This is a genomic window from Streptomyces hypolithicus (assembly GCF_052934925.1).
Genome location: NZ_CM128811.1, coordinates 1,594,374 through 1,651,549, shown reverse-complemented (window position 1 = coordinate 1,651,549; position 57,176 = coordinate 1,594,374). Strand labels below are relative to the sequence as shown.

Sequence of the window (57,176 nt, the reverse complement as noted above, 5' to 3'; positions counted from 1 at the left end):
GCCTCGGCGTCGCGGGCCTCGTGGTCGTACACCTCGTGGTCGTACACCTCGTGGTCGTACGACTCGTTGTCGTACATCTCGGCGTCGTACGTCCCGGCCGTCGGCGGGACGGGGTCCGAAGAGGCGACCGCGGGGCCGGCGGCGGCGAGGGCGGCGACGGCGCCGGCGGCGACGTACACCCCGAACCTGTTGAACGGGGACCGAGGGTGCGGGGACATGCTGCCTCCTGAGGCGGGAGAGGCCTTCGCCGCGGCGAAGGGCGGTGAGGGGATTCCGGTCGGCGCCGCCGCCCCTGTCGGACGGGCAGTCAGAATCCGGTTCTCGACTCGCCCGATTCACGCTAATTTCATCACTTAACACACGCAAGTCGTCACCCCGTGTGCGCGCCGCCATTCGAGGGTGCGTCGAGTTCACCGGGATCGCCCGCCGCCACCTCCGGCAGCGTCAGCGTCGCCACCGCCCCCGCGTCCGGCCCGTTCGAGAAGGCCAACTCGGCGCCGATCGCCGCCGCCTGACCCACGGCGATGGTCAGCCCGAGACCGTGCCCCTTGCCGCCGGCGCGCGGCTCGGTCCGGAAGCGCTGGGGACCGTGCGCCACCAGGTAGGCGGGGTAGCCCTCGCCGTGGTCGAGCACCGACACCACGGGGCCGTCCACGGTCAGGACGACCGGCGGCAGGCCGTGCTGGTGCGCGTTGCCGATCAGGTTGCCCAGCACCCGCTCCAGCCGCCGCCGGTCGGTCTCCACCCAGGCGTCCCGCACGATCCGCACCTGCGTCGCCGTCCCCGATACGCGCACTACGCGCTCCGCCAGTCGGCCGAGCCGGTGCACGTCCGGGCTGATCTGCTCGCTGCCGGCGTCCAGCCGGGAGATCTCCAGCAGGTCCTCGGTCAGCAGCCGCATGGCCCGCACCCGGTCCTGGACGAGCTGGGTCGGCCGCCCCTCCGGCAGCAGTTCGGCCGCCGCGTGCAGCCCGGTCAGCGGCGTGCGCAGTTCGTGCGCCACATCCGCGGTGAACCGCCGCTCGCTTTCGAGCTTGCCCTGGAGCGTCGCCGCCATCGTGTCCAGCGCCCCGGCGACCGTGGCCACCTCGTCCTGGGGCCGCCTGCGCCGGTCGGCCCGTGGGTCGTTGACGCGGGCGTCGAGGTCGCCCGCGCTGATGCGGCGGGCCACCCCGGCGGTCTGGTGCAGCCGCCGCGTCACCCGGGTGACGGCGAGGACGCCGACGAGCAGGGTCGCGGAAATGGCGAGGAAGGACGACCCGACGATGGCCCGGTCCAGGCCGGTGATCGTACGTTCGCCCTGGCTGTAGTCGATCTCGGCGGCCATCGCGCGCCCGTCGGCGGGGGCGGCCGCCCACATGGTGGGGCGGTCGGCGTAGTCGCTGACGAGGGTGCCGCGCCGGCCCGAGAGGGCGAGGTCACGCAGCGCCTCGGGCAGCCCGGCCGGGTCGATGGAGGTGCCCGGCGGGAGCGGGTCGCCCGCTTCGTACGCCCGGGTCGCCTCGTCGAGGCGGGCCAGTGCCTTCTCGCGGGCTTCGCCGATCGTCTGGTGGGTCACCGCGACATGCACCAGCGTGCCGAGCAGCGCGGCGAGCGCGCAGCACATCACGGTGATGAAGGCCGCTGCCTTCCACGTCAGCCGCCCGGCCCAGGCCGGCAGCCGGGGCGGCCTCAAGAGCCACCGCCGGGAGCGGCCGCCGTGGGCCCGCCCTCGCGGCCGACCCGCAGGATCTCGTCGCTGGTGGGGAGCATGGCGCGCTGACGGCCGTCCCAGGACCAGGAGGTCCGGTACTCGTATCCCGCGATGTTCGACGGCGCCCGGATGATCAGGTTCCGGCCTGCCAGTGACACGCCGATCACGGCGTCCGACGAGTCCATGATCCGGGTCAGGCCGCCGCCCCTGGCCTGGTAGCAGCGGACCACGAGCTGCCCCTTCGGCAGCGTGACACCGAGGATCAGCTCGTCCTCGCCGTCCCCGGTCAGGTCCCGGTAGTACGCCTGGAGTACGGGACACGCCTTCGGCCGTGAGTCGCACGCGCGGAGCCTGGCGGCGGTGTCCTTGTGGCTGCCGTCGGCCCCGCTGTACCCGTCCGGGTGTGCGGCGACCTCTGCCCGTACGACATCGAGCGGCTTCACCCGGCGTACGTCGCCGCCCGCCACCTTGATGCCCTTGACCTTCTCGGTCTCGCCCTCGCCGTAGTCCAGCGGGGGCACCGACGCGGGCGTACGGTCCGGCCACAGGCGGGTGGGACCGACGGCGGCCGGGGTGGCCCCGGCGTTCTCCAGCTCGCCCGGGTCGGCGCAGCCCGCCAGCACGGTGAGTGCCGTCAGTGCCGTCAGTGCGGTCAGCGCCGACAGCAGGCGTGCTGCTGCCGGCAGCGGCGAGGCTGCGTGGGGGGTGGGACCGGCCATGAAGACATACAACCTCAAGACCGGGCGGCCGGTGTTAGTGGCGCCGGTGGCGCTGCTGGCGTTACTGGTGCCTGCGGTGCGGCTGGGGTCAGTGGTGGAGCCCCTCGCCGTGGTACCCGGGGGCCGACTGCCCGCCCTGGCTGCCCGGTGCCGCCTGAGCCTGCGCCTGGAGCTGGTCCGCCTGCTCCTTGCCCACGGGATGCTCGGCGCCGCAGAAGGTGCACTGCGTCGAGTACTTCGTCGAGAACGCGAACAGCGGTACGAAGAACAGCGTGAACTTGCTGACGCGCTTCTTGAGCGTGTGCGCGGCGGGATTGCCGCAGTTCCCGCACACCAGCGTCAGCATCGCGAGCTGGTAGAGGTAGCCCTTGCTGCCAAAGATAATCATTTGTGGTCCCCTCCGTGAATGGTCCGTGCACTGCTGTCGAGTCTGCACCAAGACCAGGATGCCGGGTCGGCCCGGTCGCGTCAGCCCTGGTAAGCGGGTCACCGCTCACCGCTCGGCCTCACGGCGTATCGCTCACCCGTCCGCGTACCGCAGGCGCTGCACCGTGGACGTACCGCCCCGGCCGGCGTTGCGGCGTACCTCGGCCAGCAGGCCCGCCGCCACCCGCCGGTACGCCACCTCGCCGAGCCCGACCGCGACGATCCGCCCCTCCCCGGCGTCCGCGCCCACGGCGTGCTCCGCGCCTTCCTCCGCCCCCGCCAGCGCGTCCCGGGCCTGCACCCGCACGGCCGGTGACAGGGGGCTCGACAGCACCGGATCGCCGTCGCCGTCGCTGGCGTCGCCGTCGTCGCCCGGCAGGACCAGCACCAGCGCACGCGGCCGCCGCGCACTGCCCGTGTAGCCGACGACCACCGCGTCAAGGGTGTCCGCGTGCCGCACCTTCAGCCAGGACTTGCTCTCCCGCGGCCGGTACCGCGAGGCCAGCCCCTTGCACACCAGCCCCTCCACCCCCAGTGGCACCAGCGCGTCGTACCAGAGCAGCGCCTGCTCGTGGTCGGTCGTCGCGAGTACCTTCTGCACCTGCGGGCCCGCACCCTGCAGCGCGGCCCCCAGCAGCTCCCACCGTCGGTCGAGCGGCAGTTCGCGTACGTCGCGACCGGGGACCGCGAGCACGTCGAAGACCACGTACGCCACCACCACCCCACCCGCCACCCGCGCCGCGTGCGGCCGCATCAGCTTGCCGAAGTCGAAGGCGCCCCCCACCCACGCACACACCTCCCCGTCGAGCACCAGCCCGGCCGGCAGCGCGGCGACCGCCGCCGCGATGTCCGGGAAGTCGCGGGCCATGTCCCGCCCGGACCGCGACTGCAACACGGCGGAAGCGGGCCCGCGAGCGAACGCCACGCACCGGTATCCGTCCAGCTTGACGCTGTACTGCACCCCGCCCGCGAGCCCGTTCGCCGCCGGAATCGCGGCGGCCGGCCGAGGCCGCATCACCCGCACGGGCGGCTCCACCACGAGTTGCGGCGTCAGTGGGGGCGTCCGCTGCTCCTCGCCCACGCCGGTCACCTCCCCGGCTGCGGCAGCGGCCGCGCCCGGCCCGCATCGAGCAGCGGGCCGAGCAGGTCGCCGTACCGCTCCAGCCGTACGCCCATGTCGCCCGCCAGGAACACCAGCCGCCCCGCAATCGCCCGTCCGGCCGCCACCTCCTCCCAGGTCACCGGAGCCGATACGGTCGGCTCCTGCCGGGCCCGCAGGGTGTAGGGGGCGGCCGTCGTCTTGGCGGCGGCGTTCTGGCTGAAGTCGACAAAGACCTTTCCCGGCCGCAGCGCCCGGGTCATCCGGTGCACCACCAGCCCCCCGAGTTCGGCCGCCGCCTCCACCGCGAGCCCTTTCGCGTACGCCGACACGTCCTTCGACGGCGTCGGTTCCAGCGGCGCGAGCAGATGCAGCCCCTTGGAACCGGACGTCTTCGCGTACGCCTCGATTCCGTCGGCCGCGAGCCGCTCCCGCAGCCACAGTGCGACCTCGCAGCACTCCGCGACGGTCGCGGGCGCCCCCGGGTCGAGGTCCAGGACCAGCCGGTCGGCGACGCCGGGCGCGGCGGCCGTCCACTGCGGCGTGTGGAACTCCACCATCAGGTTTGCCGCCCAGATCAGCGTCGGCAGGTCCTGTACGAGCACCTGGCGGGCCACCTCCCCCTCGGTGCGCGAGACCTTCGCCGTCTCCACCCATGCGGGCGTACCCAGGGGCGGATTCTTGGTGAAGAAGAGCTGCCCGTCGGGGCCGTCCGGGTAGCGCAGGAAGGAGATGGGCCGCTCGCGCAGATGGGGGAGCAGTACGCCGGCGGCCGTGGCGTAGTAGTGCAGCACCTCGCCCTTGGTGGTTCCGGTGGCCGGGTACACGATCTTCTCCAGATTGCTGAGGGTCAGGCGCCGCCCAGCCACCTCGGTAATGGGCGACATAAGATGAGAATCCCACTTAAGGACCGCAAAACACTACCTAAGCAATGCAAGGGGACGAAACGTGCGATCCATCTGGAACGGCGCCATCTCCTTCGGGCTGGTCAGCATCCCGATCAAACTGGTGAACGCCACCGAGAACCACTCCATCTCCTTCCGGCAGATCCACACCGCCGACGGCGGCCGGATCCGCTACCGCAAGGTCTGCGAGGTCGACGGCGAGGAGGTCCCGTCCTCCGAGATCGGCAAGGGGTACGAGGAGGCCGACGGCGCGATCATGCCCATCACGGACGACGACCTGGCCTCCCTCCCGCTGCCCACGGCGAAGACGATCGAGATCGTCGCGTTCGTACCCGCGGCCTCGATCGACCCGCTCCAGATGGACGCGGCGTACTACCTGTCCGCGAACGGTGTCCCCGCCGCCAAGCCGTACACGCTGCTGCGTGAGGCGCTCAAGCGCAGCGAGAAGGTCGCCCTGGCCAAGTTCGCGCTCCGGGGCCGCGAGCGGCTGGGCATGCTGCGGGTGGTGGACGACGTGATCGCGATGCACGGCCTGCTCTGGCCGGACGAGATCCGTACGCCCGAAGGGGTGGCGCCGGACACCGAGGTGAAGGTCCGTGACGCCGAACTCGACCTGGCGGACGCTCTGATGAACACCCTCGGCGAGGTCGACCTCGACTCCCTGCACGACGACTACCGCGAGGCGGTCGAGGAGATGCTCGCGGCCAAGGCCTCAGGCGCCGGGGGCGCCACGGAGTCGGCGGCGCCGGCCAAGGGAGGTGGCGGTCAGGTCATCGACCTGATGGCCGCGCTGGAAAGCAGCGTCAGGGCGGCGAAGGAGTCGCGGGGCGAGGGCGGCGCGGACGGCGAGGTCGCGGACGTCACGCACATCGGGGGAGGTGAACCGGTGAAGAAGACGGCCGGAAGCAAGGGCACGGCCAAGAAGACCGGCGCTGCGAAGAAGACCACGGGCAAGCAGGCGACCGACAAGCAGTCGACCGCGCGTGGCAAGAAGTCGACAGCCAGAAAGACGGCGCCAAGCAAGAAGGCGGCAGCCAAAAAGGCCCCGGCCAAGACCACCGCACAGAAGAAGCGCACCTCCGCCTGACAAGTCCGCCTGACGAGTCCGCCTGACGAGTCCGTCCGACGAGTCCGTCCGACGAGCCCGCCTGACGGGTCCGCCTGGCGAGTTGGCGACGTGGACCGCCAGCTTTCACGCCCGCGTCACCGCCCCTTCCCTTCCGCTCGGTCCTCTTGGAACATTCAGTTCGCTCCTCCGTTCCCCCACACCCCAAGAGGCCGCACACTCATGCGTGAAATCAACCGCAGGCGCTTCTTTCAGATCGCGGGCGCGACCGCGGGCTTCGCCGCCCTGTCGAGCAGCATCGATCGGGCCGCCGCCATCCCCGCAAGCCGCCGCTCCGGGACGATCCAGGACGTCGACCACATCGTCGTACTGATGCAGGAGAACCGTTCCTTCGACCACTACTTCGGCGCGATGAAGGGCGTACGCGGCTTCGGTGACCCGCGCCCGGTGACGCTGCCCAGCGGCAAGCCGGTCTGGCACCAGGCGGACGGGAACAAGAAGGAAACGCTGCCGTTCCACCCCACGGCCGACGACCTGGGCATGCAGTTCCTCCAAGGTCTCAACCACGACTGGGCGGGCGGCCACAAGGCGTACAACAACGGCAAGTACGACCAGTGGGTGCCGGCCAAGACGCCAACGACGATGGCGTACCTGACGCGCGAGGACATCCCGTTCCACTACGCGCTCGCCGACAAGTTCACCGTCTGCGACGCGTACCACTGCTCGTTCATCGGCGCCACCGACCCCAACCGCTACTACATGTGGAGCGGGTACACCGGCAACGACGGCACGGGCGGCGGCCCGGTCCTCGGCAACGAGGAGCAGGGCTACGGCTGGACGACGTACCCCGAAAGGCTCGAAAAGGCCGGGATCTCCTGGAAGATCTACCAGGACACCGGCGACGGGCTGGACGCGGCCGGTCACTGGGGCTGGATAGGCGACGCCTACCGGGGCAACTACGGCGACAACTCCCTCCTCTACTTCAACCAGTACCGCAACGCCAAGCCCGGCGACCCCCTCTACGACAAGGCACGCACCGGCACGGACGTGGCGGCCGGCGACGGCTACTTCGACGAGCTGAGGGCCGACGTCAAGGCGGGCAGGCTGCCGCAGATCTCGTGGGTCGCCGCTCCGGAGGCCTTCACAGAGCACTCCAACTTCCCCTCCAACTACGGCGCCTGGTACATCGCGCAGATGCTGGACGCGCTCACCTCCAACCCCGAGGTGTGGTCCCGTACGGCCCTGTTCATCACGTACGACGAGAACGACGGCTTCTTCGACCACGTCGTCCCCCCGTACCCGCCGGCTTCCGCCGCACAGGGCAAGTCGACGGTGGACGTCTCCACCGAGCTGTACGCCGGCGGATCCGCGTACGCCGCAGGCAACTACGGCCTCGGCCCGCGCGTTCCGATGCTCGTCGTCTCCCCCTGGAGCACCGGCGGTTACGTCTGCTCCGAGACCTTCGACCACACCTCGATCCTCCGCTTCATGGAGCAGCGCTTCGGGGTACGCGAGCCGAACATCTCGTCGTGGCGCCGAGCGATCTGCGGCGACCTGACCTCGGCGTTCGACTTCAACGCGGCCGACACCCGCCCGGTCGACCTGCCCGACACGGCGGCGTACGAGCCCCCGGACCGCGAGCGCCACCCCGACTACCGCCCCACCCCGCCCGCCACCGGCAGCCTCCCCAAGCAGGAGCCCGGCTCCCGCCCGGCCCGCCCGCTGCCGTACGCCCCGTACGTCGACGGCGCCGCCAACACCTCCGACGGCCGCATCGCACTCACCTTCAGCCCGGGGACAGGCGCCGGGGCGCAGTTCTACGTCACCTCGGCGAACCGTACGGACGCCCCCTGGACGTACACCGTGGAGGCGGGCAAGTCGCTCACCGACACCTGGAACTCCTCGTACTCCCAGGGCGCCCACCACCTCACGGTCCACGGCCCGAACGGCTTCCTGCGCACCTTCAGGAGCCCCGGCAAAACGGCCGGCCCCGAGGCGACGGCCCGCCACAACGCGACCACGGGCAACCTCGACCTGAAGCTGACCAACCGCGGCACCAGAGACGCCCACCTCATGGTCACCAACACCTACGGCGGCGCCCCGCAAACCTTCACGGTCCGCCCCGGCGCCGCCGTCACCCACACGGTGAACCTGCTCACCACGAAGCGCTGGTACGACGTTTCGGTGACATCCGGCTCCACCTTCCTTCGCCGCTTCGCCGGCCACGTGGAAACCGGCACCCCCGGCGTAAGCGACCCGGCCACAGCCACCACCTGACCCCCGCTCCTCCGTCCCCCTCCCCGCGACCGGCCCGGCACTCCACCGAGTGCCAGGCCGGCCCGCTTTCGCCCCGCCGTACGGATCGCCGCGCCGATCGCGCGCCGCCATGTGCGCCGCTGCACCGTGCGTGCACCCTGGGCGGCAGCCTGGCTGCCAGTCACTCTCAGTCTCTGGCAGCCGCCTCCGACCGCGCTCCGGCGCACGTACCAGGGGGAACAACGATGACGTCGATGCACCACATCCCGAACTCGGCCTCGCAGTGGTCGCGAAGCACCTTCGGAGACTTGGCGGCCACACTGGCAAGAGTGATACCGCAGTGCATGGTCCGCGCCCACGCTCGCGCACGTGAGGGCCATCAGGGAGTGCACACCCAAACGCTGGAGGCGTACGGTCACGGGCTCCACGCGGTCCAGTACGAAGAGCTGGCGACAGGCCTGGCCGACCTTCCCGGCGCCACCGCGGTACGTCTCCAGGCACGAACCGTGATGGTGGTGGCAGGCCACGTCCTCTATCCGATTCGTTACGCCAAGGCCGACGTACCCGTGACTGTCGCCCGACTGCGCCGCGCCGTGGGGCTGCGTGCCGACCTGATACGGCGACACGGTCCGGAGCCCACGCAGGGCGAACTGGACCTGGGCCTGGTGGAGCTCCAGGAGGCCGAGATGCACGCTGACTTGAACCAACTCGCCCCGGACACCGGCCTGGTGCTCCTGGCGTACGCCTGCTCGATGGACAGGGGCGTCATGCGCCTGGAGTGGGGAGACGCGGAACTCCGCCGAGGCGACCGCCACCTACTCTGGCATCATCACGAGCCCCTACCCCTCCCCGACGAGCGCCGCACGGCCTGATCTCCGCCCACGAGACCGGCGCCCGGACGCCCTTCGGCCGGCGGCGGTCAGACCTTGATGACGGTGACGCGTCTCCCGCACAGGCCGGTGAGGTCAGCGGGATCGGAGGTGAGCACCGTAACCGGTCCGGGGGCGGCGAGAGCTGTGGCGCTGAGCATGGCGTCGATGGCGTACTTGTGGCCGTGCAGGCCGGCATCGGCGAGGAGGGCGGCGGCATGGCGGGAGATCGGCTCGGTGACCGGTTCGACGACCAGGCGGGACAGAGTCCATTCCAGGGCGGGGCGGTTGATGCCGGGATGGACCACTTCCACCAGCGTGGCCGCGGATGTGATGACCCGTAGGTCGTCGGCACGCGCGAGCGCGAGCCAGCCGGTGACTGTGCGGTCGCGCAGGACTGCCTTTGCCAGCCCTTCGCTGTCGAGGACGAGGGTGCCGCCGGGGGTTGCGGGCGAACGGCTCACGCGGCGTCAGCCCCGCTGTGCGTCTGCTCCTGGCGGGCCTGGTGAAGCTGGTCGCGCAGAGACTGGATTTCCTCGTCGGTGACGGGCCCGTGCTCGGCCTCGGCAACCTGAACGAGTTCGTTGAGATTGTCGCGTTCGATCTGGCGGGCGACGGCGGCGGTCACGTAGGCGGACAGGCCCGAGGGGCCGCTGCGGGCCCGGGCGGCTTCCGCGATGTCTCGCGGCATGGTGATCGAGTACTTGCTAGTAGGGTCACTCATGCTGCTTATCCTACCCGCGATGCCCCCGGTAGGCGGGGCAATGGAACTCCAGGGAGAGGCATCAGATTTCGCGCGTGCCAATGCCATGGAAGCGGCGGCTTGCCGCGTTCACCTGGCCTCGCCGGGCGACGCCGTCAGCACACGGAGCGCAGGGGCCGTTCGTCCCACGCATGTCCAGCAGCAAGCAAGACCCGGGCTGTGCGTGGGACGGGGAATGCGCAACTGTCCCACGCCGGCTTCCCAAACACCCCTGGGCAGAGCCCTGATGGCAGTCAGCTGCACATGGCCAACCTGGCCGCACGCGTCTTGGTACGCACAAGAAAGGCCCTGACCGGCATTTCTGCTGGTCAGAGCCTTGTTCCGGAGTGCCCCCGGCAGGATTCGAACCTGCGCACACGGCTCCGGAGGCCGTTGCTCTATCCCCTGAGCTACGGGGGCGTACCGCCGCGGTGAGCGGCGACGGGTTGAACACTACCAGCTCCTGACGGGTGTCCAGGAACAGTTCAATCGGCCCCCGCGCGGCCCTCACGCACCGGAACCGCGTCCCCCGCGCGGGGGAGAAGTGGGGAAAAGCCGGACGCGGTGGCGGGGGGCAACCTACTCTCGAGTTGTGCCAGGCGTGTCCGGCCGCGTGCTTGTTGTGGACGACAACAAGGTCATCCGGCAGCTGATCAGGGTCAACCTCGAGCTGGAGGGCTTCGAGGTGGTGACCGCGGCTGACGGTGTCGAGTGCCTGGACATCGTGCACGGCGTCCGGCCCGACGTGATCACGCTGGACGTCGTGATGCCGCGCCTCGACGGGTTGCGGACCGCCGCTCGGCTGCGTGACGATCCGCGGACCGCGCATCTGCCCGTCGCGATCGTCAGTGCCTGTACGCGGGCCGATGTGGACGCCGGGTTCGCCGCCGGTGTCGACGCCTTTCTCCCCAAGCCGTTCGAGCCGGCCGAGCTGGTCAGGATCGTACGGGAGTTGATGCTCAGGGAGGCCCCGCCGTCCGCCGACGGCAGGCATCAAGCCGGGCAGGCGGGGCGTACGGTCGGCTGACCGGGCTGACCACATCGCGAAACCGGGTCGCGGAAGTGCCCCCCTCCTCCCATACGCTTGTCCCGTGACCCCCGCCGATCTCTCGCGCACCGTGCTGCGCTCCGTGCGCCGCGCCGTCGAGGAGGGCGGGCTGCGGGCGGCCGTGCCCGAACGGGTGCAGGTCGAGCGGTCGCGGCCGGGTGGGCGCGGGGACTACGCGACCAACGTGGCGATGCGTCTCGCCCGCGACGCCGGTGTCCCGGCGCTCCAGATCGCCGAGACGCTCCGCAAGGGCCTTGCCCAGAGCCCCGGGATCGCCGCCGTCGAGATCACCGGCCCCGGGTTCCTCAACATCACCCTGGATGCGACCGCGCAGTACGGGCTCGCACGTGACGTGCTGGAGCAGGGGAGCCGCTTCGGGTACGGGGACGCCCTCGCCGGGCAGGTCCGGCCGCTCGACCGCCCCGCCGAGATCCATCCCGCCGAGATCCGGGCTGCCGTCGTCGCCCAGGTCGTCGGCAGGATTCTGCGGTCGCAGGGCGCCGACGTACGGTACGTACGGGTGGAGGGCGCTCCCCTCGTGGCCGTCGACCCCGACTGGGCCGCGCTGGGGGTCGAGACCGACGGCCAGGCGCTGGACATGGTGCCGCCCATGGCGCTGCCCCCGGCCGAGTACCCCACGTCAGGCGCACGCCCCGTCCCCGCCGGTGTCCCCGCCCGCGAGCTCCTGCGCCGCTTCGGCCCCGACGCCGCCCGCTGGGCGATGCTGCGGCCCGTGGCCCATGACCGCCCACGCTTCGACGACGACCTGCTCGCCCAGCGCGCGAGCAACCCTCTCTTCCGTATCCGGTACGCCCACGCCCGGGCCTGTGCCCTCACCCGCGGCGCGGACCACCTGGGCTTCACCCGTGCCTACGGGGACATGGGGGGCGGGGGAGACAGGGGGGCGGGTGGCCCCGCCCCTTCGGCCGCCCTGTTGGCCGCGCTCGGCTCGTACCCCGGCGTCCTCGCCACCGCCGCCCGCCGCGAGGCTCCCGACCGGCTGGCCCGGCACCTCGAAGTCACCGCCGACGCGTTCCTGGCGTTCCAGCACACCGTCCTGCCCCTCGGCGACGAGAAACCCTCGGTCGCCCACCGCTCCCGGCTGGCCCTCGCCGAGGCCGCCGGGACGGTGCTCGCCGGCGGCCTGTCCCTCCTCGGCATCAGCGCACCCGAACATCTGTGAGAGAGACAGAAGGACCATGAGCCGTTCCGCACACCCCGCCGGGCCCCGTCACGCCGACGTCTTCCCCGAGGGCCACTACTCCGCCCCGCCCGCCGACCTCAACGCCCTCGACGAAAAGGTCTGGGCGCGGACCGTACGGCGCAATGACGACGGTGTGGCCACCGTCGGCGGGATCGAAGTGACCCGGCTCGCCGAGGAGTTCGGCACGCCCGCGTACTTCCTCGACGAGGCCGACTTCCGCGCCCGCTGCCGGTCCTGGGCCGACGCCTTCGGCCGGGACGCGGATGTGTTCTACGCGGGCAAGGCGTTCCTGAGCCGTGCCGTTGTGCGCTGGCTGCGGGAGGAGGGGCTGAATCTGGATGTCTGCTCCGGCGGGGAGCTGTCCACCGCCCTCGACGCCGGCATGCCCGCCGAGCGCATCGCCTTCCACGGCAACAACAAGTCGTCCGAGGAGATCGAGCGCGCCGTGCGCGTCGGTGTCGGGCGCATCGTCCTCGACTCGTTCCAGGAGATCGTCCGCGTCGCGCACATCGCGCAGGGCCTCGGCAAGCGCCAGCGGGTGCAGATCCGGGTGACCGTCGGCGTCGAGGCCCACACGCACGAGTTCATCGCCACCGCCCACGAGGACCAGAAGTTCGGCATCGCCCTCGCCGGCGGGGAGGCCGCCGAGGCCGTCCGGCGGGCGCTGAGGCTCGACGGGCTGGAGCTCATCGGCATCCACTCGCACATCGGGTCGCAGATCTTCGACATGGCGGGTTTCGAAGTGTCCGCCCGGCGCGTCGTCCAGCTGCTCGCCGAAGTGCGCGACGAGCACGGCGTCGAGCTGCCCGAGATCGACCTCGGCGGCGGCCTCGGCATCGCGTACACCTCCGAGGACGACCCCAGCGAGCCGGGGGAGATCGCCAAGGCGCTCACCGAGATCGTCACCCGCGAATGCGAGGCGCACGGGCTGCGCACCCCCCGCATCTCCGTCGAGCCGGGCCGCGCCATCGTCGGACCGACCGCCTTCACGCTGTACGAGGTCGGCACCATCAAGCCGCTGGCTGGGCTGCGGACGTACGTCAGTGTCGACGGCGGCATGTCCGACAACATTCGTACCGCCCTCTACGACGCCGAGTACAGCGTCGCCCTCGTCTCGCGGACCTCCGCCGCCGAACCGATGCTGGCCCGCGTCGTCGGCAAGCACTGCGAGAGCGGCGACATCGTCGTCCGGGACGCCTTCCTGCCCGCCGACCTCGCCCCCGGCGACCTGATCGCGGTGCCCGCCACGGGTGCGTACTGCCGCTCGATGGCCAGCAACTACAACCACGCGCTGCGGCCGCCCGTCGTGGCCGTCGGCGAGGGGCAGGCACGGGTGATCGTCCGGCGCGAGACGGAGGAAGATCTTCTGCGACTTGATGTCGGCTGATGAAATACATGTCTCGCAATCTGGACCGAAGGCAGAAACTCCCGTCCGGTGAGTGAGACTGGTTCACACTCAAGCAAGAACAGGAATCGAGGTCGGATGATGCGTACGCGTCCGCTGAAGGTGGCGCTGCTGGGCTGTGGTGTGGTCGGCTCAGAGGTGGCGCGCATCATGACGACGCACGCCGACGACCTCGCCGCCCGCATCGGCGCCCCGGTCGAGCTGGCCGGGGTCGCCGTGCGCCGCCCCGCGAAGGTCCGTGAGGGCATCGACCCGGCGCTGATCACCACCGACGCGACGGCCCTGGTCAAACGAGGCGACATCGACGTGGTGGTCGAGGTCATCGGCGGCATCGAGCCGGCCCGCACCCTGATCACCAGCGCCTTCGAGCACGGCGCCTCGGTCGTCTCCGCGAACAAGGCGCTGCTCGCCGAGGACGGCGCGGCCCTGCACGCCGCCGCCGAGGAGCACGGCCGGGACCTGTACTACGAGGCCGCCGTGGCCGGCGCGATTCCGCTGGTACGGCCGCTGCGCGAGTCCCTCGCAGGGGACAAGGTCAACCGCGTGCTCGGCATCGTCAACGGCACCACCAACTTCATCCTCGACCGGATGGACACGAGCGGCGCCGGATATTCCGAGGCGCTCGACGAGGCCACCGCCCTCGGGTACGCCGAAGCCGACCCCACCGCCGACGTGGAGGGCTTCGACGCCGCCGCGAAGGCGGCCATCCTGGCCGGTATCGCCTTCCACACCCGGGTGCGCATCGGCGACGTGCACCGCGAGGGCCTCACCGAGGTCACCGCCGCCGACATTGCGTCCGCGAAGCGCATGGGCTGCACCGTGAAGCTCCTCGCGATCTGCGAGCGCGCCGCCGACGGCAAGTCCGTCACCGCGCGTGTCCACCCCGCGATGATCCCGCTGACCCACCCGCTGGCCTCGGTCCGTGAGGCGTACAACGCGGTGTTCATCGAGGCCGAGGCGGCCGGGCAGCTGATGTTCTACGGCCCCGGCGCCGGCGGCTCGCCCACCGCCTCCGCCGTACTGGGCGACCTCGTCGCCGTCTGCCGGAACCTGGTCGCCGCGACCACGGGACCCGGCGAGTCGGCGTACACCCAGCTGCCTGTCAGCCCGATGGGCGAGGTCGTCACGCGGTACCACATCAGTCTCGACGTGGCCGACAAGCCGGGCGTACTCGCCCAGGTCGCGACGGTCTTCGCCGAGCACGCCGTGTCCATCGACACGGTGCGCCAGCAAGTCCGACAGGACGGAAGCGGCGAGGCATCCCTCGTCGTCGTCACCCACCGCGCGCCCGACGCAGCCCTTTCGGGGACCGTCGATGCGCTGCGCAAGCTCGACACCGTGCGCGGTGTCGCGAGCATCATGCGTGTTGAAGGGGAGTAAGGGACCCATGACCACCAACGGCACCCACCAGTGGCGCGGCATCATCGAGGAGTACCGGGACCGTCTCCCGGTGACGGCGGCCACGCCCGTCGTCACACTCCGTGAGGGCGGCACGCCGCTCGTCCCGGCGCAGGTCCTCTCCGAGCGCACGGGCTGCGAGGTGCACCTCAAGGTCGAGGGCGCCAACCCCACCGGGTCCTTCAAGGACCGCGGCATGACCATGGCGATCACCCGCGCCAAGGAGGAGGGCGCGAAGGCCGTCATCTGCGCCTCCACCGGCAACACGTCGGCGTCCGCGGCCGCCTATGCGGTACGGGCGGGCATGGTCTGCGCCGTTCTCGTGCCGCAGGGCAAGATCGCGCTCGGCAAGATGGGCCAGGCGCTGGTTCACGGCGCCAAGATCCTCCAGGTCGACGGAAACTTCGACGACTGCCTGACGCTGGCCCGCAGTCTGTCCGACAACTACCCGGTGGCGCTGGTCAATTCGGTCAACCCGGTCCGTATCGAGGGCCAGAAGACCGCGGCCTTCGAGATCGTCGACGCGCTCGGTGACGCCCCGGACATCCACGTCCTGCCCGTGGGCAACGCCGGCAACATCACGGCGTACTGGCGCGGCTACCGCGAATACGCGGCCGACGGCATCGCCACGCACACCCCCCGGATGTGGGGCTTCCAGGCCTCAGGCTCGGCGCCGATCGTGCGTGGCGAGATCGTCAAGGACCCGCACACCGTCGCCACCGCGATTCGCATTGGCAACCCCGCTTCCTGGCAGTACGCCCTCGACGCGCGGGACGAGTCCGGCGGCTTCATCGACGAGGTGACGGACCGTCAGATTCTGTCCGCCTACCGCTTGTTGGCTTCCCAGGAGGGCGTCTTCGTCGAGCCCGCCTCGGCGGCCAGTGTCGCCGGACTGCTCAAGGCGGCCGACGAAGGCAAGGTCGACCCCGGACAGAAGATCGTGTGCACGGTGACCGGCAACGGCCTGAAGGACCCGGACTGGGCGGTGGCCGGAGCGCCGCAGCCCGTCACGGTCCCCGTGGACGCCGCCACCGCCGCTGAGCGCCTCGGGCTCGCGTAGTCACACGCAGCCCTGCCCCAGGGTGTAAAGCCCCGTAATGCGGGAAATGGACGCACAGGATGGCTCGCGACACGCATCGTGCGCCTCCTGTGCGCCCTATGTCGTCGCGGAACCATCCTTCGATAGGCTGTAATGAACCCGCCCCGCCGCATATGCCGCGGTGCTGTTGCCGTCGTGGCCATCGGGTGTTCGTACTTCATTGAAACCGCGCAGTCCCGCAGTCCCGCAGTAGTCCCAAGGAGAGTCGTCGAGCGATGGCCGGTCCCGCCTTCCGCGCCGCCGCCGTAAGGGTGCGCGTCCCCGCCACCAGCGCCAATCTCGGTCCCGGCTTCGATGCCCTGGGCCTGTCGCTGGGGCTCTACGACGACGTGGTCGTCCGGGTCGCCGACTCCGGGCTGCACGTCGACATCGCGGGTGAGGGCGAGCAGACCCTGCCCCGCGACGAGAGCCACCTGCTCGTACGGTCGCTGCGCATCGCCTTCGACCTGCTCGGCGGACAGCCGCGCGGTCTGGAGGTCGTCTGCGCCAACCGCATCCCGCACGGCCGTGGCCTGGGCTCCTCGTCCGCCGCCATCTGCGCCGGCATCGTCGGCGCCCGCGCCGTCACGACCGGCGGCGACGCACGCCTCGACGACGCGGCGCTGCTGGAGCTGGCGACCGAGATCGAGGGCCACCCCGACAACGTGGCCGCCTGCCTGCTCGGCGGATTCACCCTCGCCTGGACCGAGGGGGGCGCGGCCAGGGCCATCAGGATGGACCCGGCGGATTCCATCGTTCCGGTGGTCTTCGTACCCGGAAGGCCCGTGCTGACCGAGACTGCCCGCGGGCTGCTGCCGCGCACCGTCCCCCATGTGGACGCCGCGGCCAACGCGGGTCGCGCCGCGCTGCTCATGGAGGCGCTGACCAGGCGCCCCGAGCTACTGCTCGCGGCGACCGAGGACCGGCTCCACCAGGACTACCGGGCCCCGGCGATGCCGGAAAGCCTGGCTCTGGTCAACCGGCTCCGCGCGGACGGCGTCCCCGCGGTGGTCTCCGGGGCGGGCCCCACGGTGCTCGCTCTGGTCGAGGACAGTGCGGCCGACAAGGTCGCGCGGCTGGCGGGCGAGGGGTGGGCGGCGAACCGGCTGGCTCTCGACGCCATGGGGGCGAGCGTTCTGCCGCTGGGTTCTCAGTAACACGCGATTGCGGGTGAACGAGAGGGGGAATATTTGTTGGATCCGGTAGTGTTAATCTCAAGTCTGCATCCGACGTCTTTGTGGCGCGGTGCATCGTGTCCCCGTTCGGGACCACCCTTCTTCCGGGAGCCTCCCCAACTGCCTGAGCAGCCTGCCTGAGCAGTTTCGAGCCCGCTCCGGAACCGGCATGAGCCGGACCCCCAGCACGTTCTTCATTCTTCCGCCGTTACCCGGCGGACCACCGCCCCGGCACGGTTGCCAAGACCGCAGTCGGACAGCACAACCGGTCGCCGAGCCAGACAGGCCGACGTCCGCTCCAGGGAAGGACCCTTCGTGAGCGACACCACCGATCTGATGGGCGTGACTGCCGACAACAATGTCGACAACGCCGCGCCCGCCGCAGGTGCTGCCACTGGTAGTGCCGCACGGCGCCGCCGCTCCGGCACCGGCCTCGACGGCATGGTTCTGGCCGAGCTGCAGCAGGTCGCGTCCGGCCTCGGGATCAAAGGCACCGCGCGGATGCGCAAGAGCCAGCTGGTCGAGGTCATCAAGGAGACGCAAGCCGGAGGCTCAGCCCCGGCGAAGAGCGCCGACACCGCCGGCTCCACCGCCGAGACCAAGCCGAAGCGCCGCGCCACCTCCAAGGCACGTACCGGAGACGACGACACCGCCGCGGCCCCGGCCGCCGCGCCCGTCGCCGAGAAGGCCGCCGCCCAGCAGCAGATCGACATTCCCGGTCAGCCTGCCAGCGACGACCAGCCGGCCGGCGAGCGCCGTCGGCGCCGTGCGACCGCCCAGGCGGGCAGCCCCGAGACGGCTGTCGCCACCGAGGTGAGGACCGAGGCCCCGGCCGCGGTCAAGACGGACCCGCAGCCGGAGGCCGCGAAGGCCGAGGCCGCGGCGGGAGCGCCCGCGCAGGAGAGCGTCGAGGGGCGCAGGGGTGACCGCCCCGAGCGCGGCCAGCGCGGCGACCGCCGCGAGCGCGGCACCCAGCGCGACCGAGGCGAGCGCGGTGAGCAGCGCGACCGCAGTGACCGCAGTGACCGCCAGGACCGCGGCGAGCGCCGTGACCGTGGCAAGGGCGACGACCAGGCCGGTCAGCGCCAGCAGCGCCAGGGCAACCAGGGCAACCAAGGCGGTCAGGGCGGCCAGAACACCGGCCCCCAGGACGACGACGACTTCGATGGTGGCCGCCGTGGCCGCCGTGGCCGCTACCGCGACCGCCGTGGCCGTCGTGGCCGCGACGACTTCGGCAGCGACGCCCCGCCGGTCTCCGACGACGACGTCCTGATCCCGGTCGCGGGCATCCTGGACATCCTCGACAACTACGCGTTCATCCGGACCTCCGGCTACCTGCCGGGCCCCAACGACGTGTACGTGTCGCTGGCCCAGGTCCGCAAGAACGGTCTGCGCAAGGGTGACCATGTCACCGGCGCCGTCCGCCAGCCCAAGGACGGCGAGCGCCGCGAGAAGTTCAACGCGCTCGTACGGCTGGACTCTTCCAACGGCATGGCGGCCGATTCCGGTCGCGGGCGCCCGGAGTTCAACAAGCTGACGCCGCTGTACCCGCAGGACAGGCTGCGCCTGGAGACCGACCCGGGCGTCCTGACGACCCGGATCATCGACCTCGTCGCGCCGATCGGCAAGGGCCAGCGCGGACTGATCGTGGCCCCGCCGAAGACCGGCAAGACCATGATCATGCAGGCGATCGCCAACGCGATCACAATCAACAACCCCGAGTGCCACCTGATGGTCGTCCTGGTCGACGAGCGTCCGGAAGAGGTCACCGACATGCAGCGGTCGGTGAAGGGCGAGGTCATCTCCTCGACCTTCGACCGCCCGGCCGAGGACCACACCACCGTCGCCGAACTGGCCGTCGAGCGCGCGAAGCGTCTCGTCGAGCTGGGTCACGACGTGGTCCTACTGCTGGACTCCATCACCCGTCTGGGCCGTGCGTACAACCTCGCGGCCCCGGCCTCCGGGCGCATCCTGTCCGGTGGTGTCGACTCGACCGCGCTCTACCCGCCGAAGCGCTTCTTCGGTGCGGCGCGCAACATCGAGGACGGCGGCTCGCTGACCATCCTGGCCACCGCGCTCGTCGAGACCGGCTCGCGCATGGACGAGGTGATCTTCGAGGAGTTCAAGGGCACCGGCAACATGGAGCTCAAGCTCGACCGCAGACTCGCCGACAAGCGCATCTTCCCGGCTGTCGACGTCGACCCGTCCGGCACCCGCAAGGAGGAGATCCTCCTCAACGCGGAAGAGCTCGCCATCGTCTGGAAGCTGCGCCGGGTGCTGCACGCGCTCGACTCGCAGCAGGCGATCGAGCTGCTGCTGGACAAGATGAAGCAGACCAAGTCGAACGCCGAGTTCCTGATGCAGATCGCCAAGACGACCCCGTCGTCCGGCAACGGCAACGACTGACCGCCGCAGCGCCAACTTGGCCGCCCCGTCACGAAAGTGACGGGGCGGCTTTTTTTTGTACGCGGCCCCCAATTGCCGGTCGGCCCAAGACCGGCCTGCGTACGGATGTTGCCAAGTTGTGTTCACGAATTGGTCACAAGTGGCCGCTTGAGCAGGGGAGTCGGCCGTACGATCATGCGGCCGCAGGTGGGGGGATCCATTTGGGGCGCTCTTACTGACCTCTGAACGGGAGTCCCGAGTGATCTCTGGCAAGCAGAGCGGGAAGCACCGCCGCCGCATGCGCTAAGCCGTGCCGGCCGCAGCCGTCACCCTGGTGGCAGCGGTGGCCGGCACGATGCTGATGGCACCGGCCAACGCCGCGGTGCCACTGCCGACGCCGAAGGCCGAGCCGGCCGTCAGCACGCCGTCGCAGGCCGAGCTGCGGGCTCGCCTGGCGTCCGCCGCCAAGACGGCCGAGCAGCCGGCCGCGGCGTCGAAATTCTCGGCGGGCGGGAGGATCGACCCGAAGATCATCGGCGGTGTCTCGACGACCATCGCCTCGGCACCGTGGATGGCGCAGCTCTTCCTGGACGACGGCGACAACTCGTTCTTCTGCGGCGGCGCCGTCATCGCCCCGACGAAGATTCTCACCGCCGCGCACTGCGTCAAGGGCGCCGACTGGAAGAACCGGGGCGTCGTCGTCACAGGCACGGAGAAGCTGGCGGACACTCCGGGCCACGGCGGCACCCTGACCGGCGTCCACCGGCAGTGGAACCACCCGTCGTACAGCGACTTCACGCTCGACAACGACATCGCGGTGCTGACCCTGGCCGAGCCGGTCAAGGCCAAGCCGATCAACATCACGAAGTCGGACGACATCACGTCGTACAAGCCGGGGACGCAGGCCACCGTCTACGGCTGGGGCCGCACCAGCTCCACCAGCTACGACCTCTCGCCGACCCTGCGCAAGGCGACCCTGCCCATCAACTCCGACACCACCTGCCGCAACTGGCAGCTCGGCGGCGAGTTCGTCAAGGGCCACATGGTGTGCGCGGGCGAGCCCGCAAACGGCCAGCAGGACACGAAGAGCGCCTGCAACGGTGACTCGGGCGGCCCCCTGGTCGTCGGCGGCAGGATCGTCGGCGTCGTCTCCTGGGGCATCGAGGACTGCGTGGAGCGCGGCGCCTACAGCGTTTACGCCAAGGTCAGCTCGTACGCCGGATCCGTCGTCCCGCGCGTCGACGACACCAACCTGACCGGCGACCACCGCTCCGACGTCTTCGCCCGAAAGAGCTCCGGCGGCACCCTTTACCAGTACACCTCCAAGGGCACGTCGTTCGCGGCGCGCGAGGCCTGGGGCGACTTCGGCGGCGCCAATGTGATCCTGCAGACCGACCTGAACCGCGACGGTTACGAGGACATCGTCATCCGCACGACCGGCGGCGACGTCTGGTGGCTGCACTGGGTGCCGTCCACCGAAACGTGGGCCGAGAACCGGATCGCGTCCGGGTGGAGCTCCCGCCGTCAGATCGTGGTGCCCGGCGACGTCACCGGCGACGCCCTGCCCGACCTGCTGTCGGTCGATTCCGGCGGCACGCTGTGGATCTACCCGGGCAAGGGGAACGGCACCTTCTCGACCCGCGTCAAAGTCGGCACGGGCTGGAGCCAGTTCAACTCGGTCCGCGGCAACGGCGACTTCACCGGTGACGGCAAGGCCGACCTGATCACCCGCAAGTCCGGCACCTCCGAGATGTTCCTCTACAAGGGCACGGGCAAGGCCGGCAGCGGCGCATTCGCCGCCAAGCAGAAGGTGCGGACGTGGAGCGGGTACAACGCCTTCGACGCGGCCGGTGACGTCACCGGCGACGGCAGGGCCGACTACCTCGCCCGTACGCCCGGCGGCACGCTCTACCTCTATCCCGGCACCGGCAAGGCCTCGTCGGAGATCTTCGCCACACGAGTCAAGATCGGCCCCGGCTGGCAGCAGTACAACATCTTCGGCTGAAAACCCTGGTGAGAGGCGGGACTCCGAGCCACCCGCCCGGACCCCCCGAGCCCGCCCTGCGGCCCCTGCCCCCAGCAGGGGCCGCAGGGCGTTGTGCAACCCTTCTCGCTGATCCGTCGTCCAGCACGGCAGGAGACCGAAACCGATCGGGGCTGAAGAGAACATGACCGAGCAGAGCAGGAGTGGCCGAATACGGGGGACCGGCAGGCGCCGGAAGGCGCCCACCGGCCGCGCCAGGACGGCGACCGTCACCGCGTGGGCCGCCGCGGGCGTGGTGCTGCTCGGCGGCACCGGACTCGGTTACGTCTACTTCCACCTCAACGGCAATCTCCAGGGCGTTGACATCAACACCCAGCTCGGCACCGATCGTCCCGACGACGTCGACAACGGCTCCCAGGACATCCTCGTCCTCGGCTCCGACTCCCGCTCCGGCGACAACGCCAAGTACGGAACGGACGAGGGCGGTGCCCGCTCCGACACCGCGATGGTCGTGCACGTGTACAAGGGCCACAAGAAGGCCAGCGTCGTCTCGATACCGCGCGACACCCTCGTCACCCGCCCCTCCTGCGCATCGGACAGCGGCGGCCCCACCGACCCGGGCGGCACCCACCGGATGTTCAACACCGCGTACCAGGCGGGCGGCCCGGCCTGCGCCGTCAAGACCGTCGAGAAGCTGTCCGGCATCCGCATGGATCACTACGTCGAGGTCGACTTCACCGGCTTCAAGAAGCTCATCGACGACCTGGGCGGGGTGGAGATCACCACCAAGCAGGCCATCAGCGACGACAAGAGCCACCTCGACCTGAAGCCCGGCACGCACACCCTCGACGGCGAGCAGTCGCTCGGTCTCGTACGCACCCGCAAGAGCGTCGGCGACGGGAGTGACCTCGGCCGCATCCAGCTCCAGCAGGCATTCATCAAGGCTCTGATCAAGCAGGTCAAGGACGTCGGCGTCTTCAGCGACCCCAAGAAGCTGTACGACATCGCCAACACCGCCACCCGCACCGTCACCACCGACTCCGACCTGGCCTCCGTCAACGATCTCGCCGGCTTCGCGCGCGGGCTGAGCGACATCGGCCCGGGGAACATGAAGATGGTGACGCTGCCGGTGCAGTACGACCCGGCCGACCCCAACCGCGTACTCCCGCTCAAGGGCGCCGGCCGCCAGGTCTGGGCCGCGCTGCGCCAGGACAAGCCGATACCGGCCTCGGCGACCAAGGACTCCGCGGGGGACAAGGGCGACGCGGGCAAGGTCGTCGGCAGCGGCTGAGACACTGCGACACAGCCGGGAACGGCCGGGGAACGGCCGGGGAATAGTTTCGCCCCGTCCCCGGTTTTGGGAGATACGCCCAGTGCTGGCAGACTGGTACGTCGGCTCCGGTTCACGCACGCGCAATCCGTCCGTGCGACCCGGCGCCCTCCCGAAACTAGGAGACACCTTGAAGCGCGAAATCCACCCCGAGTACTTCGAGACCCAGGTCAGCTGCACCTGCGGTGCCTCGTTCACCACCCGTAGCACCATCTCCAGCGGCACCGTCCGTGCCGAGGTCTGCTCCGAGTGCCACCCGTTCTACACGGGCAAGCAGAAGATCCTCGACACCGGTGGCCGTGTGGCCCGCTTCGAGGCCCGCTTCGGCAAGGCCGGCTCCGCCGCGAAGTAGCGAGCCACTGCGCCGGTCCTCGGCCGCTCCGTACAGGGGCGGGGAGGACCGGCGCTTTGTCGTGACGCACACGCTGCCGTGACGCACGGGTGCATGTTTCTTTCGTTTGACTTCGTTTGACCCAACCCAGGAGCCCGAAGATGTTCGAGGCGGTCGAGGACCTGATCGGCGAGCACGCCGATCTTGAGAAGAAGCTGGCCGACCCCTCGGTCCACGCCGACCAGGCGAACGCGCGCAAGCTGAACAAGCGCTACGCCGAACTGACCCCGATCATCGGCACCTACCGGGCCTGGAAGCAGACCGGCGAGGACATCGAGACGGCCCGCGAATTCGCCCACGACGACCCGGACTTCGCAGCCGAGGCCAAGGTCCTCGCCAAGCAGCTCGACGAGATCACCGAGAAGCTCCGGCTGCTCCTGGTTCCGCGCGACCCCAGTGACGACAAGGACGTCATCCTGGAGGTCAAGGCGGGCGCGGGCGGCGACGAGTCGGCCCTGTTCGCCGGCGACCTACTGCGCATGTACCTGCGCTACGCCGAGCGCGTCGGCTGGAAGACCGAGATCATCGACGCCACCGAGTCCGAGCTGGGCGGCTACAAGGACGTCCAGGTCGCGGTGAAGACCAAGGGCGGCAACGGCGCGACCGAGCCCGGGCAGGGCGTCTGGGCGCGGCTGAAGTACGAGGGCGGCGTGCACCGCGTGCAGCGCGTGCCCTCCACCGAGTCCCAGGGTCGTATCCACACCTCCGCGGCCGGCGTGCTCGTCACGCCCGAGGCCGAGGAGGTCGAGGTCGAGATCCACGCCAACGACCTGCGCATCGACGTCTACCGCTCGTCGGGCCCCGGCGGCCAGTCCGTCAACACCACCGACTCCGCCGTACGCATCACACACCTGCCGACCGGTGTCGTCGCCTCCTGCCAGAACGAGAAGAGCCAGCTCCAGAACAAGGAGCAGGCCATGCGCATCCTGCGCTCGCGGCTGCTCGCCGCCGCCCAGGAAGCCGCCGAGCAGGAAGCCTCCGACGTACGCCGCAGCCAGGTCCGCACGGTTGACCGCTCGGAGAAGATCCGTACGTACAACTTCCCGGAAAACCGGATCTCGGACCACCGAGTCGGCTTCAAGGCGTACAACTTGGACCAGGTGCTCGACGGCGACCTGGACGCCGTGATCCAGGCCTGTGTCGACGCCGACTCCGCTGCCAAGCTCGCGGCCGCGCAGTAAAGCCGGATAAAGCCAGAACACCCAGTAACACCCCTGCAAGCCGGAGGACCGGGATGAATCTGCTGCTCGCCGAGGTGGCTCAGGCCACCCAGCGGCTGGCCGACGCCGGCGTGCCCTCACCGCGCTTCGACGCGGAGGAGCTCGCCGCGTTCGTGCACGGCGTCAAGCGGGGAGAGCTGCACAACGTCAAGGACGTCGACTTCGACGCCCGCTACTGGGAGACGATCGCCCGCCGCGAGGCCCGCGAACCCCTGCAGCACATCACCGGACGCGCCTTCTTCCGCTTCCTGGAGCTCCAGGTCGGCCCCGGCGTCTTCGTGCCCCGCCCCGAGACCGAATCGGTCGTCGGCTGGGCGATAGACGCCGTACGCGCCATGGACGTCGTCGAGCCGCTCATCGTCGACCTGTGCACCGGCTCCGGCGCCATCGCGCTCGCCATGGCGCAAGAGGTGCCGCGCGCCCGCGTGCACGGGGTGGAGCTGTCCGACGACGCCCTCAAGTGGACCCGTAAGAACGCCGAGGGCTCGCGTGTCACCGTCCACCAGGGCGACGCACGGACCGCGCTGCCCCGGCTCGACGGCCAGGTCGACCTCGTCGTCTCCAACCCGCCGTACATCCCACTCACCGAGTGGGAGTACGTCGCACCCGAGGCCCGCGACCACGACCCGCAGATGGCTCTCTTCTCCGGCGAGGACGGCCTCGACCTGATCCGCCACATCGAACGCACCGCCCACCGCCTGCTGCGCCCCGGCGGCGTCGTCGTCATCGAGCACGCCGACACGCAGGGCGGTCAGGTGCCGTGGATCTTCACCGAGGAGCGGGGCTGGGCCGACGCGGCCGACCACCCCGACCTGAACAACCGGCCCCGCTTCGCGACCGCCCGCAAGGCCATGCCGTGACCGCCGGCCGTAGCATCCAGTTCCCGCACGAGGAGGCCCGTTAAATGGCACGGCGATACGACTGCAACGACGCGACCGACCGTAAGACCGGTCTGCGCGAAGCCGCGGCCGCCGTCCGTCGCGGCGAGCTGGTCGTCCTGCCGACCGACACGGTCTACGGCATCGGGGCCGACGCCTTCAGCTCCGAGGCGGTCGGCGACCTCCTGGAGGCCAAGGGCCGGGGCCGCAACATGCCCACGCCCGTCCTCATCGGCTCCCCGAACACCCTGCACGGCCTGGTCACCGACTTCTCCGAGCAGGCCTGGGAGCTCGTCGACGCGTTCTGGCCCGGCGCCCTGACCCTCGTCGCACGGCACCAGCCGTCCCTCCAGTGGGACCTGGGCGAGACCCGCGGCACCGTCGCCGTCCGGATGCCGCTGCACCCCGTCGCCATCGAACTGCTCACCGAGTTCGGCCCGATGGCCGTGTCCAGCGCCAACCTCACGGGACACCCCGCGCCCGAGGACTGCGACGCCGCCCAGGAAATGCTCGGCGACTCCGTCTCCGTGTACCTCGACGGCGGCCCCACCCCCGGCATCGTCCCGTCGTCGATCGTCGACGTCACGGGCAAGGTCCCGGTCCTGCTGCGGGCCGGCGCGCTCGACGCCGAGGAACTGCGCAAGGTCGTACCCGACCTCGAGGTGGCCAGTTGACCGCCCTTGACGGGCGTGGCATAGCCGAAGGCAGTACGAGCGACACCTTCCGTATCCTCCACGTCAGCACCGGCAACGTCTGCCGCTCGCCGATCACCGAGCGGCTGACCCGCCATGCCCTGACGGACCGCCTCGGCGAGCGGCTCGCCTGCGGCCTCGTCGTGGAGAGCGCGGGCACCTGGGGGCACGAGGGTGCGCCCATGGAGGCCAACGCGGCCGCGGTCCTCGCCGACTTCGGCGCGGACGCGGCCGGTTTCACCGGGCGCGAGCTGCTCGACGAGCACGTCATCCGTGCCGACCTCGTCCTCACCGCGACGCGGGACCACCGGGCGCAGGTCATCTCGATGGGCCACTCGGCGGGTCTGCGTACCTTCACGCTGAAGGAGTTCACCCGGCTCGTACGGGCCATCGACCCGGCGACGCTGCCGGATCCCGTCCAGGACGGGGTGGTGGAGCGGGCGCGGGCGCTGGTACGGGCGGCGGCGGCGCTGCGGGGGTGGCTGCTCGCCCCGAGCGTCGAGGCGGACGAGGTGTACGACCCGTACGGGGCGCCGATCACTTTCTTCCGGTCCGTCGGGGACGAGATCCACACGGCACTGGACCCGGTCGTCACAGCCCTGACGGGCACCCCGGCTGCCCGCCGCCCCTGAACGGCGTCGCCCCGGACCCCGGTCCTCAAACGCCGGACGGGCCGATGTGCCTTGCGTTGAGGGCGACGTTCCGCACGTGCGCATCCGGCCCGGCGAAAAAATGCCCGTCCGGCGATTGAGGACTTTCGGGAAGGGGCGGGGTGGGGTGGGGAAAGAATCGGCCCTCCTCCGCCGGGCGGGTCGGCGGGGGCCGTCCTACATTGGAGGGGCCGCACCACCCCTTCGCCAGGCCCGGAGCCAGCCATGCCGGTCAGCACCGCACCCGCCGCCGCACCCGCCGCCGCACCCCCCGGCTTCGACGCGCTGCGCCGCCAGGACCCGGAGATCGCCGATGTCGTCCTCGGCGAGGCGCGGCGCCAGGCCACCGGCCTCCAGCTGATCGCCGCCGAGAACTTCACCTCGCCCGCCGTCCTCGCCGTCCTCGGCTCCCCGCTCGCCAACAAGTACGCCGAGGGCTACCCCGGCGCCCGCCACCACGGCGGCTGCGAGCTCGTCGACGTGGCCGAACGCATCGCCGTCGAGCGGGCCATGGCCCTCTTCGGCGCCGAGCACGCCAACGTCCAGCCGCACTCCGGCTCGGCCGCCGTCCTCGCCGCGTACGCCGCCCTGCTGCGGCCCGGCGACACCGTGCTGGCCATGGGGCTCCCGTACGGCGGGCACCTCACGCACGGCTCCCCGGCGAACTTCTCCGGCCGCTGGTTCGACTTCATCGGATACGGCGTCGACCCCGACACCGGCCTCATCGACTACGACCAGGTGCGCCTTCTCGCGCGTACGCACCGCCCCCGGGCCATCGTCGTCGGCTCCATCGCCTATCCCCGGCACCCCGACTACGCCCACTTCCGCGAGATCGCCGACGAGACCGGCGCCTACCTCATCGCGGACACCGCCCACCCCATGGGCCTGATCGCCGGGGGAGCGGCGCCCAGCCCGGTCCCGTACGCCGACGTCGTGTGCGCCACCACGCACAAGGTGCTGCGTGGCCCGCGCGGCGGCATGCTGCTGTGCGGCGCGGACCTCGCCGAGCGCATCGACCGGGCTGTCTTCCCCTTCACACAGGGCGGCGCCCAGATGCACACGGTCGCGGCGAAGGCGGTCGCGTTCGGTGAGGCGGCGACGCCCGCTTTCGCGACGTACGCCCATCAGGTCGTGACCAACGCCCGCGCGCTCGCCGACGGACTGGCCGCCCGGGGCCTGACTGTCACCACCGGTGGCACCGACACCCACCTGATCACCGCCGACCCCGCCCCCCTGGGCCTGGAGGGCCGCGCGGCCCGCGGCCTGCTGGCGGCTGCCGGCGTGGTCCTGGACACCTGCGCCCTGCCGTACGGCGACGAGCGCGGCATCCGCCTGGGTGCGGCGGCCGTCACCACCCAGGGCATGGGGGAGCGGGAGATGGAGCGGATCGCGGAGATCTTCGCGCTGGCGCTCCGTGAGGACGGCGGTGCGGCCGGCAAGGTGCGCGGTCTCACGTCGCAATTCCCGCCTCGTCCCGCCTGAGCGCGCGGCCTGAGCGCGCGTCGTGCAACCATCTCGGGTACCCGTATGTCCTCTAGCGTGTAGTCGCAAAGCTAGGGTGTGGGGCTGAGATGGTCGGCAATACCTGTGGGGCAGCCTGTGCGTGAATATCTGCTGACGCTCTGTGTCACGGCGGCAGTGACCTATCTGCTGACGGGACCGGTGCGGAAGTTCGCCATCGCGACCGGTGCCATGCCCGAGATCCGAGCCCGTGACGTGCACCGGGAGCCGACACCCCGGCTCGGTGGCATCGCGATGTTCGGCGGGCTGTGCGCCGGTCTGCTGGTCGCGGACCACTCGCAGAATCTGCACAGCGCCTTCGAGCTGTCGAACGAGCCGAGGGCGCTGCTGTCCGGCGCCGCGGTGATCTGGCTCATCGGCGTACTGGACGACAAGTTCGAGATCGACGCGCTGATCAAGCTGGGCGGCCAGTTCATCGCCGCCGGCGTCATGGTCATGCAGGGACTGACGATCCTGTGGCTCCCCGTGCCCGGCGTCGGCCAGGTGTCGGTGACCGCCTGGCAGGGAAACCTGCTCACGGTCGCGCTCGTCGTCATCACCATCAACGCGGTCAACTTCGTGGACGGCCTCGACGGGCTCGCCGCGGGCATGGTGTGCATCGCGTCGGGCGCGTTCTTCATGTATGCGTACCGGATCTGGTACGGGTACGGCATCGAGGAGGCCGCCCCCGCCACCCTCTTCGCCGCGATCCTCATGGGCATGTGTCTGGGCTTCCTGCCGCACAACATGCACCCGGCCAGAATCTTCATGGGCGACTCGGGATCGATGCTGATCGGCCTGGTGCTGGCGGCCGGCGCGATCTCGGTCACCGGCCAGGTGGACCCCGACGCGATGAGGCTCTTCGTGGGGGGCGGCAGCACCCGCGAGGCCACGCACGCGATGCTGCCGGTCTTCATCCCGCTGCTGCTGCCGCTGTCGATCATCGCGATCCCGGTGGCGGACCTGCTGCTGGCGATCGTGCGGCGTACCTGGCAGGGCAAGTCGCCGTTCGCTGCCGACCGCGGACACCTGCATCACCGCCTGCTGGAGATCGGCCACTCGCACAGCCGGGCCGTGCTGATCATGTACTTCTGGTCGGCCCTGATCGCCTTCGGCGCCGTCGCGTACTCCGTGAACTCGGCCAGCATGTGGATCCTGCTGGGCATCGTCGCGCTGAGCGCGGTCGGCCTGGTCCTGCTCCTCCTCCCGCGCTTCACCCCGCGGGCCCCGCGCTGGGCGGAGTCCTTCCTCCCGCCGCGTTACCGCAGGCGCCACCGCGCCGCACAGCCGTCCGGGGCCGCCTCGCGGGAGGCGGAGGAGGCCGACGAGGCGCACGAGCGTACGGAGCCCGAGGACCGCACACCCGTGCGGATGGGACAGGCCGGCGTCAACGGAGCGACCGCGATCGGTCCCCGTTCGCGCTTCCCCGAGCGACGCAAGGCCGGCACGCCCCGCTGACGAATTGGCGCTTCACGCCCAATACCAGACAAAGGGCCACCCTGTCGCGCACAGACGGGCGGGGTCACTCTCATGTGTGACAGTCAGCACACCCGGTTGGTAAAGACCTCATCAAATAGTTTGTGATACCGTTCACGAGACCCGGCGACAGGGCCGAAGGGCACCGGTACGACGGTCCTTCGGGCACGAGGTAACACCTCCGTCCCGGCCTACGCTCGTCCATGACGACACCTACTGCCCCCCACCAACAAGCGGAGCTGCCGCCATGCCGTCCAACGACGTCCGGAGCCTTCTCCAGACCGCCGTACCCACCGCTGCCGCCGGCGCGATCGCCGCCGTTGTCAGTGCTGTGGTCGCGGGCGGCGAGGGTGCGCTCGGGGCCGTCGTCGCGACGCTGGTGGTGATCCTCTTCATGGGGGTGGGGCTCGTTGTGCTCCAGCGGACCGCGAAGTCGCTGCCGCAGCTGTTCCAGGCGATGGGGCTGATGCTCTACACCACCCAACTGCTGCTGCTGTTCGTCTTCGTGGCGCTGTTCAAGGACACCACCCTGTTCAACCCCAAGGCGTTCGCGATCACTTTGGTCGCTACCACGCTCGTGTGGATCGCCGCTCAGGCGCGTGCGCACATGAAGGCCAAGATTCTTTACGTGGAACCGGAGCCCTCCGAGACGCGGAAGCCCAAGAACTCGGGGTCTTCGTCATGAAGGGTAGGGCCGGTATAAAGGCGCGTTCGGGATCCTGCTATCGTCCGGTGCCAACTGCGGCACTGCGGGCGCGGGCATCCGAGCTGACGCCTGTTCCAACGCGAGGCTCAACGCCTGACAGCCGCCCCCACATCCGTTACACCAGTCCAGTGCCGAACCGCGGCCGCTTGCCGCGCCGACACAACGAGGTTGCCGTACCTATGCGCCACGCTGAAGGAGCCCGCGGTGAGTGCTGAAAAGACGACGCTCGCCTTCGATTGGAGCTGCCGCATCCTCGCCGACAACGGCTGTGGATTCCCGGCCCCGGGCCTGCACTCCTTTCTCTTCAAGCCGATGTTCACCGTCGGTGGCTACGAGTTCAACAAGCCGATGCTTCTGGCGCTCATCTCGACCGTGCTGGTCGTCGGCTTCTTCTGGGCGGCGTTCAGCAAGCCCAAGCTCGTGCCGGGCAAGCTTCAGATGATCGGTGAGGCGGGCTACGACTTCGTACGCCGCGGCATCGTCTACGAGACCCTCGGCAAGAGGGAGGGTGAGAAGTACGTGCCACTGATGGTGTCACTGTTCTTCTTCATCTGGATCATGAACATCTGGTCGGTCATCCCGCTCATGCAGTTCCCGGTGAGCTCGATCATCGCCTTCCCGGCCGCGCTGGCGCTCATCGTCTACGTGCTCTGGATGTCGCTGACTTTCCGCAGGCACGGATTCATCGGCGGCCTGAAGAACGTCTCCGGTTACGACAAGTCGCTCGGCGCGGTTCTGCCGCTCGTCGTCGTCATCGAGTTCTTCTCCAACGTCCTCGTCCGGCCGTTCACGCACATGGTTCGACTGTTCGCGAACATGTTCGCCGGTCACCTCCTGCTGGTGATGTTCACCGTCTCCAGCTGGTACCTGCTGAACAGCTGGATGATCCCCGCCGCCGGCGTCTCGTTCGTCATGACCATGGTCATGATCGTCTTCGAGCTCTTCGTGCAGCTTGTGCAGGCGTACGTCTTCGTACTCCTGGCCTGCACCTACATCCAGGGCGCGCTCGCCAAGCACCACTGAGCCCCGCCCCACCCACCCCATAGATGTCCGGTGGCCAACCCCCACCGGTCCGTGAAAGAGAAGGAAGAACCGGCATGTCCGCTGCTCTCACGAACCTCGCCGCCGTGTCCGGCGACCTCAAGGCCCTCGGCTCCATCGGCTACGGTCTCGCCGCCATCGGCCCCGGCGTCGGCGTCGGCATCATCTTCGGTAACGGCACCCAGGCGCTGGCCCGTCAGCCCGAGGCTGCCGGCCTGATCCGCGCCAACCAGATTCTCGGCTTCGCCTTCTGTGAGGCGCTCGCCCTGATCGGCATCGTCATGCCGTTCGTCTACGGCAGCTGACGTATCGCTACGAACAGCTCTTTTCGACGAAAGGCATTGATGTGAACGCGCTGGTTTTGGCGGCGACCGAGGAGCAGAATCCCCTCGTCCCGCCCGGCCCCGAGTTCGTCGTCGGGCTGATCGCCTTCGCCATCGTCTTCTTCTTCCTCGCAAAGAAGCTCCTCCCGGCCATCAACAAGGTCCTGGACGAGCGTCGTGAGGCGATCGAGGGCGGTATCGAGAAGGCCGATGCAGCTCAGACCGAAGCCCAGAGCGTGCTTGAGCAGTACAAGGCTCAGCTCGCCGAGGCCCGCCACGAGGCCGCCCGCCTGCGCCAGGAGGCGCTGGAACAGGGCACTGTGCTGAAGGAAGAACTTCGCGCAGAGGGTCAGCGCCAGCGCGAGGAAATCATCGCCGCCGGCCACACCCAGATCGAGGCGGACCGCAAGCAGGCCGCACTGTCGCTGCGCCAGGACGTGGGCAAGCTCGCCACCGACCTGGCCGGCAAGCTCGTCGGCGAGTCCCTTGAGGACCACGCCCGGCAGAGCCGCACGATCGACCGTTTCCTCGGCGAGCTCGAGGAGAAGGCCGAGGCCGCGCGATGAACGGAGCGAGCCGCGAGGCACTGGCTGCCGCACGTGAGCGTCTCGACGCGCTGATCGACAACACGTCGGTCGACGCGGCGAAGCTCGCGGGCGAACTGGCCGCCGTCACCGCGCTGCTCGACCGCGAGGTGTCGCTGCGTCGGGTCCTGACCGACCCGGCGCAGGCCGGCGAGGCCAAGGCCGAGCTTGCCGCGCGACTGCTGAGCGGTCAGGTGGGCGGCGAGGCCGCTGACCTGGTTTCCGGCATGGTCCGCTCCCGCTGGTCGCAGTCCCGTGACCTGGTGGACGCGGTGGAGGAGCTGGCGGACACCGCCGACCTCACCGCCGCCCAGCAGGCCGGTGCGCTCGACGACGTCGAGGACGAGCTGTTCCGGTTCGGCCGGATCGTCACGTCCAGCACCGAGCTGCGGGCCGCACTGACCGACCGGAAGGCCACGGCCTCCGCCAAGAGCACGCTGCTGCGCAACCTGCTCGGCGGCAAGGCCAACGCTGTGACCGAGCGCATCATCGTGCGTCTTGTGACGCACGCCCGTGGACGTAGCCTGGAGGCGGGACTCGAGTCCCTGTCCGTGCTCGCCGCGGAGCGCCGGGACCGCATGGTCGCGGTGGTCACGTCGGCGGTGCCGCTCACGGAGCTGCAGAAGCAGCGTCTCGGTGGCGCACTGGCGAAGCTCTACGGTCGCCAGATGCACCTCAACCTCGACGTGGACCCCACGGTCCTCGGCGGGATCCAGGTGCGCGTCGGCGACGAGGTCATCAACGGGACCATCGCGGACCGCCTCGAAGAGGCGACCCGCCGCATGGCCGGCTGACCAGCCAGCAACAGGCAGCACCAGCCAGCAACTGAACACGCACACGCATCACCAGCGGCCCGGTTGGGCCGTGCAGAGAATGCAGAAGATTCCTGGGGGTCGGCCCCCAGACCCCCAAGAACTTCGGGCCCAACAAGGAGAGCAGGGAACCCAGATGGCGGAGCTCACGATCCGGCCGGAGGAGATCCGGGACGCGCTGGAGAACTTTGTCCAGTCGTACCAGCCGGACGCGGCCTCGCGCGAGGAGGTCGGAACGGTAAGCGTTGCCGGCGACGGCATCGCGAAGGTCGAGGGTCTTCCCTCGGCCATGGCGAACGAGCTGCTGAAGTTCGAGGACGGCACCCTCGGCCTCGCCCTCAACCTTGAGGAGCGGGAGATCGGTGCGATCGTCCTCGGCGAGTTCAGCGGCATCGAGGAGGGCCAGCCGGTGCAGCGCACCGGTGAGGTGCTCTCCGTCGGCGTCGGCGAGGGTTACCTCGGCCGCGTCGTCGACCCGCTCGGCAACCCGATCGACGGTCTCGGCGAGATCGCGACCGACAGCCGCCGCGCCCTCGAGCTGCAGGCCCCCGGCGTCATGGTCCGCAAGTCGGTCCACGAGCCGATGCAGACCGGCTACAAGGCCGTCGACGCGATGGTGCCGATCGGCCGTGGCCAGCGTCAGCTGATCATTGGTGACCGTCAGACTGGCAAGACCGCTCTGGCCGTCGACACGATCATCAACCAGCGCGACAACTGGCGCTCGGGCGACGTGAACAAGCAGGTGCGCTGCATCTACGTCGCCATCGGCCAGAAGGGGTCGACCATCGCGTCCGTTCGCGGCGCCCTGGAAGACGCCGGCGCGCTCGAGTACACGACGATCGTCGCCGCCCCGGCGTCCGACCCGGCCGGCTTCAAGTACCTGGCGCCGTACACCGGTTCGGCCATCGGCCAGCACTGGATGTACGCCGGCAAGCACGTCCTGATCATCTTCGACGACCTGTCGAAGCAGGCCGACGCCTACCGCGCCGTGTCGCTGCTGCTGCGCCGTCCGCCGGGCCGCGAGGCCTACCCGGGCGACGTCTTCTACCTGCACTCGCGTCTGCTGGAGCGCTGCGCCAAGCTCTCCGACGACATGGGCGCCGGTTCGATGACCGGTCTGCCGATCGTCGAGACCAAGGCGAACGACGTGTCGGCCTTCATCCCGACCAACGTCATCTCCATCACCGACGGCCAGTGCTTCCTGGAGTCCGACCTGTTCAACGCGGGCCAGCGCCCGGCGCTGAACGTCGGTATCTCGGTCTCGCGTGTCGGTGGCTCCGCCCAGCACAAGGCCATGAAGCAGGTTTCCGGCCGACTGCGCGTGGACCTCGCCCAGTATCGCGAGCTGGAGGCGTTCGCCGCCTTCGGTTCCGACCTGGACGCGGCCTCCAAGGCGTCGCTGGAGCGCGGCAAGCGCATGGTCGAGCTGCTGAAGCAGCCGCAGTACAACCCGTACCCCGTCGAGGAGCAGGTCGTCTCCGTCTGGGCCGGCACCACCGGCAAGATGGACGACGTCCCGGTCGAGGACATCCGCCGCTTCGAGAGCGAGCTGCTGGAGCACCTGCGCCGTGAGCGCAAGGAGCTGCTGACCAGCATCGCCGAGGGCGGCAAGATGTCGGACGACACGCTGCAGTCGGTCGGGGACGCCATCGCCGGCTTCAAGCGTCAGTTCGAGACCTCGGACGGCAAGCTCCTGGGCGAGGACGCGCCGGCCGTCAGCGTCTCCAAGTGACGACGGAAGGGACCTGACTCATGGGAGCCCAGCTCCGGGTCTACAAGCGTCGCATCCGATCCGTCACCGCGACCAAGAAGATCACCAAGGCGATGGAGATGATCGCCGCCTCGCGCATCGTCAAGGCGCAGCGCCAGGTGACGGCATCGACGCCGTACGCGACCGAGCTCACCCGTGCGGTGACCGCGGTGGCGACCGGCTCCACCACCAAGCACGCCCTGACCACCGAGGTCGAGACGCCGACCCGGGCCGCTGTTCTGCTCATCACGAGCGACCGCGGTCTGGCCGGCGGCTACTCCTCGAACGCCATCAAGGCGGCGGAGCGGCTGACGGAGCGGCTCCGCACCGAGGGCAAGGACGTCGACACGTACATCGTCGGCCGTAAGGGTGCCGCCTACTACAACTTCCGCGAGCGCAAGGTCGCGGAGTCGTGGTCAGGCTTCACCGACAGCCCGACGTACGCGGACGCGAAGTACGTCGCCGCGCCGCTGATCGAGGCCATCGAGAAGGACACGGCCGAGGGTGGTGTGGACGAGATCCACATCATCTTCACCGAGTTCGTCTCGATGATGACGCAGAACCCGGTGGAGAACCGGATGCTGCCGCTCAGCCTTGAGGACGCTGCCGAGGAGTCGGGGACGAAGGGCGAAATCCTTCCGCTGTTCGACTTCGAGCCGTCGGCGGAGGACGTCCTCGACGCTCTGCTGCCGCGCTACGTCGAGAGCCGTATCTACAACGCACTGCTGCAGGCCGCCGCTTCCGAGCACGCTGCCCGCCGTCGCGCGATGAAGTCGGCGACCGACAACGCCGGGGATCTCATCAAGAGCCTCTCCCGGCTTGCCAACGCGGCCCGCCAGGCCGAAATCACCCAGGAAATCAGCGAGATCGTCGGTGGCTCCAGTGCCCTCGCCGACGCGAACGCGGGGAGTGACAAGTAATGACGACCACTGTTGAGACGGCCGCTGCCACGGGCCGCGTCGCCCGGGTCATCGGCCCGGTCGTCGACGTGGAGTTCCCCGTCGACGCCATGCCGGAGATCTACAACGCCCTCACCGTCCAGGTCGCAGACCCGGCCGAGAACGGCAAGATCAAGAAGCTGACCCTTGAAGTCGCCCTGCACCTGGGTGACGGCCTGGTCCGCGCGATCTCGATGCAGCCCACCGACGGTCTGGTCCGCCAGGCCCCGGTGACAAACACCGGCGAAGGCATCACGGTGCCGGTCGGCGAGATCACCAAGGGCAAGGTGTTCAACACCCTTGGCGAGATCCTGAACAAGCCGGAGGCCAACGCCGAGGTGACCGAGCGGTGGCCCATCCACCGCAAGGCCCCGTCGTTCGACCAGCTCGAGTCGAAGACCGAGATGTTCGAGACCGGCGTCAAGGTCATCGACCTTCTCACCCCGTACGTCAAGGGTGGAAAGATCGGTCTGTTCGGTGGTGCCGGTGTCGGCAAGACCGTTCTGATCCAGGAAATGATCTACCGCGTCGCCAACAACCACGACGGTGTGTCGGTGTTCGCGGGCGTCGGTGAGCGTACCCGCGAGGGCAACGACCTCATCGAGGAAATGGCCGAGTCGGGCGTCATCGACAAGACGGCGCTTGTCTTCGGCCAGATGGACGAGCCGCCGGGCACGCGTCTTCGCGTCGCGCTCTCGGGTCTGACCATGGCGGAGTACTTCCGCGATGTGCAGAAGCAGGACGTGCTCTTCTTCATCGACAACATCTTCCGTTACACCCAGGCCGGCTCCGAGGTCTCCACGCTGCTCGGCCGTATGCCGTCCGCAGTGGGATACCAGCCGAACCTGGCTGACGAGATGGGTCTCCTGCAGGAGCGCATCACGTCGACCCGCGGTCACTCGATCACCTCGATGCAGGCGATCTACGTCCCCGCGGACGACCTGACCGACCCGGCGCCGGCGACCACCTTCGCCCACCTGGACGCGACGACCGTTCTGTCGCGCCCGATCTCGGAGAAGGGCATCTACCCGGCGGTCGACCCGCTGGACTCGACGTCCCGCATCCTGGACCCGCGTTACATCGCGGCGGAGCACTACGCGGCAGCGATGCGCGTCAAGGGGATCCTCCAGAAGTACAAGGACCTCCAGGACATCATCGCGATCCTCGGTATCGACGAGCTGGGCGAAGAGGACAAGCTCGTTGTCCACCGCGCCCGTCGCGTCGAGCGCTTCCTGTCGCAGAACACCCACGTCGCCAAGCAGTTCACCGGCGTGGACGGTTCGGACGTACCGCTCGACGAGTCGATCACCGCGTTCAACGCGATCTGCGACGGCGACTACGACCACTTCCCCGAGCAGGCGTTCTTCATGTGCGGTGGCATTGAGGACCTCAAGGCCAACGCCAAGGAGCTCGGCGTCTCCTGAATCACGTGAGTCGCGTGAGTCACGCGGCCCCACGTGGCCCCACGTGACACACCTGACTCGTCGGAGAGGGGCGGGTACGTCCCGCCCCTCTCCTCTCGCCCTTAGAATTGACCCAACACCCGGCTCAACCGCCGGGTGGTGACCCGAGGAGCCACCTTGGCTGCTGAGCTGCACGTCGAGCTGGTCGCGGCGGACCGTAACGTCTGGTCCGGCGAGGCCTCCCTGGTCGTCGCGCGCACCACGTCCGGCGACATCGGCGTCATGCCCGGTCACCAGCCGCTCCTTGGTGTGCTGGAATCGGGCCCGGTGACGATCCGTACGAGCGACGGCGGCACCGTCGTCGCCGCGGTCCACGGCGGGTTCATCTCGTTCGCCGACAACAAGCTTTCTCTGCTCGCGGAGATCGCGGAGCTGGCCGACGAGATCGACCGTGCCCGTGCCGAGCGGGCGCTGGAGCGGGCGAAGGCGGAGACCGACGCCGCCGCCGAGCGCCGTGCCGACGTCCGACTGCGCGCGGTTGCGGGACACTGAGTCCCACAACCACGAGTTTGACCTCAGCCGCGGTCCGTACTGGATACTCCAGGGCGGGTCGCGGCTGAGGCGATACAGCTGCAACTTCTGTTCTGTCACTGGTACCGGATGATGCGAGGAGGTCGGTGGAGATGTTCCTCGCTCTGCTCGTGAGCGGCTCGGTAATCGCGCTGGTACTGGTGGGACTCTTCGTCTTCTGGCTCCGCCGGCGGCTGATCCAGCGCTCCGGCGGAACCTTCGTCTGCTGTGTCCGCTGGGACGTCCCCGAGAAGTCCGACCACTCGGGCAGGGGCTGGGTGTACGGCGTCGCCCGCTACAGCGGCGACCGCGTCGACTGGTTCCGCGTGTTCTCCTACGCCCCCCGCCCGCGCCGCGTCCTGGAACGCTCGGCCATCGAGGTGCTTTCGCGCCGCATGCCCGAGGGCGAGGCGGAGCTGGCGCTGCTGGACGACGCCTGCATCCTCGGCTGTGTGCACCGCGGGACGCGACTGGAGCTGGCGATGAGCGAGGACGCTCTCACCGGATTCCTGGCCTGGCTGGAGGCCGCGCCTCCGGGCCAGCGCGTCAACGTGGCGTAGAAGCCGGCACAGAAGCTGGCGTGGAAGTGCGTGAAAGTGGCGCGGAAACAGTCGGGGGGACGGGCGATGGCCCGTCCCCCCGACTGTTTCCGGCCTTCTTTACTTCAGACCGCTGTCGATCGCGCTCACCAGTTCGCCGTTGGCGGTGTCACCGCTGAACTCCCAGAAGAACGCGCCTCCCAGGCCCTGCCCCTTCGCCCAGCTCATCTTCGAGCCGATGGTCGCCGGGGTGTCGTAGCTCCACCAGTCGGTGCCGCAGTGGGCGTACGCCGTGCCCGCGACGGTGCCGTTGGCGGGGCACTTGCCCTTGAGAACCTTGTAGTCCTCGATGCCGGACTCGTACGCACCGGCGGCGGGGCCGGTCGCCGTGCCGCCCGGCTCCTTCTGCGTCACGCCCGTCCAGCCGCGGCCGTAGAACCCGATGCCGAGCAGGAGCTTCTTGGCGGGCACGCCCTTCGCCTTGAGCTTGGCGATGGCCGCGGCCGAGTTGAAGCCCTCCTGCGGGATGCCGGTGTACGAGGTGAGCGGGGAGTGCGGGGCCGTCGGGCCGTTCTTGGCCCAGGCGCCGAAGAAGTCGTACGTCATCACGTTGTACCAGTCGGAGTACGCGGCCGCCCCGGCGTAGTCGGTGGCGTCGATCTTGCCGCCGGCCGAGCCGTCCGCCGTGATGGCGGCGGTGACGAGGTTGTTCGTACCGAACTTGGCGCGCATCGCCTGCATCATGGTCTTGAAGGCGGCCGGGCCGCTGGTGTCGCAGGACAGACCGCAGGCGTTCGGGTACTCCCAGTCCAGGTCGATACCGTCGAAGACGTCGGCCCAGCGCGGGTCCTCCACCAGCTTGTAGCAGGAGTCGGCGAACGCGGCCGGGTCCTTGACGGCGTCACCGAAACCGCCGGACCAGGTCCAGCCGCCGAACGACCACAGCACCTTGATGTTCGGGTGCTTCGCCTTGAGCTTGCGCAGCTGGTTGAAGTTGCCGCGCAGCGGCTGGTCCCACGTGTCGGCCTTGCCGTCGACGCTCTGGTCGGCGGTGTACGCCTTGTCGATCGCCGCGAAGCTGTCGCCCATGGTGCACTTGCCACCCTGGACGTTGCCGAACGAGTAGTTGATGTGCGTGATCTTGCCGGCGGAGCCCGAGGTGTCCAGGTTCTTCACGTGGTAGTTGCGTCCGTAGACGCCCCACTCCGTGAAGTAGCCCAGCTTGACCTGGTCGCCCGGACTGGGCGTCGGGTCGGTGCCGCCGCCAGTGGTCTTGACCGCGCGGGCGCCGCTGACCGGGCCCTTCTGGTCGGCGGTGTCGCGGGCCTGGACCGTGTACGAGTAGTCGGTGCCCTTGGTCAGGCCGCTGTCGGTGTACGACGGGGTGGTGACCGTCGCGACCTTCGCGCCGTCACGCAGCACGTCGTAGTTCTTGACGCCCTTGTCGTCGGTCGCGGCCGCCCAGGTCAGCTTCACCGAGGTGTCGGTGATGCTGCTCGCGGACGGGGTGCCGGGCGCGCTGGGCGGGGTGTCGCCGGGTACCGAACCGCCGTCGCAGGAAGCGCCGTTGAGCTTGCAGCCGCTGGGGGAGCCGGGGCCGGCGCCGTTGAAGCCGAAGGAGGCGCTGGCGCCCGGGGCGAGGTTGCCGCCCCAGCTCTTGTTCTTGGCGGTCCAGTGGTTGGCGGAGTTGGTGACGTCCGCGTCCCAGGCCGAGGTGACGGACGTACCGGACGGGAAGTCCCACTCCACGGTCCAGGTGCTGAGGGTGGTGGTGCCGGTGTTCTTCACCGTCCACTTGCCCTCGAAGCCGGTGCCCCAGTCGGAGACCTTGGTGTACGAGGCGGTCGCCGACTCGGCGGCCTGCGCGGGGGACGCCAGGCCGACCATGGCGGCGAGGGGGACGACGAGCGCGGTGAGTCCGGCTGCCGCTCTGGTTCTGAGGCGCTGACGGAGGGGGGTCGTTGAACTCAAGGGTGCTCCCGAGAGAAGAGGTCCGGCGGTGAACGGGGATAGGACCTGCGCCTCAGTGGTGAGCGTGCTTCGCCATGCCACGCTCACCACTGCGGTGCGGTGAGCGTAGAAAGGTCTGGACCAACCGTCAAGAGGTCTGGACCAGAGGAGTTTTCGTGATGGCCGCCGGTTGGTCAGACACCCAACTCCTGTGCGAGCACCGCTGCTTGTACGCGACTGCGCAGCTCCAGCTTGCCCAGCAGGCGGCTCACGTGCGTTTTCACCGTGGCCTCCGCCATGCTCAGGCGCAGCGCGATCTCCGCGTTCGACAGCCCCTCGCCCAGGCACGACAGAACTTCCCGCTCGCGCCGGGTCAGCGCGTCGAGCACCGCGGGATCGGGAGCGTCCGGTGATCGGACGGGCGCGGGCGCCGCGAACTCCGCGATCAGCCGGCGGGTGACGGCGGGCGCGATCAGGCCCTCGCCGCGCGCCACGGTACGTACCGCCGCGAGCAGGTCCTGCGCGTCGGTGTTCTTCAGCAGGAATCCCGCCGCGCCCGCCCGCAAGGCCCCGAAGACGTACTCGTCGAGGTCGAACGTGGTCAGCACCAGCACATCGGCGAGCTGCTCGGCCACCACCTGCCGGGTCGCCGACACCCCGTCCAGGCGCGGCATCTGCACGTCCATCAGCACCAGGTCCGGGCGCAGTGCGCGGGCGAGGCGGACGGCGGCCTCGCCGTCCCCGGCCTCGCCCACCACCTCGATGTCCTCGGCGCTGCCCAGGATCAGCACCAGTCCGGCCCGTACGGCGGACTGGTCTTCGGCGACCAGCACCCGAATCGTCATGCGGACAGCTCCGTATCGTCGTTCTCCGCGGGCAGTTGGGCCCGCACCTGCCAGATCTTCGTGCCGTTCGCCGCGGTGACAGGGCCCGCTTCCAGCGCCCCCTCCAGCAGCGTCACGCGCTCCCGCATCCCGACCAGACCGGCCCCCGAGCCGGGGGCGCGCGGGCCGGGGCGCTCGCCGTACGGGCTGGTCACCAGGACGGTCAGGGTTTGGTCCTGGTGCGTGAGCGTGACGGTGACCGCGCCGGGGGAGGCGTGCTTGAGGGCGTTGGTGAGGGACTCCTGCACGATCCGGTACGCCGCCATCTCCACCGGCGCCGGCAGCCGCCGGCCGGGCTCGCGCCGGTCGTCGAGCACGCAGGTCAGCCCGCTGTCGGCGCCGACGGTCCTGACCTGCCCGAGGAGGGCGTCGACCCCGTTGAGTTGCGGGGCGACGGCCGGTAGCTGGTCGCCGCCGGTGTCACGGAGCAGGCCGATCAGCCGGCGCATCTCGGCGAGGCCCTGGACGCTGTTCTCGCGGATGACGGCGAGGGCGTCGGCCGAGGCCTGCGGCTTGTTGATGGACAGCGCGGCCGTGGAGTGGATGGCGATGGCGGAGAGGTGGTTCGCGACCATGTCGTGCAGTTCGCGCGCCATCCGGGCCCGCTCGGCCATGACCGCCTGACCCCGGTCGATCTCGGCGAGCAGCGCGGTCTGCTCGGCGCGCAGCCTGGCCGCCACGGCGGCCTCGCGGTGGTTGCGCAGGGTGGCGCCGGTGATGGCGGGGAAGAACGTCACCAAGCCGGTGACGACGCCGATGAGCAGCGCCTCGGGCTCCCGGAGCCAGGCCAGCGAGGCGATCGTCACGGCGACGGTGAGCAGGCCGGTGGCGACCGGGATCCGGCGGGCGGAAGCGGGTGTTCCGTACACGACGGCGGCGTACATCAGATCCGTGTACATGATGACGGTGGCCACGTTGCCCCAGGTGAACTGGTCCGCGATCACGGCGGCCGTGCCGGCGAGCGCCCCGGTGCGCGGGTGACTGCGGCGCAGCAGTTCGAGGGACGCCATCACGGTCAGCGGCACGAGCGTCGTCCACGAGGGCAGCAGATCGCGCAGGGCGGTGGTGTGCAGCCCGAGGCCCCACATCAGTGCGCCGCCGAGCAGGCCGCTCACCGCGATGAGGACGTCGTCGCGGTGGGGCCGGAGGGACCTGGTCACTCGGCCCATCCAACACGCTGCGGATCGCCTCGTCCTCCCCGTGCGGGGTGAGCCGGGGATACATCGAAGGATGCAGCGCGGGTTCGTCACTGGTGACGACGCCTGCCGGTGCGCGGCGCGGGAGGCTGGGAGCGTCTGGCTGAACGTCCGGCGGAACGGGAGGAGCGCGCCGTGATCGTCGCGTTGATCGTCGTCTGCGAAATCGGCTTCTGGGTGCTGCTGGCCGGGGGACTGGCCCTGCGTTACCTGGCGAAGATGCCGCGCGCCGGAGCGGCGGTACTGCTGATGGAGCCGCTGCTGGAGGTGCTGCTGCTGGTCGTCACGGCGGTCGACCTGAAGAACGGCGCCGAGCCGGACTGGAAGCACGGCCTGGCGGCGGTCTGCATCGGCTTCACGGTGGCGCTGGGGCACCGCACCATCAAGTGGGTGGATGCCCGGGTCGCACACCGTTACGCGGGCGGTCCTGCGCCGGTGCGGCCGCCGAAGTACGGGGCGGCGCGGGCGGTGCACGAGTGGAAGACCGCGGGGCGGTGGATCCTCGCCGCGGCGGTCGCGGCGGGGTTGCTCCAGGCGGCGGTCTGGTACGTCGGGGGCGAGGGGGACGTGGGGTCGCTGCGGGACTGGCAGGCGAAGATGCTCATCGTGATCGGCATCAACCTGGCCATCGCCGGTGCGTACACGGTCTTCCCGAAGCGTGAGCCGGTGGCGGCGGAGCCGACGCGGGTGGAGCGCTGACGCGCGGGCGGGGGCGGGTGCGGGTGCCGCCGACCGGGGCTGTTCCCCCACCCGCCCCGCCCCGACATGACGCTCCTCAGCGGTCGCCGCCCGGCACCCACAGGACGTCGCCGACATCCTTGTTGGCCATCCGGGCCAGGATGAACAGCAGGTCGGACAGCCGGTTCAGATACGTCGCCGTCAGCGGGTTCATGACCTCCCCGTGCACCTCGAACGCCGACCACGTCGACCGCTCCGCGCGCCGTACGACCGTGCACGCCTGGTGCAGCAGCGCCGCCCCCGGTGTACCGCCCGGCAGGATGAAGCTGCGCAGCTTGTCCAACTGCTCAAGGAAGCGGTCGCAGTCCGCCTCCAGCTTGTCGATGTACGACTGCTCGACGCGCAGCGGCGGGGCCATTTTTTCTAGCAGCGCGGCGTCCACGACCACCGGCGTCGACAGATCCGCGCCCACGTCGAACAGGTCGTTCTGGACCCGGACGAGTACCTTCACGACCTCCTCGTCGAGCTGCCCGAGCGCGACCGCCGTCCCGATGACGGCGTTCGCCTCATTGGCGTCGGCGTACGCCGAGATCCGCAGATCGGTCTTGGCGGTGCGGCTCATGTCCCCCAGGGCGGTGGTGCCCTGGTCGCCGGTACGGGTGTAGATGCGCGTCAGATTGACCATGGCCCCGAGCCTAGCGACGACCCGGCCCGCAGCAGCAGCGGGCACGTGACAGTGTGATGTCCGTCATCCGAGACGTGACGCGTATCTCTTCCCCGTCCCCCGGCCCCTCACGGACGCTAATCTCCGCCGGAGAGCCTGTGGCGAACAGGCGTTGAGGCCAAGAATTCAAGGGGTGTCGCAGTGGCAGGGAAGCTCGCCGTCATCGGGGCCGGACTCATGGGGTCCGGAATCGCGCAGGTCTCGGCGCAGGCGGGCTGGGACGTCGTGCTGCGCGATGTCACCGACGCCGCGCTCACCCGTGGCCGCGACGGCATCAAGACCTCGTACGACAGGTTCGTGGCCAAGGGGAAGCTCGACGCCGCGGACGCGGAGGCCGCGCTCGGCCGGATCACCACGACGACGGACCTCGACGCGGTGGCCGACGCCGATATCGTTGTCGAAGCGGTCTTCGAGAAGCTGGAGATCAAGCACGAGATCTTCCGTACGCTCGACAAGCTCGTCCGGGACGACGCGGTCCTCGCCTCCAACACCTCCGCCATCCCGATCACCAAGATCGCCGCGGTGACGGAGCGTCCGGAGCGGGTCGTCGGCGCGCACTTCTTCTCGCCCGTACCGATGATGCAGCTCTGCGAGCTCGTACGCGGCTACAAGACCAGCGACGAAACCCTCGCCGTCACCCGCCGGTTCGCCGAGTCCGTCGGCAAGACCTGCATCGTCGTCAACCGGGACGTGGCGGGCTTCGTCACCACCCGCCTGATCTCGGCGCTCGTCGTCGAGGCCGCGAAGCTCTACGAGTCGGGCGTCGCGTCCGCCGAGGACATCGACATCGCCTGCAAGCTGGGCTTCGGTCACGCGATGGGCCCGCTCGCCACCGCCGACCTGACCGGCGTCGACATCCTGCTGCACGCGACGAGCAACATCTACACGGAGTCGCAGGACGAGAAGTTCGCGCCGCCGGAGCTGATGCGCCGGATGGTTGACGCGGGTGACATCGGCCGCAAGAGCGGGCAAGGGTTCTACAAGCACTGATGCTGTGTCAGCTTGTCTTCACCCTCAGGGGTGAATTCGGTATCGGTTCGCTTACAGACGGCAACTTCCTTGCCCGTGCGGCAGTCAGTTGGTGCAAGGAAGCAGGACAGTTGGCCACGGAGAAGAACTGACGCACTCTCGGGGAGCGCATATGTACATCAGGGGCGACCACGTCGAGCTGGTCGTCGGGGGCCGCCTCGACGTCTGCAGCGCGGCGGACGCCCGCACGGTCCTGCACGCGGCCGTCGACGACGGAGTCGGCGATCTAGTGCTGGACCTGACCGAGCTGGATTCCTGGGACGCCACCGGCCTGGGCGTGATCATGGGCGCCCACCGGCGGGCCGGGCGCGCCGGACGCAGACTCGTGCTGCGCGGGGTGCCGCCCCAGATGCAGCGCCTGCTGGTGGCGACCCGGCTGCACCGCATCCTCGCGATCGAGGGCGGGATCGCGGCCGAGTCGCTGCCCCGCGTCTGACCGGCCGGCCGCCCGGAGCACGACCGGGCGGCCGAGCCGGCGGGACGCGTGGGGCGAAGTGGCGCAGGGCGTACGACGACGCACAATCCTCACCCGACCGTGACGTCCCGGGCGGGCGGCACCCCGCATGTTCCCCGCTACGGTGCGAAGGTCTAGGGTTCGGCTCGCCCACCGATTGAGTAACCCGAGTACGGCGGGCACCGGACCAGAAGCGACAGCGAGCGTGTGAAAGGCCGGGAGGGGCATCCGCACGCAACGCATCTGAGGGGCTTGGACCATGGACCCGATGAACCGGGGACCGGAAGACTACGGCCACGACACCGACCCGTACGGCGAGAGCGCCACCCGCGACACCCCGGACGCCAGGGCCGCCGACGCCACGACCGCCGCCGACGCAGCGGGCCGCCCGCCCCGCCCGCCCCGCGACGCCCTGACGCCGGCCGCCCTCGGCCAGGGCAGTGGCGGGAGCGGCGGTGCATCGTCCGCACCGGCCATCGCCCGCACGGTGCAGGTCGTCACGGGCGACTTCCTGCTCACCGTCAACCCCGTCGACGGGAGCGAGATCGAAGCCTGCCCGCCCGGCGAGCGGCCCGAACAGCCCGTCAAGCACAGCGCCGAGGACCGAGCGGACCTGCTGCGCGACACCAGGCCGCCCATACCGCCCGGCCCCGCCCTGCCCGAGCGTCCCCTGCTCGAACGCCAGGAGATGCGCGAGCGCCTGGTGCGACTGCTCGCGCGCGGGCGCTCGGTGCGCCTGAGCGGACCGTCCGGGTCCGGTCGTACGGCCGTGCTGGATGCCGTCGCCCGCGACTGCGCCGGGCTTGCCCCGGACGGAGTCGTACGGCTCAGCGGAAGTCACCGTACGTCCGACGAACTGCTCCACGACCTCTTCGCCGCCGTCTACAGCTCCCCGCTGCGCCGCCCCGACCGGGCGGGACTGCTGGAGAAGGTCCGCGGCATCGGCGCTGTCGTCGTCCTCGACGACCTGGAGTTCGGCGGCGCCTCGCTGGACGAGCTGCTCGAAGCCACCCCCGAGTGCGCGTTCCTGTTCGCCGCGACTCCCGGCGTCGCCGCGCCCTCGCCCGAGTCTCACGTCGAGGAGGCCGTCCTCGGTGGCCTGGGCCGCAGCACCAGCCTGGAGCTGCTGGAGCAGATGGTGGACCGGCCGCTCACCGAGGACGAGGCGAACTGGGCGGGCGACCTGTGGTTCGAGTCCGAGGGCCTGCCGCTGCGCTTCGTCCAGGCAGGGGCGCTGCTGCGCCAGCGCGACCGGCTGCGGGCCGACCCCAAGGCCTTCGACGAGTACGAGAACTCCATTGAGCAGTCCTTCGACGCGCCCGTCGACGTGCCCTTCGCAGCGGACGACGGGCACGACGGTCACGACGTACCGCTGCCGTCGCTCGGTGAGGGCGCGGCGCCCGCGGCGCTGCTCGCCTCCCGGCTGAGCGAGTCCGCCCGGGCCACCCTGCAGTTCGCCATCGCGCTCGACGGCGAGGTGCCGCACCAGGCGCACCTGCCGGCGCTTGCTGGGGACACGCACGCGGACGCGGCGCTCGGCGAGCTCATGAGCTGTGGTCTGCTCTCGCCGGTCGGGTCGCACTACCGGCTGGCGGCGGGTGTGGCCGCCCAGCTGGGGGGCGCGGGGTTCGCCGACGACGTGACCGAGCGGGCGCACACCGCCGCGCAGCACTACGCCTGGTGGGCCGGGCACCCGTCCGTAGCGCCGGAGCGGGTCGCCGCGGAGGCCGAGGCGATGCTCGCCGCGCTGGGGGCGCTGGTGCGGGGGACGGAGGCGGGACATCCGAGCGCCGCGGTGCTGCTGGCCCGTACGGCCGCGCCCGCCTTCGCGGCCGCGATGTGCTGGGGGGCGTGGGAGCGGATGCTGCGCGCCGGGCTCGAAGCGGCGCGCAGCGCGGGCGAGGTCGCCGAGGAGGCCTACTTCCACCACGAGTTGGGCGTACTCGCGCTCTGCACCGGCAATCTGGACCGCGCCCGCGCCGAGCTGGAGGCATCGGTCGCGATGCGCGGCGCGGTGGCCGACAAGAGCGGCACGGTGGCGGGACGCAGGGCGCTGGCGCTGGTCGAGGACCGGTCCGGCGCCGTCGGGGCGGGGCTCGCGGGCGGGCTCGTCCTTGGCGGACGTACGCCGTCCGGTGAGGAGATACCCGCGGCTCGCTACGAGGAGTCGGCGTCGCGGCCGGGGGGTGTAGCCGCGGGGGCCGTTCCGCTGGGGCTGCCGCCGCGGGGTGAACCGGCCTTCGAGGACGGCGGGTTGGACGCGCACCGCTCGGCGGGGGCCCGCCCCGGTGGGGGTGCCGGGGGCGGTGCGGGAGGCCGCCCGGCCGTGCTTCGTGGTGCGCGGCGCAATGTGCTGGCGGCGGGTGCGGGGGCGCTGCTGGTCGCCGTGCTCGGCACCGTGGTGACGCTCGGGGCGGCCTCGGACGGCGAACAGACGCCGAACAAGGTCCGGCCGGAGCAGTCCGCCAACGAGGACGACAAGCAGGGCGGCTTGCCCGACGACGAGCCGACCCGGGGCTCCGCCGAACCCCCCGGCGACCCGGATGTGCCTCCGCCCGGCACGTCGGCCCGCCCCCAGCCGGGGCGCAACGGTGGCGGCGCGGCGCCGGCCGATCCGTCGACGAGCGCGAAGCCGTCGGAGGACGACAGCTCCCCGTCGACGCCGGGCAGCAAGCCGCCGCCGAGCCCGGACGAGCCGTCGCCGCCGGGCGGGTCGACGCCCCCGTCGAGCCCGAAGCCGCCGTCGCCTTCGAAAACGACTTCGCCGCCGCCGTCTCCGTCGTCTCCGACGCCGAGTGTTCCGGCTTCGCCTTCCCCGACGACGACTTCCCCGGACCCGGACCCGGACCCGGACCCGGACCCGGAGCTGCGGGACAAGGCCGAGTCGGAGGACGCGACGGTCACGTCGAGTGCGCCCGGGCCGTCGGGGGAGGGCGCTGCGTCGCCGTCGAGCGCGGTCATGTAGCGCGGGGGCGGTGGAACGGCCTCTCTTTCCCCACCCCGCCCCTTCCCGCTCTGGGGCTCCGCCCCAGACCCCGGACGCCCTTCGGGCGTCCTCAATCGCCGGACGGGCTGCCATTGTCAGCCCGTCCGGCGATTGACGACCGAGGGCGGAGCTTCGGGGGTCAGAAGAGGCGGAGTTTGTCGTCCTCGATGCCGCGCATCGCGTTGTAGTCGAGGACGACGCACCCGATCCCCCGGTCGGTCGCCAGCACCCGCGCCTGCGGCTTGATCTCCTGCGCCGCGAAAACGCCCTTGACCGGCGCCAGGTGCGGATCCCGGTTGAGGAGTTCGAGGTAGCGCGTCAGCTGCTCTACGCCGTCGATGTCGCCGCGCCGCTTCAGTTCGACCGCCACCGTCGCACCGTCAGCGTCCCGGCACAGGATGTCCACCGGCCCGATGGCGGTCGGGTACTCGCGGCGAATCAGTGAGTAGCCCTCGCCGAGGATGTCGATGCGGTCGGCCAGCAGCTCCTGCAGGTGCGCTTCCACGCCGTCCTTGATGAGCCCGGGGTCCACGCCCAGTTCGTGCGACGAGTCATGGAGGACTTCCTCCATGGTGATGATCAGTTTCTCGCCCGCCTTGTTGATGACCGTCCAGACGTCGGCCTCGTCGCCGGAGCCCTCCTTGAGGGAGCACGGCGGCGACATCCAATTGAGCGGTTTGTACGCCCTGTCGTCCGCGTGGATCGAGACGCTGCCGTCCGCCTTCACCAGGATCAGACGGGGAGCGGAGGGCAAGTGGGCGGTGAGCCGGCCCGCGTAGTCGACGGAGCAGCGGGCAATGACGAGACGCATGGGGCGCAACGCTACTCGACGAGCGTGGTCTACGCGATTCGCCCATTAACACCCCGTTCGTTGTTGGCTGGTTGTGTGCGCATTCTCCTGGTGTGGGCCCAGCCGCGCGCTTACCGTGGATGCAGGAGGTCGTCGTGCGTGCACTCTGCGTCGTCGTCCGCCTTCCCTGCCCGTAAGGCCCCGTTTCCGGGGTCGCGAGAGGAGAACCCATGTCGCTCGACGTCTCACCGGCACTGTTGGAACAGGCCGAGCGAGGCGATGTCGACGAAGCGGCTTTCGTCGACTGCGTCCGGACCTCCCTGCCCTATGCATGGGGGATGATCAGCTCTTTGGTGGCCCAGCTGAAGGTCGACGGTGGCGAGTTCGCCGACAACCAGACGCCGCCGCCGGACGAGCAGGCACGTGGTCAGCTGCTGCGAGCACTCGCGAGTGACGCGATTCGCGGTGCGCTGCAGCGGCACTTCGGCGTACGTCTTGCATTCCAGAACTGTCACCGCGTAGCGGTGTTCCCGCTGGACTCCTCCTCGGACGAGCGGCACGACCGCTTCACCTCGATCAGGGGCCAGTTGCTCAACCAGTCGCCGGTACTGCGGGACTGCTGACGTCGTGCTGCCGCTCCGCACCGCGAAGCCGCAACTGGTGTCGGGCGGCAGCAGCTCAGCAGCAGTCAGGACAGCAGGGGCAGCACTTCGCCCCCCAGCCGCCGTACGTTCTCCTCGGTGGCCGCGAGGTCACCTGATCCTTCGACGAGCAGCGCGAAGCGCGTGATGCCGGTCCGTTCCGCCGTGGCTGCCAGTCGGTCGGCGGCCAGCCGCGGCGGTCCGACCGGGTGCAGCTCGCTCAGTATCTCCGTGTACGCCACCGGGTCCCGCATCGCGCGCTGCCTGCCGTCGACCGTCACATGGGCGTCGAGCCCCTGCTTCAGCCAGCCGGGCATCGCCTTCGTCAGCGTCTCCGTCGCTTCGGCCGTCGTGTCCGCGATCTGCGCCACTCCGGCCGAGACATGGCCGGCCCGCGCGATGGTGTGCGGGTCGTGTCCCGCCGCGCGCGCGTGCGTTCGCCACAGGGACACCATCTCCGCCTTGTCCTCGTCGCCGCAGTGCATGCCGAGCAGCATCGGCAGCCCGCGCTCGGCGGCCAGCCGCACGCTCTTGGGTGAGGTGCAGGCGACCACGACCTCGGGCCCGTCGCTTCCTCCGCGCGTCTTGCCCGCCCGGTCGTCCGCCCAGCCGGCCGCCCACTCGTCCGGCCGTGGTACGACGGCGACTTCGCGGAAGTTGAACCGCTCGCCCCGCGCTTCGACGCGTGGTTCGCGCAGCCAGCGCAGCAGCAGATCCAGGGACTCGGGGAACCCTTGTTCGTACGCCGACAGGCCCTGTCCGAAGACCTCCAGGTCCACCCAAGGCCCGCCCCGTCCCACCCCGAGCGTGAACCGCCCGCCCGAGGTGAGGTGCAGCAGCGCCGCCTGCTCGCCGAGCGCGACCGGGTGCGCGGTCGGCAGGACGCTGACCGCCGTCCCCACCCGGATCCGCCGGGTGCGGCCGAGCAGCAGCGCGGCCAGCGTGACCGCGGACGGGCACGTGCCGTACGGCACGAAGTGGTGCTCCGCCAGCCAGACGGAGTCCAGCCCGCACTCCTCGGCGACCTCGGCGGAACGCACCGCTCTGTGCAGTGCCTCCCCCTGGCCCTGGCCCGGGAACTGGGCCGCCAGTACAAACGTTCCGACTCGCATCGCCTATTGCCTCCTTGCGGCCGACGCGGCATCCCCCTTAGAAGCTGTTGTCCAACTCCCGCTGGGCTCGGGGCGTCTGGTGCGGCCGCTCGCAGCGTTGCCGCAATGTCCTAATAGCTCCGCTATGAGGACACTCCGGCGCCATGCGATCGACCGCACCAGACGCCCCGAGCTGATCCAGCGGGAGTTGGACAACAGCTTCTAACTGGCAACAACGTCTGACACGTGCCAAAGGCACGGGCACTCGCGAAATTGTTGCGATTTTCCGGTAAGCCGGTGCCGGAGGGTGGCGCTGACCCGGGCGATGCGGTACCCGTACCCCCGCCGAATGGCCCTAGGCTTGTGCGGGAAGTGAGTCGGGCCGGCCGGTCCGTCCCATCCCGTCTCGTCCGACCCGTGAGGTTCCAGGTGTCCCCGCGTCGTAACCGCCCCAAGGGCGGCGAGAGCCCGACCGAGCCCCAGAGCGGCATGGCGGGAGACAGGTTCGGGCTGCAGAGCACCGAATCGTGGCAAGGCGAGGAGTGGTCGGTGCGCCACGTCGCCGGTGCGAGCGCGGCCGGCAAACGCTACCGCTGCCCGGGCTGTGACCAGGAGATCCCGTCCGGGGTACCGCATCTGGTGGCCTGGTCGGAGTTCGGCGGCATCGACGACCGCAGGCACTGGCACAAGGCGTGCTGGAACGCGCGGGACCGCCGCACCTCCCGGGTGCAGCGGTCCCGTAACGCCCCGCGTCACTGACGGACGGCTCGCCTACACGTCCCGCTTGTTCAGCGCGAGGAAGGCGCCGCCGAGCGTCACGGCCGTGACACCCGCCAGAATCCACAGCGGGTCCCAGCCGGACGGCCCCGATTCGGTGACCGCGGCGTCATAGAACACGCCGAGCTGGTTGGGGATCGAGTACTCGAAGAGCGCCTTCTGCACGTCGCTGAGCGCCTCGGAGAACATGAACAGCGCCAGCACCAGCGGCAGCAGCACCACACCGATCATGATGGTGATCGCTCCCGCCGAGTGACGGATGAGTGAGCCCACGGCCAGCGACAGCAGGCCGAGCGTCGCGACGTAGAGGCTGATGCCGACGGTCGCGCGCATCCAGTCCCCGCCGGTGGGCGTGGCGCCGTCCACCATGGCGCTCTGGATGGCGGCGACGATCGACGTGGTGACCACCGTGATCAGGAAGGCCACCCCGAAGAAGACGATCGCCTTCGCTGTGAGCACCCGGGCGCGGCTCGGGCAGGCGGTGAGAGTGGTACGGATCATGCCCGTGCCGTACTCGGACGCGACGGTCATCACGCCGAGCGTGATCACCGGGATGCTGCCGAGCAGTACGCCGAAGAAGCCGAGGCTGAGGGTGGGGGTGCCGTCGAGGTTCGCGCCCGACGAGCTGACACCGACGGCCGTGATCAGTCCGATGCCGAGGACGAGCACGATCATCACACCGAGCGTCCACATCGTGGAGCGCACCGACCGGATCTTCGTCCACTCCGAGGCGAGGGCGTCCCCGAGCGTCGCCTTGCGCACCGGGATCGGCGAGACGTACGAGGCGACGCCCTGCGGCTGCGGCTGGTAGTGCTGCGGGGCCTGCGGGGCCTGCTGCTGGTACGGGGTCGTCATCGGGCGTCCTCGGGGCTGTCGCTCTTGGTCAGGTCGGGGGCGGCGGGGTCGGGAGCAGCCGCGGGCGCGGGCGGTGCTGCCGGTGCCTGCGAGGCGGGAGCTGCGGGACCGCCGGGCGCGGGCGGTGCCGCCGGGACCTGCGGTGCCGCCGGTGCGCCCGGTGCCGTCGCGTACGGGTTCTCGGCCGGCAGCGGTGCCTGCCCCGCCCCCGGGGCGCCGCCGAAGGGCAGGCCGCCCGCCTGCGGCGGCGGCGGAGCGTACCAGCCCTGCTGAGCGGCCATGGCCGGCCCGGCCGGGGCGTAACCGCCGGGTCCGACGGGAGGCTGCCGCGGCTGCTCGAAGCCGGCGAGCTGGTCGGCCGTCGAGCGGTAGTCGACCGCGCCCTGCGTCATCCGCATGTACGCCTCCTCCAGCGAGGCCTGGTGCGGGGAGAGTTCCCACAGCCGTACGTCGGCCTCGTGCGCGAGGTCGCTGATCCGCGGCAGCGGCAGCCCGGTGACGCGCATCGACCCGTCCTGCTCGGGCATGACCTGCCCGCCCGCCTCGGTCAGTACGGACGACAGCTTCTCGCGCTGCTGGGGCTCGGTCTGCGGCGTACGCACGCGGGCGAAGTCCGCCGAGTTCGCCGAGATGAAGGCCCGGACGCTCATGTCCGCGAGTAGCTGGCCGCGCCCGATCACGATCAGGTGCTCGGCGGTGAGCGCCATCTCGCTCATGAGGTGGCTGGAGACGAAGACCGTACGGCCCTCGGCGGCCAGCGTCCTCATCAGGTTGCGGACCCACAGGATGCCCTCGGGGTCGAGGCCGTTGACCGGCTCGTCGAAGAGCAGCACCTGCGGATCGCCCAGCAGCGCCGCCGCGATGCCCAGGCGCTGCCCCATGCCCAGCGAGAAGCCGTTGGAGCGCCGCCTGGCGACGTCCTGGAGGCCGACGACCCCCAGCACCTCGTCGACGCGCTGAGCGGGGATGCCGGACAGCTGGGCCAGCGACAGCAGGTGATTACGCGCACTGCGGCCGCCGTGCACGGCCTTGGCGTCGAGGAGCGCGCCGACCTGGCGGGGGGCGTTGGGGAGCGCACGGAACGGGTGGCCGCCGATGGTGACATGACCCGAGGTGGGCTCGTCGAGCCCGAGGATCATGCGCATCGTCGTGGACTTGCCGGAGCCGTTGGGGCCCAGGAAGCCGGTCACCGTGCCCGGGCGTACCTGGAAGGAAAGGTTGTACACGGCCGTCTTGGCGCCGTAGCGCTTCGTCAGGCCGACTGCCTCGATCATTGTGCAGCCCCATCGACAGGTGGTCTCGTCGGGGCCCTGACCGCATGGCGGAACGCGCCCCCGTAAGGGTTAGGAGGATAACCAGACGCTGACGGTTCCGCCCAGCAGGGGACAACGAGGGAGAGGCCCCGGCGGCCGGTCCCAGGACGTGCCCCGGAGACCGCCCCCAGGGCACGTCCTAAGCGTCCCGCTTCTTGAGCAGTACGTAGCCGCCGACGAGCGCCGCCGCGACCCAGACGGTCATGATCAGCAGGCCGCCCCAGGGACCGTAGGGCGCGGCGTCGTCCAGTGGCGGCACCACCTGCATGATCTTGCTGCCCGCCTGGTCGGGCAGGTACTGGCCGATCTTCTTGGTCGCCGAGACGTTCCCCAGGATCGGCGCGAGCAGGAAGAAGAGCGGCATCAGAATGCCGAGCGCGAGCATCGGGCTGCGCAGCATCGTGGCGACACCCATCGAGAACATGGCGATCAGCGTCATGTAGAGACCGCCGCCGATCACCGCGCGCAGCACCCCAGGATCGCCGATGTTCGCCCGCAGGTCGCCCAGCATCGCCTGGCCGAGGAAGAAGGAGGCGAAACTCGTCACCATTCCCACCACGAGAGCGAGCACCGTGGCAATGGCGATCTTGCTGATGAGGAACGAACCGCGCTGCGGAACCGCCGCGAGCGAGGTGCGGATCATTCCGGTGCTGTATTCGTTCGACACCACGAGCACACCGAAAACGATCATCGCGAGCTGACCGAGCGTCGTTCCCGCGAAACTCACGAACGTCGCGTCGAAGGTGAGCTTGTCCTCCGCGTTCAGATTCTTGAATTCGTTCTTCGCGAGAATACTGATGAGTACGCCGAGACCGATCGTCACGACCGCCGCCAGTCCCAGCGTCCAGACCGTGGACTGCACTGATTTGATCTTGGTCCATTCCGACTTGAGCACCTGCGTGACCGCCATGGCTCAGGCCCCCTTCCGCTGCTGCTTCGCACCGGTGTCCCAGCCTGCTCCCCAGCCCGCCCCCGGCGGCGCCCCGGCCTCCGGCGGCCGCGTCACCTCGCCGTTCGAATGGGCGTGGTACTCGACGGACTCCGCGGTCAGCTGCATGAACGCATCCTCCAGGGACGCCTGCTGGGGACTCAGCTCATGGAGGACCAGCCCGGCGCGGGCCGCGAGCTCCCCGAGCTGGTCCGAGGACGCCCCGTCCACCTCCATAGCGCCGCCCTTGCCGTTGACCGGCGTGATCCCGGCCGCGTGCAGGACATCGCGCAACTGTTCCTGCTGCGGGGAGCGCAGGCGTACGTAACTGCGGGAGTTCTCCCGGATGAAACCGGCCATCGAGGTGTCGGCCATCAGCTTGCCCTGGCCGATGACGACCAAGTGGTCGGCGGTGAGCGCCATTTCGCTCATCAGGTGAGAGGAGACGAAGATGGTACGGCCCTGGCCCGCCAGCGTCTTCATCAGATTGCGGATCCAGTGGATGCCCTCGGGGTCGAGCCCGTTCACCGGCTCGTCGAACATCAGGATCTCGGGGTCGCCCAGCAGCGCGCCCGCGATGCCCAGGCGCTGGCCCATGCCCAGCGAGAACCCCTTCGCGCGCTTCTTCGCGACCGACGTCAGGCCGACCGTGTCGAGGACCTCGGAGACCCGGCTGCTCGGGATGCCGTTGCTCTGGGCCAGGCACAGCAGGTGGTTGTACGCGCTGCGGCCGCCGTGCATCGCCTTGGCGTCCAGGAGCGCGCCGATGTACTTCAGGGGGTCCTTGAGGTCGGTGTAGTGCTTCCCGTCGATGCGGACGTCGCCCGCCGTCGGCGTGTCCAGGCCCAGCAGCATCCGCATGGTCGTCGACTTGCCGGCCCCGTTCGGGCCCAGGAAGCCGGTCACGATGCCCGGCCTTACGGTAAAGGTCAGATGGTCGACGGCCACCTTCTCGCCGTAACGCTTCGTCAGCCCCGTTAGCTCGATCACTGGGATCCACCTCGCGAATGCAGCATGACGGCCAGGCTAGGGGCGCGCGAAGCCCCCCGCCACCGGAATGGCGAGGGGCTTCGGGCTGCGTAGCGAACCGCGTGAGCGAACCGCGTAACGACTAGCGGGTCTGCTGCGCGGGCACCCCGCGTGAGATCGGCTCGTCGTCGGCCGGCGCACCGGCGGCGGCGACGGCCGCACCGGTCAGCGTGGCCAGCATCTCGCGGACGTTGGTCAGCTGAGCGTTGATCGAGTCGCGGCGGTTGGTGAGCGCCGCCAGCTCGCGCTCCGATTCGCTGCGGATCCGGTCGGCCTTCGCGTTCGCGTCGGCCACGATGTCCTCCGCCTGGCGCTGCGCGGTCTCCACCGTCTGACGGGCGCGGCGCTCCGCGTCCGTACGCAGCTTCTCGGCCTCCAGGCGCAGCTGCTCGGCGCGGTGCTCGATCTCCGCCAGGCGCTTCTCGGCCTTCGCCTGACGCGAAGCCAGGTCGCGCTCCGACTGCTCGCGGCGCTTGGCCAGGTTCGTCTCGAAGTCCGCGGCGGCCTGGGCGGCCTTGGCGCGGGTCTCCTCGAAGAGGGCGTCGGCCTCCTCGCGCTTCTGCTGCGCGTCCTTCTGGGCCTCGCTGCGCAGCGTCGAGGCGTCACCCTTGGCCTTCTCGACGATACGGACGCCTTCGTCGTCGGCCTTCGCCTTGCGCTCCGAGGCGAACGACTCGGCGTCGTTGCGCACCTGCTGGGCGGCGGACTCGGCGAGCTCGCGGTGCTGCTCGGAGGCGCGGCGGGCCTCCTCGCGCAGGTCTTTGGCCTCCTCCTCGGCGAGGCGGAGGATCTTCTCGACGCGCGCACCGAGACCGGCGTACGACGGCTCTGCGTCGCTGACCTGGGCCTGGGCGTTCTGCGTCTCGAGGTGGAGTTCCTCGATGCGCTTTTCCAGAGCAGTGATTCGGGCAAGTGCACTGTCACGGTCGGCGACGAGTTTGGTAATGCGGTCGTCCACCTGACCGCGGTCGTAACCACGTCGCACGAGCTCGAAGCCGAACGGGGAGGAAGGGTCGCTCATGGGGTTCCTGTCGAATGAGACCGGTGAGGTGTTAGGGGGAATCCTAGGGGCCAGGGCGGCGTGTCATCGAGCCAATGCCGGTTTGGTCTGGAGAATGACACCCCTTTTGAGTGGCTAACCCTCGGATGACTTGCCACCCGAACGAGTTGCGCCCGCTGTCGCGGCCGCCTTGACCGACCCTGCCCCAGGGCCGCTGTTCGATGCCACTTTGCCGCCGGCCGTCGGCGCCTCGAAGGATTCCAGCGCCTCAAGTACGTCCTGAACACGGGAAATCTCGGCCTGGATGTCCTCACGGCGGCGTACGAGCACATCGAGTTCGCGTCGGCCCTCCTCGACCATGCGCGTGGCCTCGGCCTCCGCCTCGGCGTGCGTCCGCTCGGCCTCCTTTACCAGCTCGGCCTTCCGCTGTCCGGCCTCCTTGAGCAGCGCCTCGGCCTTCCTGACCGCGGCGATACGGACCTTGGCGGCCTCCGAACTCGCCTCGGAGACCATCTCCTTGGACTTCGCCTCGGCCTCGGCCTGCTGCTCCGTGGCCGCCTTCATCAGCTTGTCGACGCGCTCGCCCGCCGTCCGCA

Annotated in this window: 55 protein-coding genes and 1 tRNA gene (2 of these 56 cut by a window edge); 35 read left to right on the top strand and 21 right to left on the bottom strand. The window is 70.1% G+C overall.

Annotated elements, in window-relative coordinates; all coding sequences use genetic code 11:
- From ACU6WZ_RS07535 to ligD, 6 genes are all read right to left on the bottom strand, one after another.
- On the bottom strand, positions 1-218 hold the 5' end (the start) of the coding sequence (locus ACU6WZ_RS07535; protein ID WP_447032342.1) for an SH3 domain-containing protein. The gene continues 280 nt to the left of window position 1, outside the view; the window shows 218 of its 498 coding nt (coding positions 1-218); the start codon lies at positions 216-218; the stop codon falls past the left edge of the window.
- Between the two features lie 152 nt (positions 219-370).
- Positions 371-1,606, bottom strand: coding sequence for a histidine kinase dimerization/phospho-acceptor domain-containing protein (locus ACU6WZ_RS07530; RefSeq protein ID WP_447033912.1), 1,236 nt, complete (start codon positions 1,604-1,606; stop codon positions 371-373).
- A gap of 65 nt (positions 1,607-1,671) precedes the next feature.
- The gene (locus ACU6WZ_RS07525; protein ID WP_447032341.1) at positions 1,672-2,412 is read right to left on the bottom strand and encodes a hypothetical protein; all 741 of its coding nucleotides are present in this window, start codon (positions 2,410-2,412) and stop codon (positions 1,672-1,674) included.
- A gap of 88 nt (positions 2,413-2,500) precedes the next feature.
- Entirely contained in the window at positions 2,501-2,800 is a 300-nt protein-coding gene (locus tag ACU6WZ_RS07520; protein ID WP_447032340.1) for a zinc ribbon domain-containing protein, read from the bottom strand.
- Between the two features lie 132 nt (positions 2,801-2,932).
- A complete protein-coding gene (locus ACU6WZ_RS07515) occupies positions 2,933-3,919 on the bottom strand; it encodes an ATP-dependent DNA ligase (protein ID WP_447032339.1) in 987 nt (328 codons plus the stop codon).
- A 5-nt stretch (positions 3,920-3,924) separates the two neighbouring features.
- Positions 3,925-4,824 carry a non-homologous end-joining DNA ligase gene (ligD, locus tag ACU6WZ_RS07510; protein WP_447032338.1) on the bottom strand — a complete coding sequence of 300 codons (900 nt, stop codon included), beginning with the start codon at positions 4,822-4,824 and terminating at the stop codon, positions 3,925-3,927.
- 61 nt (positions 4,825-4,885) lie between these two features.
- On the opposite strand from ligD, the gene ku reads away from it, so the two are divergent.
- The 3 genes from ku to ACU6WZ_RS07495 all read left to right on the top strand — a co-directional run bounded on the left by ku (position 4,886) and on the right by ACU6WZ_RS07495 (position 9,036).
- Positions 4,886-5,929 carry a non-homologous end joining protein Ku gene (ku, locus tag ACU6WZ_RS07505; RefSeq protein WP_447032337.1) on the top strand — a complete coding sequence of 348 codons (1,044 nt, stop codon included), beginning with the start codon at positions 4,886-4,888 and terminating at the stop codon, positions 5,927-5,929.
- 201 nt (positions 5,930-6,130) lie between these two features.
- Positions 6,131-8,185, top strand: a complete 2,055-nt coding sequence (locus ACU6WZ_RS07500) for a phosphocholine-specific phospholipase C (protein ID WP_447032336.1) — start codon at positions 6,131-6,133, stop codon at positions 8,183-8,185.
- A gap of 365 nt (positions 8,186-8,550) precedes the next feature.
- On the top strand, positions 8,551-9,036 hold the full coding sequence (locus ACU6WZ_RS07495; protein ID WP_447032335.1) for a hypothetical protein: 486 nt from the start codon (positions 8,551-8,553) through the stop codon (positions 9,034-9,036).
- Between the two features lie 47 nt (positions 9,037-9,083).
- On the opposite strand, the gene ACU6WZ_RS07490 is transcribed toward ACU6WZ_RS07495, so the two are convergent.
- From ACU6WZ_RS07490 to ACU6WZ_RS07480, 3 genes are all read right to left on the bottom strand, one after another.
- A complete protein-coding gene (locus tag ACU6WZ_RS07490; RefSeq protein ID WP_447032334.1) occupies positions 9,084-9,497 on the bottom strand; it encodes a type II toxin-antitoxin system VapC family toxin in 414 nt (137 codons plus the stop codon).
- Complete coding sequence (locus ACU6WZ_RS07485) at positions 9,494-9,757, bottom strand: CopG family transcriptional regulator (protein WP_447032333.1); 264 nt, start codon at positions 9,755-9,757, stop codon at positions 9,494-9,496. Before ACU6WZ_RS07485 ends, ACU6WZ_RS07490 begins: the two co-directional genes overlap by 4 nt.
- A gap of 366 nt (positions 9,758-10,123) precedes the next feature.
- Positions 10,124-10,195: transfer RNA gene (locus ACU6WZ_RS07480), tRNA-Arg, on the bottom strand.
- 124 nt (positions 10,196-10,319) lie between these two features.
- Between ACU6WZ_RS07480 and ACU6WZ_RS07475 the strand changes: the two genes are divergently transcribed.
- The 26 genes from ACU6WZ_RS07475 to ACU6WZ_RS07350 all read left to right on the top strand — a co-directional run bounded on the left by ACU6WZ_RS07475 (position 10,320) and on the right by ACU6WZ_RS07350 (position 38,276).
- The gene (locus ACU6WZ_RS07475) at positions 10,320-10,802 is read left to right on the top strand and encodes a response regulator (RefSeq protein ID WP_447032332.1); all 483 of its coding nucleotides are present in this window, start codon (positions 10,320-10,322) and stop codon (positions 10,800-10,802) included.
- Between the two features lie 64 nt (positions 10,803-10,866).
- The gene (nrtL, locus tag ACU6WZ_RS07470) at positions 10,867-12,006 is read left to right on the top strand and encodes an ArgS-related anticodon-binding protein NrtL (protein ID WP_447032331.1); all 1,140 of its coding nucleotides are present in this window, start codon (positions 10,867-10,869) and stop codon (positions 12,004-12,006) included.
- A 16-nt stretch (positions 12,007-12,022) separates the two neighbouring features.
- Positions 12,023-13,414, top strand: coding sequence for a diaminopimelate decarboxylase (gene lysA, locus ACU6WZ_RS07465; protein WP_447032330.1), 1,392 nt, complete (start codon positions 12,023-12,025; stop codon positions 13,412-13,414).
- A gap of 96 nt (positions 13,415-13,510) precedes the next feature.
- Positions 13,511-14,812 carry a homoserine dehydrogenase gene (locus ACU6WZ_RS07460; RefSeq protein ID WP_447032329.1) on the top strand — a complete coding sequence of 434 codons (1,302 nt, stop codon included), beginning with the start codon at positions 13,511-13,513 and terminating at the stop codon, positions 14,810-14,812.
- A 7-nt stretch (positions 14,813-14,819) separates the two neighbouring features.
- Positions 14,820-15,890 carry a threonine synthase gene (gene thrC, locus ACU6WZ_RS07455; protein ID WP_447032328.1) on the top strand — a complete coding sequence of 357 codons (1,071 nt, stop codon included), beginning with the start codon at positions 14,820-14,822 and terminating at the stop codon, positions 15,888-15,890.
- 254 nt (positions 15,891-16,144) lie between these two features.
- On the top strand, positions 16,145-17,065 hold the full coding sequence (gene thrB / locus ACU6WZ_RS07450) for a homoserine kinase (RefSeq protein WP_447032327.1): 921 nt from the start codon (positions 16,145-16,147) through the stop codon (positions 17,063-17,065).
- 333 nt (positions 17,066-17,398) lie between these two features.
- On the top strand, positions 17,399-19,489 hold the full coding sequence (gene rho / locus ACU6WZ_RS07445; protein ID WP_447032326.1) for a transcription termination factor Rho: 2,091 nt from the start codon (positions 17,399-17,401) through the stop codon (positions 19,487-19,489).
- 289 nt (positions 19,490-19,778) lie between these two features.
- Complete coding sequence (locus ACU6WZ_RS07440) at positions 19,779-21,473, top strand: trypsin-like serine protease (protein ID WP_447032325.1); 1,695 nt, start codon at positions 19,779-19,781, stop codon at positions 21,471-21,473.
- A gap of 163 nt (positions 21,474-21,636) precedes the next feature.
- The gene (locus tag ACU6WZ_RS07435; protein WP_447032324.1) at positions 21,637-22,743 is read left to right on the top strand and encodes an LCP family protein; all 1,107 of its coding nucleotides are present in this window, start codon (positions 21,637-21,639) and stop codon (positions 22,741-22,743) included.
- A 169-nt stretch (positions 22,744-22,912) separates the two neighbouring features.
- Positions 22,913-23,134: a 50S ribosomal protein L31 gene (gene rpmE, locus ACU6WZ_RS07430; RefSeq protein WP_447032323.1), complete on the top strand. Its 222-nt coding sequence runs from the start codon at positions 22,913-22,915 to the stop codon at positions 23,132-23,134.
- Between the two features lie 140 nt (positions 23,135-23,274).
- Positions 23,275-24,354, top strand: coding sequence for a peptide chain release factor 1 (prfA, locus tag ACU6WZ_RS07425; protein WP_447032322.1), 1,080 nt, complete (start codon positions 23,275-23,277; stop codon positions 24,352-24,354).
- 53 nt (positions 24,355-24,407) lie between these two features.
- Positions 24,408-25,253 (top strand): peptide chain release factor N(5)-glutamine methyltransferase, encoded by an 846-nt coding sequence (gene prmC, locus ACU6WZ_RS07420; protein WP_447032321.1) that lies wholly within the window; start codon positions 24,408-24,410, stop codon positions 25,251-25,253.
- Between the two features lie 44 nt (positions 25,254-25,297).
- A complete protein-coding gene (locus ACU6WZ_RS07415) occupies positions 25,298-25,945 on the top strand; it encodes an L-threonylcarbamoyladenylate synthase (RefSeq protein WP_447032320.1) in 648 nt (215 codons plus the stop codon).
- On the top strand, positions 25,942-26,595 hold the full coding sequence (locus ACU6WZ_RS07410) for an arsenate reductase/protein-tyrosine-phosphatase family protein (protein WP_447032319.1): 654 nt from the start codon (positions 25,942-25,944) through the stop codon (positions 26,593-26,595). Before ACU6WZ_RS07415 ends, ACU6WZ_RS07410 begins: the two co-directional genes overlap by 4 nt.
- 243 nt (positions 26,596-26,838) lie before the next feature.
- Positions 26,839-28,095, top strand: coding sequence for a serine hydroxymethyltransferase (gene glyA, locus ACU6WZ_RS07405; protein WP_447032318.1), 1,257 nt, complete (start codon positions 26,839-26,841; stop codon positions 28,093-28,095).
- Positions 28,096-28,212: 117 nt separating this feature from the next.
- Positions 28,213-29,571: an MraY family glycosyltransferase gene (locus tag ACU6WZ_RS07400; RefSeq protein ID WP_447032317.1), complete on the top strand. Its 1,359-nt coding sequence runs from the start codon at positions 28,213-28,215 to the stop codon at positions 29,569-29,571.
- Between the two features lie 265 nt (positions 29,572-29,836).
- Positions 29,837-30,274 carry a Cg1360 family ATP-synthase-associated protein gene (locus ACU6WZ_RS07395; protein ID WP_447032316.1) on the top strand — a complete coding sequence of 146 codons (438 nt, stop codon included), beginning with the start codon at positions 29,837-29,839 and terminating at the stop codon, positions 30,272-30,274.
- A gap of 225 nt (positions 30,275-30,499) precedes the next feature.
- Positions 30,500-31,318, top strand: coding sequence for a F0F1 ATP synthase subunit A (atpB, locus tag ACU6WZ_RS07390; RefSeq protein WP_447032315.1), 819 nt, complete (start codon positions 30,500-30,502; stop codon positions 31,316-31,318).
- A gap of 74 nt (positions 31,319-31,392) precedes the next feature.
- Entirely contained in the window at positions 31,393-31,641 is a 249-nt protein-coding gene (locus tag ACU6WZ_RS07385) for an ATP synthase subunit C-like protein (protein WP_070343060.1), read from the top strand.
- A 41-nt stretch (positions 31,642-31,682) separates the two neighbouring features.
- Entirely contained in the window at positions 31,683-32,225 is a 543-nt protein-coding gene (locus ACU6WZ_RS07380; RefSeq protein WP_447032314.1) for a F0F1 ATP synthase subunit B, read from the top strand.
- Positions 32,222-33,037 carry a F0F1 ATP synthase subunit delta gene (locus ACU6WZ_RS07375; RefSeq protein ID WP_447032313.1) on the top strand — a complete coding sequence of 272 codons (816 nt, stop codon included), beginning with the start codon at positions 32,222-32,224 and terminating at the stop codon, positions 33,035-33,037. The genes ACU6WZ_RS07380 and ACU6WZ_RS07375 overlap by 4 nt, the downstream gene beginning before the upstream one ends.
- Before the next feature lie 154 nt (positions 33,038-33,191).
- The gene (atpA, locus tag ACU6WZ_RS07370; protein ID WP_447032312.1) at positions 33,192-34,787 is read left to right on the top strand and encodes a F0F1 ATP synthase subunit alpha; all 1,596 of its coding nucleotides are present in this window, start codon (positions 33,192-33,194) and stop codon (positions 34,785-34,787) included.
- A 20-nt stretch (positions 34,788-34,807) separates the two neighbouring features.
- Positions 34,808-35,725: a F0F1 ATP synthase subunit gamma gene (locus ACU6WZ_RS07365; RefSeq protein ID WP_447032311.1), complete on the top strand. Its 918-nt coding sequence runs from the start codon at positions 34,808-34,810 to the stop codon at positions 35,723-35,725.
- Positions 35,725-37,167, top strand: a complete 1,443-nt coding sequence (atpD, locus tag ACU6WZ_RS07360) for a F0F1 ATP synthase subunit beta (RefSeq protein WP_447032310.1) — start codon at positions 35,725-35,727, stop codon at positions 37,165-37,167. The genes ACU6WZ_RS07365 and atpD overlap by 1 nt, the downstream gene beginning before the upstream one ends.
- A 156-nt stretch (positions 37,168-37,323) precedes the next feature.
- The gene (locus ACU6WZ_RS07355) at positions 37,324-37,698 is read left to right on the top strand and encodes a F0F1 ATP synthase subunit epsilon (RefSeq protein WP_447032309.1); all 375 of its coding nucleotides are present in this window, start codon (positions 37,324-37,326) and stop codon (positions 37,696-37,698) included.
- A 131-nt stretch (positions 37,699-37,829) separates the two neighbouring features.
- The gene (locus tag ACU6WZ_RS07350; RefSeq protein WP_447032308.1) at positions 37,830-38,276 is read left to right on the top strand and encodes a DUF2550 domain-containing protein; all 447 of its coding nucleotides are present in this window, start codon (positions 37,830-37,832) and stop codon (positions 38,274-38,276) included.
- A gap of 99 nt (positions 38,277-38,375) precedes the next feature.
- Here ACU6WZ_RS07350 and ACU6WZ_RS07345 read toward each other — a convergent pair whose 3' ends face one another.
- From ACU6WZ_RS07345 to ACU6WZ_RS07335, 3 genes are all read right to left on the bottom strand, one after another.
- Positions 38,376-40,226: a glycosyl hydrolase family 18 protein gene (locus ACU6WZ_RS07345; RefSeq protein ID WP_447032307.1), complete on the bottom strand. Its 1,851-nt coding sequence runs from the start codon at positions 40,224-40,226 to the stop codon at positions 38,376-38,378.
- A gap of 173 nt (positions 40,227-40,399) precedes the next feature.
- Entirely contained in the window at positions 40,400-41,050 is a 651-nt protein-coding gene (locus tag ACU6WZ_RS07340; RefSeq protein ID WP_447032306.1) for a response regulator, read from the bottom strand.
- Positions 41,047-42,249 carry a sensor histidine kinase gene (locus tag ACU6WZ_RS07335; protein WP_447032305.1) on the bottom strand — a complete coding sequence of 401 codons (1,203 nt, stop codon included), beginning with the start codon at positions 42,247-42,249 and terminating at the stop codon, positions 41,047-41,049. Before ACU6WZ_RS07335 ends, ACU6WZ_RS07340 begins: the two co-directional genes overlap by 4 nt.
- Before the next feature lie 171 nt (positions 42,250-42,420).
- On the opposite strand from ACU6WZ_RS07335, the gene ACU6WZ_RS07330 reads away from it, so the two are divergent.
- A complete protein-coding gene (locus tag ACU6WZ_RS07330) occupies positions 42,421-42,984 on the top strand; it encodes a hypothetical protein (protein WP_447032304.1) in 564 nt (187 codons plus the stop codon).
- 76 nt (positions 42,985-43,060) lie between these two features.
- On the opposite strand, the gene ACU6WZ_RS07325 is transcribed toward ACU6WZ_RS07330, so the two are convergent.
- Positions 43,061-43,648 (bottom strand): cob(I)yrinic acid a,c-diamide adenosyltransferase, encoded by a 588-nt coding sequence (locus ACU6WZ_RS07325; RefSeq protein ID WP_447032303.1) that lies wholly within the window; start codon positions 43,646-43,648, stop codon positions 43,061-43,063.
- Between the two features lie 180 nt (positions 43,649-43,828).
- Here ACU6WZ_RS07325 and ACU6WZ_RS07320 point away from each other — a divergent pair, with 180 nt between their 5' ends.
- From ACU6WZ_RS07320 to ACU6WZ_RS07310, 3 genes are all read left to right on the top strand, one after another.
- Entirely contained in the window at positions 43,829-44,677 is an 849-nt protein-coding gene (locus tag ACU6WZ_RS07320) for a 3-hydroxyacyl-CoA dehydrogenase family protein (protein WP_447032302.1), read from the top strand.
- Positions 44,678-44,828: 151 nt separating this feature from the next.
- A complete protein-coding gene (locus ACU6WZ_RS07315; RefSeq protein ID WP_447032301.1) occupies positions 44,829-45,152 on the top strand; it encodes an STAS domain-containing protein in 324 nt (107 codons plus the stop codon).
- A gap of 277 nt (positions 45,153-45,429) precedes the next feature.
- Complete coding sequence (locus tag ACU6WZ_RS07310; RefSeq protein ID WP_447032300.1) at positions 45,430-48,135, top strand: P-loop NTPase family protein; 2,706 nt, start codon at positions 45,430-45,432, stop codon at positions 48,133-48,135.
- Between the two features lie 160 nt (positions 48,136-48,295).
- Here the strand turns inward: ACU6WZ_RS07310 and nucS are convergent, their stop codons facing one another.
- Positions 48,296-48,967 carry an endonuclease NucS gene (gene nucS, locus ACU6WZ_RS07305; protein WP_447032299.1) on the bottom strand — a complete coding sequence of 224 codons (672 nt, stop codon included), beginning with the start codon at positions 48,965-48,967 and terminating at the stop codon, positions 48,296-48,298.
- A gap of 209 nt (positions 48,968-49,176) precedes the next feature.
- On the opposite strand from nucS, the gene ACU6WZ_RS07300 reads away from it, so the two are divergent.
- Entirely contained in the window at positions 49,177-49,569 is a 393-nt protein-coding gene (locus tag ACU6WZ_RS07300) for an SCO5389 family protein (protein ID WP_447032298.1), read from the top strand.
- A 65-nt stretch (positions 49,570-49,634) separates the two neighbouring features.
- Here the strand turns inward: ACU6WZ_RS07300 and ACU6WZ_RS07295 are convergent, their stop codons facing one another.
- A complete protein-coding gene (locus tag ACU6WZ_RS07295; protein ID WP_447032297.1) occupies positions 49,635-50,699 on the bottom strand; it encodes an LLM class flavin-dependent oxidoreductase in 1,065 nt (354 codons plus the stop codon).
- A 408-nt stretch (positions 50,700-51,107) separates the two neighbouring features.
- Here ACU6WZ_RS07295 and ACU6WZ_RS07290 point away from each other — a divergent pair, with 408 nt between their 5' ends.
- On the top strand, positions 51,108-51,437 hold the full coding sequence (locus ACU6WZ_RS07290; RefSeq protein ID WP_447033910.1) for an Rv1322 family protein: 330 nt from the start codon (positions 51,108-51,110) through the stop codon (positions 51,435-51,437).
- A 12-nt stretch (positions 51,438-51,449) separates the two neighbouring features.
- On the opposite strand, the gene ACU6WZ_RS07285 is transcribed toward ACU6WZ_RS07290, so the two are convergent.
- From ACU6WZ_RS07285 to scy, 6 genes are all read right to left on the bottom strand, one after another.
- A complete protein-coding gene (locus ACU6WZ_RS07285; protein ID WP_447032296.1) occupies positions 51,450-52,310 on the bottom strand; it encodes a DUF2705 family protein in 861 nt (286 codons plus the stop codon).
- Positions 52,307-53,584, bottom strand: coding sequence for an ABC transporter ATP-binding protein (locus ACU6WZ_RS07280; protein ID WP_447032295.1), 1,278 nt, complete (start codon positions 53,582-53,584; stop codon positions 52,307-52,309). The genes ACU6WZ_RS07285 and ACU6WZ_RS07280 overlap by 4 nt, the downstream gene beginning before the upstream one ends.
- A 178-nt stretch (positions 53,585-53,762) precedes the next feature.
- Complete coding sequence (locus ACU6WZ_RS07275; RefSeq protein ID WP_447032294.1) at positions 53,763-54,533, bottom strand: ABC transporter permease; 771 nt, start codon at positions 54,531-54,533, stop codon at positions 53,763-53,765.
- Positions 54,534-54,536: 3 nt separating this feature from the next.
- A complete protein-coding gene (locus ACU6WZ_RS07270; RefSeq protein WP_447032293.1) occupies positions 54,537-55,541 on the bottom strand; it encodes an ABC transporter ATP-binding protein in 1,005 nt (334 codons plus the stop codon).
- A 121-nt stretch (positions 55,542-55,662) separates the two neighbouring features.
- Positions 55,663-56,601: a coiled-coil domain-containing protein gene (locus ACU6WZ_RS07265; RefSeq protein ID WP_447032292.1), complete on the bottom strand. Its 939-nt coding sequence runs from the start codon at positions 56,599-56,601 to the stop codon at positions 55,663-55,665.
- 114 nt (positions 56,602-56,715) lie between these two features.
- Positions 56,716-57,176: the 3' portion of a polarized growth protein Scy gene (gene scy, locus ACU6WZ_RS07260; protein ID WP_447032291.1), read on the bottom strand. It continues 3,523 nt past the right edge of the window; 461 of the gene's 3,984 nt are visible here — the last part of the coding sequence; its start codon lies off the right edge, out of view; it ends in the stop codon at positions 56,716-56,718.

Coding starts and splice junctions, on each gene's coding strand:
- ACU6WZ_RS07395 (WP_447032316.1), top strand. CDS start 29,837: ATGCCGTCCAACGACGTCCGGAGCCTTCTCCAGACCGCCGTACCCACC.
- ACU6WZ_RS07295 (WP_447032297.1), bottom strand. CDS start 50,699: ATGCGAGTCGGAACGTTTGTACTGGCGGCCCAGTTCCCGGGCCAGGGC.
- nucS (WP_447032299.1), bottom strand. CDS start 48,967: ATGCGTCTCGTCATTGCCCGCTGCTCCGTCGACTACGCGGGCCGGCTC.
- ACU6WZ_RS07525 (WP_447032341.1), bottom strand. CDS start 2,412: ATGGCCGGTCCCACCCCCCACGCAGCCTCGCCGCTGCCGGCAGCAGCA.
- ACU6WZ_RS07315 (WP_447032301.1), top strand. CDS start 44,829: ATGTACATCAGGGGCGACCACGTCGAGCTGGTCGTCGGGGGCCGCCTC.
- ACU6WZ_RS07280 (WP_447032295.1), bottom strand. CDS start 53,584: ATGATCGAGGCAGTCGGCCTGACGAAGCGCTACGGCGCCAAGACGGCC.
- ACU6WZ_RS07325 (WP_447032303.1), bottom strand. CDS start 43,648: ATGGTCAATCTGACGCGCATCTACACCCGTACCGGCGACCAGGGCACC.
- ACU6WZ_RS07375 (WP_447032313.1), top strand. CDS start 32,222: ATGAACGGAGCGAGCCGCGAGGCACTGGCTGCCGCACGTGAGCGTCTC.
- ligD (WP_447032338.1), bottom strand. CDS start 4,824: ATGTCGCCCATTACCGAGGTGGCTGGGCGGCGCCTGACCCTCAGCAAT.
- ACU6WZ_RS07530 (WP_447033912.1), bottom strand. CDS start 1,606: ATGTGCTGCGCGCTCGCCGCGCTGCTCGGCACGCTGGTGCATGTCGCG.
- thrB (WP_447032327.1), top strand. CDS start 16,145: ATGGCCGGTCCCGCCTTCCGCGCCGCCGCCGTAAGGGTGCGCGTCCCC.
- ACU6WZ_RS07300 (WP_447032298.1), top strand. CDS start 49,177: ATGTCGCTCGACGTCTCACCGGCACTGTTGGAACAGGCCGAGCGAGGC.
- ACU6WZ_RS07285 (WP_447032296.1), bottom strand. CDS start 52,310: ATGACGACCCCGTACCAGCAGCAGGCCCCGCAGGCCCCGCAGCACTAC.
- lysA (WP_447032330.1), top strand. CDS start 12,023: ATGAGCCGTTCCGCACACCCCGCCGGGCCCCGTCACGCCGACGTCTTC.
- atpA (WP_447032312.1), top strand. CDS start 33,192: ATGGCGGAGCTCACGATCCGGCCGGAGGAGATCCGGGACGCGCTGGAG.
- thrC (WP_447032328.1), top strand. CDS start 14,820: ATGACCACCAACGGCACCCACCAGTGGCGCGGCATCATCGAGGAGTAC.
- ACU6WZ_RS07435 (WP_447032324.1), top strand. CDS start 21,637: ATGACCGAGCAGAGCAGGAGTGGCCGAATACGGGGGACCGGCAGGCGC.
- ACU6WZ_RS07275 (WP_447032294.1), bottom strand. CDS start 54,533: ATGGCGGTCACGCAGGTGCTCAAGTCGGAATGGACCAAGATCAAATCA.
- ACU6WZ_RS07485 (WP_447032333.1), bottom strand. CDS start 9,757: ATGAGTGACCCTACTAGCAAGTACTCGATCACCATGCCGCGAGACATC.
- ACU6WZ_RS07340 (WP_447032306.1), bottom strand. CDS start 41,050: ATGACGATTCGGGTGCTGGTCGCCGAAGACCAGTCCGCCGTACGGGCC.
- ACU6WZ_RS07415 (WP_447032320.1), top strand. CDS start 25,298: ATGGCACGGCGATACGACTGCAACGACGCGACCGACCGTAAGACCGGT.
- ACU6WZ_RS07520 (WP_447032340.1), bottom strand. CDS start 2,800: ATGATTATCTTTGGCAGCAAGGGCTACCTCTACCAGCTCGCGATGCTG.
- prfA (WP_447032322.1), top strand. CDS start 23,275: ATGTTCGAGGCGGTCGAGGACCTGATCGGCGAGCACGCCGATCTTGAG.
- ACU6WZ_RS07460 (WP_447032329.1), top strand. CDS start 13,511: ATGATGCGTACGCGTCCGCTGAAGGTGGCGCTGCTGGGCTGTGGTGTG.
- ACU6WZ_RS07310 (WP_447032300.1), top strand. CDS start 45,430: ATGGACCCGATGAACCGGGGACCGGAAGACTACGGCCACGACACCGAC.
- glyA (WP_447032318.1), top strand. CDS start 26,839: ATGCCGGTCAGCACCGCACCCGCCGCCGCACCCGCCGCCGCACCCCCC.
- ACU6WZ_RS07500 (WP_447032336.1), top strand. CDS start 6,131: ATGCGTGAAATCAACCGCAGGCGCTTCTTTCAGATCGCGGGCGCGACC.
- prmC (WP_447032321.1), top strand. CDS start 24,408: ATGAATCTGCTGCTCGCCGAGGTGGCTCAGGCCACCCAGCGGCTGGCC.
- ACU6WZ_RS07350 (WP_447032308.1), top strand. CDS start 37,830: ATGTTCCTCGCTCTGCTCGTGAGCGGCTCGGTAATCGCGCTGGTACTG.
- ACU6WZ_RS07385 (WP_070343060.1), top strand. CDS start 31,393: ATGTCCGCTGCTCTCACGAACCTCGCCGCCGTGTCCGGCGACCTCAAG.
- ACU6WZ_RS07365 (WP_447032311.1), top strand. CDS start 34,808: ATGGGAGCCCAGCTCCGGGTCTACAAGCGTCGCATCCGATCCGTCACC.
- ACU6WZ_RS07265 (WP_447032292.1), bottom strand. CDS start 56,601: ATGAGCGACCCTTCCTCCCCGTTCGGCTTCGAGCTCGTGCGACGTGGT.
- atpD (WP_447032310.1), top strand. CDS start 35,725: ATGACGACCACTGTTGAGACGGCCGCTGCCACGGGCCGCGTCGCCCGG.